Annotated in this window: 45 protein-coding genes and 2 pseudogenes (1 of these 47 running past the window's edge); 31 read left to right on the plus strand and 16 right to left on the minus strand. The window is 56.2% G+C overall.

The features are described from left to right. Positions 1-190: 190 nt before the first annotated feature. From rfbB to rfbA, 3 genes are all read left to right on the plus strand, one after another. Positions 191-1270: a dTDP-glucose 4,6-dehydratase gene (gene rfbB / locus ACZYGA_RS16225; protein WP_479399642.1), complete on the plus strand. Its 1080-nt coding sequence runs from the start codon at positions 191-193 to the stop codon at positions 1268-1270. Positions 1271-1272: 2 nt separating this feature from the next. Continuing rightward, positions 1273-2166: a dTDP-4-dehydrorhamnose reductase gene (rfbD, locus tag ACZYGA_RS16230; RefSeq protein ID WP_479399644.1), complete on the plus strand. Its 894-nt coding sequence runs from the start codon at positions 1273-1275 to the stop codon at positions 2164-2166. 109 nt (positions 2167-2275) lie between these two features. After that, a complete protein-coding gene (rfbA, locus tag ACZYGA_RS16235) occupies positions 2276-3166 on the plus strand; it encodes a glucose-1-phosphate thymidylyltransferase RfbA (protein ID WP_479399645.1) in 891 nt (296 codons plus the stop codon). A 346-nt stretch (positions 3167-3512) separates the two neighbouring features. Here the strand turns inward: rfbA and ACZYGA_RS16240 are convergent. Beyond that, a protein-coding gene (locus ACZYGA_RS16240) for an IS3 family transposase (RefSeq protein ID WP_479399647.1) occupies positions 3513-4648 on the minus strand; the annotation gives its coding sequence in 2 pieces (ribosomal slippage) (positions 3513-4390 and positions 4390-4648; 1137 coding nt in all). Between the two features lie 179 nt (positions 4649-4827). Here ACZYGA_RS16240 and rfbC point away from each other — a divergent pair. From rfbC to dctP, 13 genes are all read left to right on the plus strand, one after another. Continuing rightward, positions 4828-5376 (plus strand): dTDP-4-dehydrorhamnose 3,5-epimerase, encoded by a 549-nt coding sequence (rfbC, locus tag ACZYGA_RS16245; protein ID WP_479399649.1) that lies wholly within the window; start codon positions 4828-4830, stop codon positions 5374-5376. Between the two features lie 63 nt (positions 5377-5439). Beyond that, positions 5440-6483 carry a hypothetical protein gene (locus tag ACZYGA_RS16250; RefSeq protein WP_479399650.1) on the plus strand — a complete coding sequence of 348 codons (1044 nt, stop codon included), beginning with the start codon at positions 5440-5442 and terminating at the stop codon, positions 6481-6483. A 12-nt stretch (positions 6484-6495) separates the two neighbouring features. Next, positions 6496-8421: a rhamnan synthesis F family protein gene (locus tag ACZYGA_RS16255; RefSeq protein ID WP_479399652.1), complete on the plus strand. Its 1926-nt coding sequence runs from the start codon at positions 6496-6498 to the stop codon at positions 8419-8421. A gap of 2 nt (positions 8422-8423) precedes the next feature. Continuing rightward, positions 8424-9410: a hypothetical protein gene (locus ACZYGA_RS16260; RefSeq protein WP_479399654.1), complete on the plus strand. Its 987-nt coding sequence runs from the start codon at positions 8424-8426 to the stop codon at positions 9408-9410. Beyond that, a complete protein-coding gene (locus tag ACZYGA_RS16265) occupies positions 9407-10564 on the plus strand; it encodes a hypothetical protein (protein ID WP_479399656.1) in 1158 nt (385 codons plus the stop codon). Before ACZYGA_RS16260 ends, ACZYGA_RS16265 begins: the two co-directional genes overlap by 4 nt. Further along, positions 10561-11565: a glycosyltransferase family 2 protein gene (locus ACZYGA_RS16270; protein WP_479399658.1), complete on the plus strand. Its 1005-nt coding sequence runs from the start codon at positions 10561-10563 to the stop codon at positions 11563-11565. Before ACZYGA_RS16265 ends, ACZYGA_RS16270 begins: the two co-directional genes overlap by 4 nt. 339 nt (positions 11566-11904) lie before the next feature. Next, on the plus strand, positions 11905-13320 hold the full coding sequence (locus ACZYGA_RS16275) for a hypothetical protein (protein WP_479399660.1): 1416 nt from the start codon (positions 11905-11907) through the stop codon (positions 13318-13320). 332 nt (positions 13321-13652) lie between these two features. After that, positions 13653-15809, plus strand: a complete 2157-nt coding sequence (locus ACZYGA_RS16280; protein WP_479399661.1) for a glycosyltransferase family 2 protein — start codon at positions 13653-13655, stop codon at positions 15807-15809. Positions 15810-15870: 61 nt separating this feature from the next. After that, on the plus strand, positions 15871-16923 hold the full coding sequence (locus tag ACZYGA_RS16285) for a phytanoyl-CoA dioxygenase family protein (protein ID WP_479399663.1): 1053 nt from the start codon (positions 15871-15873) through the stop codon (positions 16921-16923). Further along, positions 16923-17957: a glycosyltransferase family protein gene (locus tag ACZYGA_RS16290; protein WP_479399665.1), complete on the plus strand. Its 1035-nt coding sequence runs from the start codon at positions 16923-16925 to the stop codon at positions 17955-17957. The genes ACZYGA_RS16285 and ACZYGA_RS16290 overlap by 1 nt, the downstream gene beginning before the upstream one ends. Before the next feature lie 293 nt (positions 17958-18250). After that, positions 18251-19297 carry a glycosyltransferase family protein gene (locus ACZYGA_RS16295; RefSeq protein WP_479399667.1) on the plus strand — a complete coding sequence of 349 codons (1047 nt, stop codon included), beginning with the start codon at positions 18251-18253 and terminating at the stop codon, positions 19295-19297. Positions 19298-19469: 172 nt separating this feature from the next. After that, positions 19470-20138 (plus strand): DUF938 domain-containing protein, encoded by a 669-nt coding sequence (locus ACZYGA_RS16300; protein ID WP_479399668.1) that lies wholly within the window; start codon positions 19470-19472, stop codon positions 20136-20138. A 587-nt stretch (positions 20139-20725) separates the two neighbouring features. After that, on the plus strand, positions 20726-21493 hold the full coding sequence (gene dctP / locus ACZYGA_RS16305) for a TRAP transporter substrate-binding protein DctP (protein ID WP_404626723.1): 768 nt from the start codon (positions 20726-20728) through the stop codon (positions 21491-21493). A 146-nt stretch (positions 21494-21639) separates the two neighbouring features. Here the strand turns inward: dctP and ACZYGA_RS16310 are convergent, their stop codons facing one another. Then, entirely contained in the window at positions 21640-21996 is a 357-nt protein-coding gene (locus tag ACZYGA_RS16310; protein ID WP_136939195.1) for a hypothetical protein, read from the minus strand. Positions 21997-23545: 1549 nt separating this feature from the next. On the opposite strand from ACZYGA_RS16310, the gene ACZYGA_RS16315 reads away from it, so the two are divergent. Both ACZYGA_RS16315 and ACZYGA_RS16320 read left to right on the plus strand, forming a co-directional pair. Further along, complete coding sequence (locus ACZYGA_RS16315) at positions 23546-24004, plus strand: hypothetical protein (protein WP_479399670.1); 459 nt, start codon at positions 23546-23548, stop codon at positions 24002-24004. Positions 24005-24024: 20 nt separating this feature from the next. Continuing rightward, positions 24025-25503, plus strand: coding sequence for a GGDEF domain-containing protein (locus ACZYGA_RS16320; RefSeq protein WP_404626726.1), 1479 nt, complete (start codon positions 24025-24027; stop codon positions 25501-25503). 421 nt (positions 25504-25924) lie between these two features. Here the strand turns inward: ACZYGA_RS16320 and ACZYGA_RS16325 are convergent. Next, positions 25925-27098, minus strand: a pseudogene (locus ACZYGA_RS16325) (IS3 family transposase). Between ACZYGA_RS16325 and ACZYGA_RS16330 the strand changes: the two are divergent. After that, positions 27033-28043, plus strand: a complete 1011-nt coding sequence (locus ACZYGA_RS16330) for a GMC oxidoreductase (protein WP_479399672.1) — start codon at positions 27033-27035, stop codon at positions 28041-28043. The pseudogene ACZYGA_RS16325 and the gene ACZYGA_RS16330 overlap by 66 nt on opposite strands. A gap of 2 nt (positions 28044-28045) precedes the next feature. Further along, positions 28046-29455 carry a c-type cytochrome gene (locus tag ACZYGA_RS16335; RefSeq protein ID WP_479399674.1) on the plus strand — a complete coding sequence of 470 codons (1410 nt, stop codon included), beginning with the start codon at positions 28046-28048 and terminating at the stop codon, positions 29453-29455. Positions 29456-29608: 153 nt separating this feature from the next. On the opposite strand, the gene ACZYGA_RS16340 is transcribed toward ACZYGA_RS16335, so the two are convergent. The 3 genes from ACZYGA_RS16340 to ACZYGA_RS16350 all read right to left on the minus strand — a co-directional run bounded on the left by ACZYGA_RS16340 (position 29609) and on the right by ACZYGA_RS16350 (position 32959). After that, the gene (locus tag ACZYGA_RS16340; protein WP_479399676.1) at positions 29609-30871 is read right to left on the minus strand and encodes a D-mannose isomerase; all 1263 of its coding nucleotides are present in this window, start codon (positions 30869-30871) and stop codon (positions 29609-29611) included. Positions 30872-30918: 47 nt separating this feature from the next. Beyond that, complete coding sequence (locus tag ACZYGA_RS16345; protein WP_404626731.1) at positions 30919-31782, minus strand: SDR family oxidoreductase; 864 nt, start codon at positions 31780-31782, stop codon at positions 30919-30921. Between the two features lie 280 nt (positions 31783-32062). After that, a complete protein-coding gene (locus ACZYGA_RS16350) occupies positions 32063-32959 on the minus strand; it encodes a LysR family transcriptional regulator (RefSeq protein ID WP_404626733.1) in 897 nt (298 codons plus the stop codon). Positions 32960-33427: 468 nt separating this feature from the next. On the opposite strand from ACZYGA_RS16350, the gene ACZYGA_RS16355 reads away from it, so the two are divergent. The 6 genes from ACZYGA_RS16355 (at position 33428) to ACZYGA_RS16380 (ending at position 42335) form a co-directional block, all read left to right on the plus strand. After that, complete coding sequence (locus ACZYGA_RS16355) at positions 33428-34945, plus strand: CoA-acylating methylmalonate-semialdehyde dehydrogenase (protein WP_404626735.1); 1518 nt, start codon at positions 33428-33430, stop codon at positions 34943-34945. 233 nt (positions 34946-35178) lie between these two features. Beyond that, positions 35179-36825, plus strand: a complete 1647-nt coding sequence (locus ACZYGA_RS16360; RefSeq protein WP_404626910.1) for a GMC family oxidoreductase — start codon at positions 35179-35181, stop codon at positions 36823-36825. Between the two features lie 598 nt (positions 36826-37423). Continuing rightward, positions 37424-39031, plus strand: a complete 1608-nt coding sequence (locus tag ACZYGA_RS16365) for a BCCT family transporter (protein WP_289863850.1) — start codon at positions 37424-37426, stop codon at positions 39029-39031. 628 nt (positions 39032-39659) lie between these two features. Further along, positions 39660-41207 carry a catalase gene (locus tag ACZYGA_RS16370; RefSeq protein ID WP_404626739.1) on the plus strand — a complete coding sequence of 516 codons (1548 nt, stop codon included), beginning with the start codon at positions 39660-39662 and terminating at the stop codon, positions 41205-41207. Between the two features lie 145 nt (positions 41208-41352). Further along, the gene (locus ACZYGA_RS16375; protein WP_404626911.1) at positions 41353-41883 is read left to right on the plus strand and encodes an ankyrin repeat domain-containing protein; all 531 of its coding nucleotides are present in this window, start codon (positions 41353-41355) and stop codon (positions 41881-41883) included. A gap of 116 nt (positions 41884-41999) precedes the next feature. Further along, positions 42000-42335: a hypothetical protein gene (locus ACZYGA_RS16380; RefSeq protein WP_141391705.1), complete on the plus strand. Its 336-nt coding sequence runs from the start codon at positions 42000-42002 to the stop codon at positions 42333-42335. A 426-nt stretch (positions 42336-42761) separates the two neighbouring features. Here the strand turns inward: ACZYGA_RS16380 and ACZYGA_RS16385 are convergent, their stop codons facing one another. Next, positions 42762-43439 carry an HAD family hydrolase gene (locus ACZYGA_RS16385; RefSeq protein WP_404626741.1) on the minus strand — a complete coding sequence of 226 codons (678 nt, stop codon included), beginning with the start codon at positions 43437-43439 and terminating at the stop codon, positions 42762-42764. Positions 43440-43695: 256 nt separating this feature from the next. Here ACZYGA_RS16385 and ACZYGA_RS16390 point away from each other — a divergent pair, with 256 nt between their 5' ends. Both ACZYGA_RS16390 and ACZYGA_RS16395 read left to right on the plus strand, forming a co-directional pair. Next, positions 43696-44172 carry a MarR family winged helix-turn-helix transcriptional regulator gene (locus ACZYGA_RS16390; protein ID WP_404626743.1) on the plus strand — a complete coding sequence of 159 codons (477 nt, stop codon included), beginning with the start codon at positions 43696-43698 and terminating at the stop codon, positions 44170-44172. 1 nt (position 44173) lies between these two features. Then, positions 44174-44923, plus strand: coding sequence for a siderophore-interacting protein (locus ACZYGA_RS16395; RefSeq protein ID WP_404626744.1), 750 nt, complete (start codon positions 44174-44176; stop codon positions 44921-44923). A 110-nt stretch (positions 44924-45033) separates the two neighbouring features. On the opposite strand, the gene ACZYGA_RS16400 is transcribed toward ACZYGA_RS16395, so the two are convergent. Then, the gene (locus ACZYGA_RS16400) at positions 45034-47004 is read right to left on the minus strand and encodes a TonB-dependent receptor domain-containing protein (protein ID WP_404626746.1); all 1971 of its coding nucleotides are present in this window, start codon (positions 47002-47004) and stop codon (positions 45034-45036) included. A gap of 308 nt (positions 47005-47312) precedes the next feature. Here ACZYGA_RS16400 and ACZYGA_RS16405 point away from each other — a divergent pair, with 308 nt between their 5' ends. The 3 genes and pseudogenes from ACZYGA_RS16405 to ACZYGA_RS16415 all read left to right on the plus strand — a co-directional run bounded on the left by ACZYGA_RS16405 (position 47313) and on the right by ACZYGA_RS16415 (position 49685). Next, positions 47313-47747: a MarR family winged helix-turn-helix transcriptional regulator gene (locus ACZYGA_RS16405; protein WP_404626747.1), complete on the plus strand. Its 435-nt coding sequence runs from the start codon at positions 47313-47315 to the stop codon at positions 47745-47747. 130 nt (positions 47748-47877) lie between these two features. Continuing rightward, positions 47878-49246, plus strand: a pseudogene (locus tag ACZYGA_RS16410) (IS1380 family transposase). Between the two features lie 280 nt (positions 49247-49526). Further along, on the plus strand, positions 49527-49685 hold the full coding sequence (locus ACZYGA_RS16415; RefSeq protein WP_479399678.1) for a hypothetical protein: 159 nt from the start codon (positions 49527-49529) through the stop codon (positions 49683-49685). A gap of 177 nt (positions 49686-49862) precedes the next feature. On the opposite strand, the gene ACZYGA_RS16420 is transcribed toward ACZYGA_RS16415, so the two are convergent. From ACZYGA_RS16420 to ACZYGA_RS16455, 8 genes are all read right to left on the minus strand, one after another. Next, positions 49863-51170 (minus strand): TRAP transporter large permease, encoded by a 1308-nt coding sequence (locus ACZYGA_RS16420; RefSeq protein WP_404626751.1) that lies wholly within the window; start codon positions 51168-51170, stop codon positions 49863-49865. Further along, positions 51170-51787: a TRAP transporter small permease gene (locus tag ACZYGA_RS16425; protein WP_404626752.1), complete on the minus strand. Its 618-nt coding sequence runs from the start codon at positions 51785-51787 to the stop codon at positions 51170-51172. Before ACZYGA_RS16425 ends, ACZYGA_RS16420 begins: the two co-directional genes overlap by 1 nt. Positions 51788-51861: 74 nt before the next feature. Beyond that, a complete protein-coding gene (locus ACZYGA_RS16430) occupies positions 51862-52872 on the minus strand; it encodes a TRAP transporter substrate-binding protein (protein ID WP_404626753.1) in 1011 nt (336 codons plus the stop codon). Between the two features lie 142 nt (positions 52873-53014). Continuing rightward, a complete protein-coding gene (locus tag ACZYGA_RS16435) occupies positions 53015-54088 on the minus strand; it encodes a LacI family DNA-binding transcriptional regulator (protein ID WP_404626754.1) in 1074 nt (357 codons plus the stop codon). A gap of 173 nt (positions 54089-54261) precedes the next feature. Next, positions 54262-55251, minus strand: a complete 990-nt coding sequence (locus ACZYGA_RS16440) for a 2-hydroxyacid dehydrogenase (protein ID WP_404626756.1) — start codon at positions 55249-55251, stop codon at positions 54262-54264. Between the two features lie 67 nt (positions 55252-55318). Further along, positions 55319-56293 carry a sugar kinase gene (locus ACZYGA_RS16445; protein WP_404626758.1) on the minus strand — a complete coding sequence of 325 codons (975 nt, stop codon included), beginning with the start codon at positions 56291-56293 and terminating at the stop codon, positions 55319-55321. A 90-nt stretch (positions 56294-56383) separates the two neighbouring features. After that, positions 56384-57259 carry a sugar phosphate isomerase/epimerase family protein gene (locus tag ACZYGA_RS16450; protein WP_404626760.1) on the minus strand — a complete coding sequence of 292 codons (876 nt, stop codon included), beginning with the start codon at positions 57257-57259 and terminating at the stop codon, positions 56384-56386. 55 nt (positions 57260-57314) lie between these two features. Then, positions 57315-57671: the 3' end of a LacI family DNA-binding transcriptional regulator gene (locus ACZYGA_RS16455; RefSeq protein ID WP_404626762.1), read on the minus strand. The gene runs 702 nt beyond the window's last position; only the last 357 of its 1059 coding nucleotides appear in the window; the start codon falls outside the window, past its right edge — the gene reads right to left on this strand; it ends in the stop codon at positions 57315-57317.

Raw genomic sequence — 57671 nt, forward strand, 5'->3', positions numbered from 1 at the left:
AATTTTTTATTGTGTTGTGGCAGAATAATTAATGATTTAAGTAGGTAGCGCTCACTAGGCAAGCTCGTTACCGGTGTGGTGGCCCGTAAATTGCTAGGGAAGAGAGAAGTCATACTTCGCTCATCTACCTGACCTTGATGGGGCTCGGGGCGGCGGTAGCGTGCTCATTCATAATTTATAGGCAAAATTCATGTGTAAAACATTCCTTGTGACCGGCGGTGCCGGCTTCATCGGCTCCGCGGTTGTCCGTGAACTGATTCGCTCCACACAACATACTGTCATCAACCTCGATGCGCTGACCTACGCCGGTAACCTCGAATCTTTGGAGGAGATTGCGGATTCTGAGCGCTATCACTTCGTACAGGCCGATATCTGCGATGGCGAAAAGATGAAGGCTGTCTTCGCAGAATTCCAGCCGGATATCGTGATGCACCTGGCGGCCGAGAGCCACGTGGATCGCTCCATTGATGGCCCGGCGGATTTCATCGAGACCAATATCGTTGGCACCTATCAGCTGTTGGAAGCGGCGCGTCAATATTGGAAGAGCTTGAAGGAGTCTGATGCCGAGAAGGCCGCTGGCTTCCGTTTCCACCACATCTCCACCGATGAGGTGTATGGCGATCTGGAAGGGCCAGAAGATCTCTTCACCGAGATGACCCCGTATGCGCCGAGTTCACCGTACTCTGCGAGCAAGGCAAGTTCGGATCATCTTGTGCGTGCCTGGCAGCGTACCTATGGCTTGCCGACGTTGGTGACCAACTGCTCCAACAATTATGGGCCGTACCACTTCCCCGAGAAACTCATCCCGCTGATGATCCTGAATGCTCTGGCGGGCAAGGCGCTGCCGGTGTATGGCGATGGCAAGCAGGTACGTGACTGGCTGTACGTGGAAGATCATGCCCGTGCGCTGATCAAGGTCGCTACCGAAGGGGAAATCGCCGAGACGTATAACATCGGCGGCCATAACGAGAAGCAGAACATCGAAGTCGTCAAGACACTGTGTGCACTGCTGGAAGAGCTGGTACCCGAGAAGCCCGCTGGCATTGCCAAGTACGAGGACCTCATCAGCTACGTGACGGATCGCCCCGGTCACGATGTGCGCTATGCCATCGATGCCGCCAAGATCGAACGCGAGCTGGGCTGGGTGCCACAGGAAACCTTCGAGACAGGCCTGCGCAAGACGGTCGAGTGGTATCTGGCCAATGAGAGTTGGTGGCAGCGCGTGCAGGATGGCAGCTACCGTGGTGAACGTCTGGGTACCGGGAGCTGATGATGACGACTTCCGATCGCTTTGGTCGCATTCTGATTCTGGGTGGCAATGGCCAGGTCGGCTTTGAATTACAACGCAGCTTCGCTCCCTTCGGTGAGGTGCATGCACCGCGCCGCAGCGACGTCGATGCCAGTGATCTTGACGCTGTCGCCGCACTGATTGACACCTGGCAGCCCCAGTTGATCCTCAATGCGGCGGCCTGGACGGCTGTCGACAAGGCAGAAGAGGAGCGCGAGGGCGCCATGCGTCTCAATGCCGAGCTGCCGGCGTTGCTGGCAGAAAAGGCCAGCGCGCTGGGCGCGACACTGGTGCATTACTCCTCGGACTATGTCTATCCCGGTGATGGTGACCAGGCCTGGCGCGAAGATAGCCCGACGGCGCCGCTGTCAGTCTATGGGGAAAGCAAGCTGGCAGGCGATGAGGCGGTACTGGCGAGTGATTGCCGTCATCTAGTATTCCGTACCAGTTGGGTCTATGCCGCACGCGGCAACAACTTCATGAAGACGATGCTCAAGCTGGGGAGCGAGCGTGGCAGCCTCAACATCGTCAATGACCAGGTCGGCGCACCGACACCGGCGCGTCTGATCGCGCAGCTCACCTGTGAGGCACTGCGTCAGCAGATAGCCAGTGGCCTGTATCACCTGGCCCCGCAGGGCACCACCAGCTGGCATGGTTTCGCCCAGTCCATCTTCCGTCAGGCCATTGAGCAGGGCGAAACCCTGGCGATCGACCCACAGACACTTGGCGGCATCCCGACGGCAGAGTACCCGACGCCTGCGACACGCCCTCTGAATTCGCGGCTTGCACTTGAAAAACTGGAGTCAGCTCTCGGCATCGTACTGCCTGACTGGCAGTCTCAACTAGCGCTGACGCTTCAGGAACATCTGGATCGCTGAGGCCGGAGTGTCTGTAACATTGCTGGATCATTCTCAGCGTGTGGCAATCCGCGGCACTTGATCTTCTCTAAATAGAACGCTACACGTCGCTACGACAAGGAATTTTGATATGGCGCGCAAGGGCATCATTCTCGCCGGCGGTTCCGGTACACGACTGCATCCGATAACTCGCGGTGTTTCCAAGCAACTATTGCCGATCTATGACAAGCCGATGATCTTTTATCCGGTCTCTGTCCTGATGCTGGCCGGTATCCGCGAGATCCTGGTCATCTCCACTCCGGAAGACCTGCCGCAATATGAAAAGCTGCTGGGCAATGGTGAGCAGTACGGCGTGCGCTTCGAATATGCTGTGCAGCCGAGCCCGGATGGCCTGGCGCAGGCCTTCATCATCGGTGAGGAATTCATCGGTGATGATTCCGTCTGCCTAGTGCTGGGTGACAACATCTTCCACGGTCAGCACTTTTCTGATCAGTTGAAGCGTGCGGCGGACCAGCCGGGCGGCGCCACGGTCTTCGGCTATCTGGTGCAGGACCCAGAGCGCTTCGGTGTCGTGGAGTTCAATGAGTCCGGCAAGGCGATGTCCATCGAGGAGAAGCCGCTGAAGCCCAAGTCACCGTATGCCGTGACTGGCCTCTACTTCTACGACAATGATGTGGTCGAGATTGCCAAGACCGTCAAGCCGTCCGAGCGTGGCGAGCTAGAAATCACCAGCATCAACAATGCTTACCTAGAACGTGGTGACCTGCGTGTCGAGCGCCTGGGCCGTGGCTTCGCCTGGCTGGATACCGGCACCCATGACAGCCTGTTGGAAGCTGGCCAGTACGTGCAGACCATCGAGCACCGCCAGGGCTTGAAGGTGGCGTGCCTGGAAGAGATTTCATGGGCCAATGGCTGGATCACCGACGAGCAGCTTGAGGAGCAGGGCACGGCACTCAAGAAGACCGGCTACGGCCAGTACCTGCTTAAGCGTCTGGATGACAAGCTCCGCGGCAATCAGTGATACGGCGATCGATGACACAGCCTCAATGACATGCCCTGCAATGACATGTCCTGCAATGAAAGTCCATGATGAGCTGTGTCATGCCTTTGGTACGAATTGGCTAAAGGCAATGCTAATGTAGCCAAGCTCCCGCAGTCGTCCCGACCATGACGACGGCTGCGGGAATTTTTATAGCAGGCGGCGATGTGTTTCTTGGAGAGCAGCGAGGTGATGGTATGGACCATTTTCTTCATCGCTGTGTTTTGCGAGGCAACCCTGACAGTGATGATGCTGCCCTACTGAAGTGGACCCCATCCTTTGGACCACCTGACGGGTCGTCTAAGCTCGGATCAGGTCATCATCGGCGTCAGGCCGCCTGGGTCAGTGGTTGAGAGAAGTACACTTCATCAGGTATAGCATCGTCCAGCCCTTGGTGGGGCCGCTCCGTGTTGTACCAAGCGAAGTAACACTTCAGATCCCTTCGCAAGTGGGCGCCACTCTCGAAAGCCTTCAGGTAAACGCACTCGTACTTCACGCTGCGCCAGAGTCGTTCCACGAAAATGTTGTCCTGATAGCATCCCTTGCCATCCATGCTTATCCGGACATCATGGGCTTCCAGCACTTCGGTGAACGCCTGGCTGGTAAACTGACAGCCTTGATCTGTATTGAATATCTCGGGCTTTCCATAGCGCGCCAAGGCTTCCTCCAAAGCATCGATACAGAAGTCCGTATCCAGGGTGTTGGAGACCCGCCAGGCCAGCACGCGACGGCTGTGCCAGTCCATGATGGCCACCAGGTACATGAACCCGCGCGCCAAGGGAATGTATGTGATATCGGTCGCCCACACTTGATTGGGGCGGTCGATGACCCGCCCCCGCAGCAAGTAAGGATAGATCCGATGCCCCACGCCCGGCCGGCTGGTGCATGGCTTTGGATAAATAGCCTGTAGGCCCATCTCGCGCATCAATCGCTGAACGCGCTTGCGGTTCACCGCGTATCCCTGGCGATTGAGATGGGCTGACATCCGTCGTGAGCCATAGACCGGTGTGCGCAGATGCTCCGCGTCGATCAGACGCATTAACTCCAGGTCATAGGCCCCTAGCGCCTTGCGCTGATAGTACATTGAGGAGCGACTGATACCGAGTAGCTGGCACTGACGCCGGAGGCTGATGTCGGGCGCCTGCGGCTCGACCAGTGCCACGCGCTGGGCCCGGCTCAACGACCGAGCCCGCGTGACAAAAAATCCCGTTCCACCGTCAGCTTGCCGATCTCGCGGTAGAGCGTATCGATCTCCTCCTGGGTCTTCTGAGCGGTTTTACCGGAACTCTTGCTCTCGAAGACGCCGGTGGCATTGTCCAGCAGTTCGCGTTTCCACTGACTCACCATGGTGGGGTGGATCTCGAAGCGGGCCGCGATCTCCGACGTGGTCTGCTCTCCCTTGAGGGCGGCGAGGGCTACCTTGGCTTTGAACTCACTGCTGTACTGTCGACGTTTCCTGCTCATGATCAAGCTCTCCTGGTCGGTCTGATCAGAGCTTAGCGCCTGGTCCGAATTCCGGGGACCACTTCACTACACAAGGCCGCTTGGCAAGATGAGGTTTGGTGAAAGATGGTTGACGAGCAAAGAGATTGAGACATCTTGCTGCCAACGTTATTTCTCCCCCGACACGGAGCAATTCTTGCATGAATTTTGAAAAACTCTCCATCCCGGATGTTGTGCTGCTGACCCCGCAAAAATTCGGTGACGAGCGCGGCTTCTTCATGGAGACCTTTCGCCAGAGCGAATTCGTCGAACACTGTGGTGATTACACCTTCGTGCAGGACAACCACAGCAAATCCCGTCAGGGTATTCTGCGTGGCCTTCACTACCAGCTGAACCAGCCCCAGGGCAAGCTGGTGCGTGTCACCCAGGGGGAAGTCTTCGATGTGGCCGTGGACATGCGCAAGAGCAGCCCGACGTTCGGTCAGTGGGTCGGCGCCCATCTGAGCGAAGACAACCAGCAGATGCTGTGGGTGCCGCCTGGATTCGCCCATGGCTTCTATGTCATCACCGAATCCGCGGAATTCCAGTACAAGTGCACGGATTATTATGCCCCGGGGGATGAGTACTCACTGAAATGGAATGACGCCAGCGTCGGGGTCGAATGGCCGTTGGTGAATGGCGAAGTGCCGCTGCTCTCTGGCAAGGATGAAGCTGGTGAATCTTTCGAGTCAGCCGCTGTTTTTGAATGACATGAACAGCATTATGCCAGTCAGAAAAATCTCCAGCTCGTAAGCTAATGGATTGGTGAAAAGATGAAGAATACGCGTCAGGCACTCAGGGAATTCGGTGCCAGTTTCATGGGGCCTGCCTTCCTGGTGTATGCAAAGGCAGTGGAAGCGCAAGGTGCGGGACGTGTACCGGTATGTCTGGCCCGTGAGGGCTGGTGCTTCGAGCGTCTTCTGACGCAGCTGCAGGCACGCAACCTGGTGACATTTGAGCACTCACCACGGTATCTCAAGGTCTCTCGTACGTTGCTGTTCCGGGCCAATCTCGGGGAAGCCTTCCTCTGGCCCCTGGCGCTTGGCAATGATTTTGAAGGCGGCATGCTGGACCTGATGCGCAAGCGTTTCGGCTTGCAGATGCATGAGTCCTTCAGCGTACTGCCAGTCGAACTGCTGCAGATGCACGTCAAGCTCCCTGAGCAGCAGGAAGATGTCGTCACATGGCTGACACCGCATCTCGAGAGATTGAAGACGTTGGTCGCACCGACACGACAGGGCGTGATGGCCTATCTGACGGCGCTGGGTCTGACTGAAGGGGCTGCGCCGGTCATGCTGGATCTGGGTTACTCCGGCACGATCCAGAAGCTACTGACCCGCATGCTCCAGCGCGAGACCTTCGGTCTCTACTATGTGGCGACCAAGCCTGGCAAGTCCTTGCAGGGCGGGACGACAGCCAATCTCGCCGGTGTCTTCCGGGAAGGCGTCAGCTGGGGCGAGGGTTATCAGATGCTGGATCGCTCGTTGCTGTTCGAATCGTTGATGACGGCGCCGCATGGACAGGTGGTGGATGTCCGTCAGGACAGCGATGGTGGCTTCGAATTCTGCTATGGCCGCCAAGCGGCGACACAGCGTCACTTCCAGGACATGCAGGAAGTCTTCGATGGCGCCATCGAGCAGGTGGCTGAGTGGTTGGCTGCGGGGGTCAGCTTCACGCCGGAGGAGGTCGAGCAGATGTATGAAAACTTCGCGACACGACAGGGCGCCATTCCGCAATGCGCGTGGCACCTGTTCTTCGTCGACGATGACTTTTCGGGCAATGGCATCTTGAACCCGTTGGTCCTTTTCAACATCTGATCGAGAGCTTTTATGAAACTCTTCAATGTCTTTTCCAAACGCAACTCCGTGTCGCTTTCAAAGGCGCAACTGAGTGAATTCGAGCAAGCCGAAGCCTTGGGCCTGTTCGATGCCAGCTGGTATCAGCAGCGTTATGGCCAAAAATTCTCCTCGCCGGCACATGCCTTCAAGGACTATCTCCACAAGTCACGCTTCGCGCCGATTCACCCTTCACCGGCATTCGATGGGGAAAGCTACCATCGGATGTACATGGATGTGTTCTATGACCAACAGAGCCCGCTGTTCCATTATCTGAAAAATGGCAAGCAGGAGGGGCGCCAGCATGTGCCCCTGACGCCGCGTTGGGTGCCTCAGACGCGCATGCCTCTGGATACCACGCTCACCGAGACGGCCAGCCAGTTGAAGATGGCGGTGTGTCTGCACGTCTTCTATGAGGATTTCATCGAGCGTTTCGCCCAGGCACTGGATGATATGCCCATCCAGGTGGATGTGTTGCTGACTCTTGCCAAGGGCGTGAACGAAGCACATGCACGCAAGATGTTCGAGAAGCATGCGTGCGTCAAGCGGGTAGAAATTCGGCATGTGCCCAATCGTGGGCGCAACTTCGGCCCCTTGCTGGTCGAGTTTGGCGATGTATTGCAGCAGTACGACCTGTTCTGCCACCTGCATTCCAAGAAGTCTCTGTATTCCGGTCGTGAGCAGACTCAGTGGGCCGATTACCTCACTGAATTCCTGCTGAGTGACAAATCCGTCGTCAAGCGTGCCCTCAATGCCTTCGCTCAGGACGAGACACTCGGTGTCTATTACCCGACGACATTCTGGATGATGCCTAGCTGGGTGAATCACCAGACCATGAACAAGGCTTTCATGCGGGAATGGCAGCAGGCGCTGGATATCGAGCACGTCAGCGACTTCCTGAGCTATCCCGCGGGTGGCATGTTCTGGGCCCGCCCGCAGGCGCTTGAGGGCATCATCGGCAAGGGCTGGAAGTATGAAGATTTCCCCGAGGAACCCCTGCCCAACGATGGCTCCAAGCTGCATGCGCTGGAACGTATTCTCGGCGCTCAGGCCGAGAGTCTCGGGTATCGGCAGTTCTTCTATTACCCGTCCGGTGGGGAGTTCACGGTAGACCAGAGTTACATAACCGCGAGTTATCACGGCTCCATCGAGCAGCACATGCCGGCCATCCAGGCGCATCAGATCATCAGCTTCGATGTCTTTGATACGCTGGTGCGTCGCGAGTTCACCGTGCCGGACTATGCCAAGCTCAAGCTGGGCAAGTGGCTGGTGGGTCAGGGGATCGCCACCTCTGCCCATGATTTCGTGAAGACGCGCAATGAGGCTGAATTCACGCTTCGCAAGCGTGCCAGCTTCCAGGGCGATATTAGCATCGACGCCATTTATGACGAACTGGCAGATGTGTACAAGGTCACCAAGGGTGTCGCGCAGGGATGGATGAAGCGTGAATTCGAGCTGGATCTCGCGATGATCCAGCCCAAGGACGAGATGGTGGAACTATTCAATCATCTCGGGTCTACAGGTTATGTACTGTGGGTCATCTCTGATACCTACTATACGCGTGACCAGGTGGGCCTGATGCTGCGCAAGGCCGGTATCTCGGCGGCATATCGTCTGATGGTGTCCAGCGAGGAAGGCAAGCGCAAGGACAGTGGCACCATGTGGGCGATGGTCAAGGAGGACCTGGCTCGTGAGGAGGGACGGCGCCATCTGCATATCGGTGACAATGTCGTGGCCGATGCACAGCGCCCAGGCGACATGGGCTTGGCGACCTTCCATATTCTTCATCCGATGGACAAGTGGCGCGCCCTCGGAATGCCGGACGTCCTGAGGGGCGATGAGGCACTTGATGAAGCCCAGATTCTGAAATGGGGCACTCTGGTAAGCCAGATCGGCCGTAACCCGTTTATTGGTGAATGAAAATGCAAAATTTGATCCTACACATGGGCCCTCATAAAACAGGGTCGACTTATTTACAGAAATGTTTTCATGAGAAATCTCAGGTATTAAGTCAGTCAAATATCATTTATCCTAAAAATTACTATCTCTTTTATGGGCATCATTATTTGTTGAACGCATTAAATGGCCAAGATGATGTTGAGGACGTAAAAAGCACGCTTTTAAAAAATGCTGTTGAATATAAAAATGTGTTACTTTCAAGCGAAAACTTTATATCTTTAAGCAAGTATGGCCTTGAAAAGCTGCTTAAAATATCCGAAGGAATGAAGGTGACGCTTATATATTATATTAGGCGTCCTTCCCTAAGGCTATTATCGCGCTGGCAAGAAGAAATAAAACACGGAGGCTTGGATTCAGTAGATAGCTATTTTACAGCACACCTATTCAAGCCAATGCAAAGCCCAGAAGTCAATAACTTTAAACATATAAATTTAGCTTTGAGTATATTTGGTAGGGAAGCTGTAAAAATTATTGACTATGATACTGCTAATGATTCAAATGAAATGCTTAGGACTTTTTTTAAAGCACTTGATCTTGAGCCTGTAATTAAAGACGAAGTGCAAGTTATAAATAAAATGGTTGACCTCTCTGAAATTGAAGTCATCAGATACCTTAATCATCGTGCGAAGAGTGAGAACATTCTCTTTGGTAGTAATGTTAGAGAAATTTATTTTCGTAACAGGGATGAGAATATTCGACTAATTGAAAATATTGTCTCGAAAGTTAAAGAGTACAATAGGAGTATTGAGCTTGGGGATACAGGATTCGACAAGAACGTATATAATATTATGACTGGGCAGCATGCTGACTTGTTGGTTAATGAACCAAGCAATCCTAAACGAGTATCCAAAGAGGTACCATCTACCAATTGGCTACTGAACCCTCAGATAGTAAACGATGTAGAAAAATTGTCTAATATTATACTGTCACCATTAAGGGGGAAGAAGTGAGTTCACTCTATTTGCATGTTGGTCATGGCAAAACAGGCTCTAGTTATCTGCAGTCTATATTAGCTGGATCTCAGGAGAATTTTAAGCGATTAGATATAGTGTATCCATTAAATAATGGTGCTTCTAGAGCAATGCAGGGCAAAGTAACATCGGGTAATGGAAATCTGTTGTCGCATTATGATTTCTCTAACAATCACAATAAAAATTCTAGGTTTTTGTTTAGTAGTGAGGTTCTTTTTCATGATTTCATCTCAAGTAAAGGCAACGATCTTGTTAAGAAAATTAATAATCTGAAGTTCTCTGAGGTTGAAATATTATTATTCATTAGAGATCCGTTTGACCATGCTTCTTCTAGCTATCAACAAAGCATCAAAAGGGGGGGGAGTACTAAGACTATCAATGAGTTTTTGGAAAGCTATTCTCACCCAGCTTTAGTTAAACAGTTTATAAAACAGTCGCGAAATATAAATAATTGCAAACTTACTATAAAAAATTATAGTAGATGCAAAGACGATATAGACCATGTTTTGTGCGATTGGATGGAAGTTAGTACTAAGAGCTTAGTTTATCCTGAGAATAAAAAAGTCAATCGTTCACTGACAAAATCTGAATTATACCTTCAGAGAGAATTCAATAAATATTTAGGTGCGTCAGGTGATCTGATCTCTGATCCATTGTGCGATGAATTACCTAATATTGAGTCAGATAAGTTCTTTGGGACTCAAGCCATGCAAGCTAGAGTTATCGATAGGTTGTCTGAGGATATAATATTTGTCAACGATTCAGTTCATAGCCACAAAGATAAATATTCAGTTTATGTTGACGAAGACTCATTAGACTTTTCTGAATACAGTCATTTCAATAATGCACAACTTTCGGTTGTCAGCAAAGCATTATCTCATAAAATCATCAGGTTTGATCCTCGACCATTGACAGATATGGAGCATAAAAAATTTGCTAAATCTATCAAAAATAAACTTTCTGTTGACCCAGCTAATGTTTTGCGTGATATTGCATTATCTTTAGAAAGCATTAATAAATTAGAAATGGCTAATTTTTTTATGGCGGAAGCGAGTCGTATAAGACCTACTGGCAAGTTAATAAAGCAAAAGCTAACTGATTATCGTAATAAAATTGATGAAGGTGTTAAATGAAAACAAGAATCTGTGCAATAGCTAAAGATGAAGGGGCTTATATAGCTGACTGGATATTTCATCATATTTATTTTGGTTTTGATGAGCTGCATATTTACTTAAATAGGACAACAGATTTATCTGAAAAAATCTTACGTTCTATAATGTGCTCTTATCCTAAAGTAACTTATGAGAAACTGGATTGGATCGATAACTGTCCTCCTGAAATGAGAAAACGTTTACAAGTCTTGGCATATGGAAAAGATTTGGAAGCAGCAAAATCTAATGATATTGATTGGTGGATGTGTTTAGACATCGATGAATTTTGGGTCCCGAGGGATTTCAAAACAACAATTAAAAACTATGTGCGATTGCTTCCTTTAGATCGGCCAATATGTTTTTTATGGCATAATGTACTTGGTGAGCCTGTGTCTTTTAAGCCGCTATCGCCTGATTCAAGCTATATTATTACGCCACAAATTAAAACAATAACCCCAATAAAATCCGTTGATATAGAGTTTGTGCGTATTCATAAACCTAAATACTCAAAAAACGTTTCGCCCATAAATGCTGATGGTCATACTATGAAGTTTAGTGAAGCTGTAGACCAGAGAGCAGATCCTTCAATGAGATCAGTTTGTGGCGCATATATAGCTCACCAAATGTACCGATCTGAAGCAGAATATTTAGCTACTACGATTCGTGGTAGGCCTAGTGAAAAAAAGACCTTAAAGACAAATCGCCCGGGGTACAAGGCTAAAGATTACGATTCGAATCATGATTCATTTGCATGGCCAAAGTTATCATATGATTCTTACGTGAACGCAAAGAATGATTTTTATCGGAATATTGGTATTGATGAGATTGTTTCGATTGAGAAGAACAATGTGCAATTAAATAGTAGGAGAGTTATAGATGTCGTTAAGAGAGTTTTAGATGACGAGAATAAAGATAATATATTGAAAGCGTTGTCGGGTACACAGCTTTACACTAAAGTAGAGAAGCTGATTGAGAGACTATGATAGCTAATTCCAGTATAAGCTCTTAGTATAGTAATCTGGTTCATCATCCCCCCCCGCTGGATACTATGGGTTTTGAGATGAATATACGGCCTCGGTAATGCTTTAACTTAAATGGCCTATCGAGTGATAAATAAGCTATTTTAAAGCACAATGAAGTCCTCTTTTTACTCAATAGAGCGGGGGGCATAGAGCCTGAATTAACCTTTTTGAGATAGTATTGAGATTCAATGGTTTTAAATAATATTAGTTTTGGTGTGATGATGGTAATATTACTAAATATTTATTTGGGCGTTTAGTTTATAACCCCTGTAGCGTGTTATATTTATTTTGAGCCTAATGATGCATATTATCAAAAATTTAATGGTAAAAAATCGTGTATACTTTAGCCGTAATGCTGGGGATATGAGAATTTTCCTGCATATTGGTTCACCGAAGGCTGGGTCATCCGCCTTGCAGAGCTTCATGTTGAGTTCGCGCAAGGTACTCGAGAAACATGGCTTCTATTACCCGGAACACGGCATCGACAAGAATGGGGTATCCGGGGGGCATGGGCAATTGGGCGGCGCCCTGCGCGAGGGAGATCTCGAGGGCGCTAAGGCGTTGCTGGACAAGTGGCTGGCTCACGCACACAAGAAGGGCTTGAAGCTAGTGCTTTCCTCGGAGTCTTTCTTCAACCAGGCCCAGGCGCTTCATACCTTGTTGCATAAGCATGCCCAGCTGACCCCGGATGACATTCGTGTCGTTGCTTTCGTGCGTGCGCCGATCGATTACCTGATGGGCAATCACAATCAGGGCATCAAGCGTCATGGTGAAACGTGGCGTCTGTCCAATCATCTGGCACCCGTGATGCGCAACGGTAAACCCAGACTTGTGGGGATGCCATTGCTCCAGTGGGCAGATGCTTTCGGTGATGATAACTGCCGCTTCTTGACTTACCAGAAGCCGGGCGCAGATCAGCCTCAGATTGAGGCAGTATTTCTTGAAGAACTTGGTATGCCAGCTTCTGAGTTTGCGCCATTGCTTCCAGAGCGCAAGATTACCAACCGCAGTTATGTACGTTCTGCGCTTGAGCTCAAGCGCATCCTGAATACGGTACTGGGCAAGTTGCCGCCCGAGATTGGGCATGAAATCGACTGGGCCTTGCAGGGTTACTCTGACCTACATCCTGAGGAAGGTTCGCTGGGAAGTCAGGACATCCCCGAACCGTTGTATAAAGAGATCAATGATATGTTCCTAGCTGCAATGGAACCTGTCATGCAGCGCTTCCCATCATTGGACCGAGATATACTTTTTCCTCCTCGGGGAAAGAAAAGAGCGCGTACGTCTGAATTATGCAGCCCTTATCGTCCCTTGGTATACCTTGAGGCGCAATGTCCCAAGGAGTTGGACGCTATCAAGAAGGAAGCTTATTCACAATATGAGAGTGGCCGTCAAGGCTATGCCTTCCTGAAACTTCTGGACCTCTTGGGCCTTGATTTTGAGGAACCAACTGCCCCGATAAGTTTGAATGCGCGCGCGCGTGGCATTATCGCCAGTAGCAAAATGAAAGAAGCCGACCGCCTTCGAGAACTGGGCGCTTATTTTGAACAACAGGGCTTGCTGGATGATGCATTGCTGCTGCTTCAAAAGGCACTGGAGATCCGACCCGGGGGAGAAGGCATCAAGAGGATGCAACGACGTATCACAGATAAGAAATCGGTCTTGAGGCAGGTAAATTTTTACAATACTTCCTGTGATGATATCACTGCACACTGAAGTCCCCTCATCAGATGATGATGCAGTCTTTGACTTTGCCCAATGTAGAGGGGAGAGTTATGCTGTATGGTCGCCCGACTTCAATTGCCTCTGTCATCTTTTACCTTTAATGGAAGAAAGTTTTGCTGACACCACCGTTTCTTGAGGGATCACAGCTCCAGTCCTCCGCTGCTAGAGCCCCTACCTTTCTTTCACTATCTCTGCATATTCGCGTACCGCGTTATCTGCGAATAGTCAGTGATCTAGTACCTCTTGATAATGGAGAGTGGCGTACACTTTCCAACACATCCGCTTTTCTCTGGGAAGGGCCTCAGCCGTTGCCTGGCTGGAACATGGTCGAGATAGATATGGAGCGCTCCGTTACAGGGGCTGCGGCGATCATCACTTTCGAAACGGACAATCGAATTCATACGGTGGAGCTGCCGTTGAGAGCGGGCAAGATTACGCGTCGCATGCTGCGTGTCCCTCGTGGTGTGCATCGTATTACGTTATGTCCCATCAATAGTCATGGCACGTTCCGTCTCAAACATTTCAGACTGGTATGGCTGACACCACGCTTTGCCAAAGACCGATTAATACAGCGATTATCCGCTAATCATCGTGTCTGTAGAGGATTGGGGAAGAAAGAAATATTAATGTTACTCGATCATGAAGCTCACATACAGCGACTAACATGGAAAGAAATAGCGCTAGATTATTATGATTCGACATTTTTGCATTTCAATCCCTGCAATATAACTGATTACGCTAAGTGGATTGGTATGGTCGAATCACTGGGCCAAGGCCTCGTGAATGCGAAGGTGGCCGATCGTATCGCGCCGGAGATCACCTCCGACATGGTGTTCAGCCTTGGAATGATCGTCGAGGAAGATACCGGCCGGGATGCCTTTGGCGATAGCCTGACAAGCCTGATCGCGCAGACTCATCCACGTTGGCAGTTGGTGGTGTCTGCCTCGGACAGGGCTCTGAAGAAGCACGATTGGTTGGCTGCCAGGTGCGCGAGTGATGAGCGAATCACGTTGTTGGCAGAGCCCGAGCGAGCCACTGGACGCTTCACGGATCCGCTTGCGGCTATCAGCAGTACAGCAGTAGGTGATTGGGTCGGGGTGATGACGACGGGGGCCACCCTGTCTGCTGATGCGCTGACGTGCTTTGCGCGGCTGATGAAGGAAAAACCGCAGGCCGGTTTCTTGTATTGCGATGAAGACCGCATCGATGACGACGGACATCGTCACTCACCGAACTTCAAGCCTGGCTGGAACCCGGATCTGCTGCTTTCCACACCGTATCTCGGGCATCTGGGGCTGTGGTCTCGTGAGCAGTGGCAAGCCTGTCGGGACTCTCTCGAGGTAGAGGATAACCTGATGGCCACGGCTACTGATCTCATCCATCAGTTGGCGCTGGAGATGATCGAGTCGACCCGTAAGAGCCACCAGTCCCTGATATGGCGCGTACCTCAGGTACTGGTGCATGTTCCCGACGATCATCTTTCTTTTACAGTGACCGACAAAGGAAGCTGGGGGGCACGGCATCTGGCGCGTGTGAGCGACTACCTTGCACGCCATGATGTCGCGGCTGCCGCTGAACCTGGCAAGGTGCTGGTAGAGGCCAATGACGGGACCGGAGAGAACGTCCGCGTGAGATGGCAATTGCCGGAATCACAACCCTTGGTATCGTTGCTGGTCCCCACCCGGGACGGGGTAGAGATTCTCAAGCCGTGTGTCGATGCCATCCTTGCGCATACCGAGTATCAGCATTTCGAGTTGTTGATTCTCGACAATCAAAGCACTTGTCCGCAGACACTTGACTATATGCGCGAAGTTGCCGCACGTGACGAGCGCGTACGAGTACTGCACTGGGACGAGCCTTTCAATTATTCAGCGATCAACAATTTCGGTGCCCGCGAGGCACGTGGCGATATCATCGGGTTGGTCAACAATGATATCGAGCCGATGAACGGTGAATGGCTGACGGAAATGGTGTCGCAGGTCTGTCGTCCTGACATCGGATGTGTCGGCGCCAAGCTTTATTATCCCAATGGCACGATTCAGCATGCTGGCGTGATCCTGGGTCTTGGAAGCATTGCCGGACATGCCCACCGCTTCTTCAACCGTGATGAAGATGGTTTTCAGGGACGACTGAAATCTACCCAGAATCTGTCCGCAGTTACCGCAGCCTGTCTGCTGTTGAGACGTTCGGTCTTTGATGAGGTCAACGGCCTCAATGAAGAAAAGCTCGCCGTGGCGTACAACGATGTAGACCTATGTCTCAAGGTGCGAGAAGCGGGATACCGAAATCTGTGGACGCCCTATGCAGAGCTGTATCATCACGAATCCATCTCGAGGGGGGCTGATGATACGCCGAAGAAGCGAGCACGCTGGCTCTCTGAATGTGAGTACATGCGCACTACCTGGGCAGAGCAGCTGGATAATGATCCGGCCTACAACCCCAACCTGACTCTCGTCCACGAAGACTTTTCGTTACGCTGAGCAGGATGCCGTCCCGTCATGCCTGTAGCTGCCTATTGAAGATCGACTCGCAAGGAACGCCATGTCCCGTTCACGATTTCTGCTCAAGGCTCCCATGTGGGGTCTTGCGCTATTCACCGGTGCCAAGTCCTTCATCGCCAATCCGCTGATCGGGAGTGAGCGTCTGAATCGCCGCGGGTTGCACGTCTGGCGGGTGAAGGCGGCGTCTCGGATCATGCGCTGGCGCATGGCCATGTTGAGTCGAGGCGTACCGACAGCGGAGCGTGAGGCCTATCTGCGTGATGGCTACCTGCTCAAGCAGAACTTCCTGTCGCCAGAGCTGTTCGCGCGGCTCAAGGCAGAGCTTGAAACCGTGCATGATCACGGTCCCGGTGAGGTACGTGAGTGTTGTCAGGGTGATACCCGCACGCATCGTGTATTGCTGGACCCGGAGACCCTGAGCGAGCTGCCGGTGGCTAAGCAAGTGCTGGCTGACCCACAGCTCAAGCGTCTGCTGCGTTTCTGCGCCGGCCATCGCCGCCTGCCCATCGTGCATCTCGAGAAGGTGTTCAATGGCGCACGCGAGAGTGTTGAGGCCGACCCGCAGAAGTCCCTGCATGTGGATACCTTCCAGCCGACCATGAAGTTCTGGCTTTACCTGGAGGAGGTGAGCGAGCGCAACGGACCTATCATGTTCGTGCCCCAGTCCACGCAGTTGAACAAGGGCCGACTGGATTGGGAATATCACATGAGCCTGACGGCGCGTGAGCATGCCAATCGCTATACCCAGCGAGGGTCCTTCCGGGTCGAGGAAGGCGCACTGGCTCGCTTCGGTCTCAATGCGCCCACGCTGTTCAAGGTGCCTGCCAACACGCTGTTGATCGCGGATACCTTCGGCATGCATGGCCGTGGCCCTGCCGAGGCGGGCAGTTCGCGTCTGGCGCTGTGGGGAATGAGTCGCACGACACCCTTCCTGCCGTTGCCGGGGCTGGGCGGCGAATGGCTCAATCGCCTGCAGTATCGTGTGCTCAAGGCGGAGCGGGCGCGTGATGACAAGCGTGCCGCAGCGCGTGGTGTCGAGTCTTCCTGGCATGTCGTGACACGTGACTCTTTGCGTGCGCAGGACCCGTCCTGATGTCGGCTGAAGCTTCACCCTTGGCAAGTGTGCGGTGGGTCGTTCTCAGCGATGGTGCTCGACCCACCGAAGATATCTACTTTCTTGAGTCGGCCGCACCTGCTCTTCGCCAGCAGGGGGCCATCGTCGAGCGTTTCGATACACGCCGCTACCACCTGCCGACGCGATGGGCATTGCGGCGCCTGGCGGGCGCCAATCTGCTGATCGTGCGCTCTCTGGGCGAGCGCTGGGTGCGTCTGCTCGAACGTCATCATGAGCGCATCGGGCGTATCGTCTATCTGATCGACGATGATCTTGGCGCCGTGACCCGTACCGATGGATTGCCCACCGCCTATGTCGCGCGTCTGAGCGGTCTGGCGATGCGTCAGCCCGCACTGCTTGCGCTCGCGGATGAGGTAGTGGCCTGTTGTGAGGCGCTGGTGGCCCAGCTTGGGCGAGAGCATGCCAATGTCTCGCTGCTGACACCGCCAATGCTGACGCCAGAAACTGAGCTGGCCGATTTCACTCAGTCTGACTGGACCATCGGCTACCACGGTACCCGTGCGCATCGTGATGACATCGCGCATCTGGCGCCAGCACTCACGCCAGTGATGGCCTCACATTCCCAGGCACGCCTCGAGATCATGATGGGGCGGCACGTGCCTGAATCATTTTGCGGTATCGCGCGGCTGGAGACCCCGGAGGCGCTGCCCTGGAAGGCTTTTCAACAGTATCAGGCGACACGCCGCATCCAGATCGGGCTCGCACCGCTTCTGGAGACGCCGTTCAATCAAGGCAAGTCGTGGATCAAGTTTCTCGATATCACCGCGATGGGCGGTGTCGGTATCTATAGTCGTCGGGCGCCGTATGACCGGATCGTCGAGCATGGCGTCGATGGGCTTTTGGTGGGGGACGACCCCAGCGAGTGGCGGGCAGCGCTGGAGCAATTGCTGGCTGACCCAGCCGCCACGCAGGTCATGGCAGAGCGGGCATTGCAGAAAGCCCGAGATATTGGCGCTGTAGAGGCGTGTACGAACTTCTGGCGTTCACGCTGACTTCAGCGAGATGATCCCAACCTACAAGGCCCGCAGCTAACCCTGCGGGCCTTGTCGTTTCTGGACTTGGACCGTCCAAACGGGGCGCTGCCAGCGGCGATTTGGCGTCCAACGCAGGTAACACGTTGATTACATCCGCTACACACACCAGCAAAATTTGAGTGGTGTGATGCCCAGAAATCATTAAGCTCAAAGTAAGCGTCCCAGAGTCAGTGTGTGCTCTCGCTCGCGCTTGTTTGGCGGTCACGCCGAACGTGCCGGGACCATGAATGCCTCGAGTAAAGGAGACTGACATGACCGCCTTCCCGACCACTCCCCGTTGGATCGTACTCAGTGATGAAGCCCAGGCGCTGGAAGATATCTACTTCTTCCTGCCTGCCATGGCCGCGTTGCGCAAGGAAGGCACACGTGTCGAGCGTTTTGAAACCCGTCGTTGGAAGTTCTCCCCCAAGCTTGCCCTGGCGCGCCTTACCGGTGCTTGCCTACTGATCGCGCGTAGCCTGGGGCGGGAATGGATCGAGATGCTGGAAGCACACCGTGAGCAGCTCGGTCGTATCTGTTACCTCGTCGATCATCTGTATTCGCCTGAGTCGTTGGCAGCGGAGGAGAGCCACTCTACCCCTGAAGCAGGCTCTGAGGCTGCTCAATTGCAGCAGCGACTGTTCACGCTGGCGGATGAAATCGTCGTGGTCAGCGAGCAGCTGGAGGCCGCTCTGGCGAGCCTGCACCCCAAAGTCAGCCTGCTGACGCCGCCACTGACTGGCAAGCTGCCGGACCTTCACCATCTCGAGCAGAGCGATTGGTGCATCGGCTTTCACGGCACTCTGTCACATCGTGACGATATCGTGGCGCTGGCCCCCGTGTTGCGCGATATCCAGACGCGGCATTCCGACAGTGAGGTGGAGCTGATGATGGGGCGCCATCTACCGCTGGCACTCAGCGACATTCCCCGCCTCAAGACGATGGAGGCGTTGGGCTGGGAGGGCTTTCAGGATTATTGCTCGCGGCGTCGGATCGCCATCGGCCTGGCACCCTTGATAGGAACCTCCGACAACCGTGCCGCTTCCTGGCTGCGATTTCTTGATATCACCCGCATGGGCGGGGTGGGCATCTACAGTCGCCGGGCGCCCTATGCCGATCTGATCGAGGATGGCGTCGATGGCCTGTTGGTCGGGGATGATCTGGCAGAATGGATAGCCGCCCTCGAGCGCCTGCTGGGCGATCGTGATGCGACGCGTGCCATGGCGCACAATGCGCAACACAAGGCCCATGAAGTGGGTGACCCGCTGCGGGTGCTGGATTTCTGGCGCGCACGTTCCACTGTGGCGCGTGTCAGCTAGCAGGAGCGGTCATGTGGCCTGCTTCAGATAGCCTGAACGAGATAGCCCGACCGAAGTCGACCGATCCAATCACGGTTTACTCAAGCGCCGCGCCCCTCAGGGGTGCGGCGCTTTGTTATGATCTCGCCATCTATTCGTTCTGAGTCATTTGCCCTGTTGAAAGGAGTGCTGCATGGCCACCCCCGAGTTACCCGATGACTTGCCCAGCGCAGCGTCGCAATCATCGCAGAAGGACGCAGAGGTGGCGCACAGTCAGCGTCTCGCGAGCCCAGCAGTCGCCCGCAATCGTGACGTGATTCTCGATGTCCTGCGGGATGTGCTGGCACAGCGGCGTCAGGTGCTGGAGCTGGCCAGTGGCAGCGGCGAGCATGCGGTGCATTTCGCCCACGGGCTCCCCCATCTGGAATGGCAACCCAGCGATGCCAGCCCGCGTGCGCTGGAATCCATCGCGGACTGGCGGGCCGAGGCCGCACTGCCCAACCTCAAGGCGCCGATCACGCTGGATGTGCAGGCCGAGTGGCCTGAGGTGGCATGCGATGCGCTGGTGGCGATCAATCTGATCCATATCTCGCCGTGGCGGGTCACATCCGAGCTGATGTTGCAGGCAGGTCGCCGCCTTCCGAAGGACGGCGTGCTGTATCTCTACGGCCCCTACAAGCGGGGAGGGCAGCATACGGCGCCGAGCAACGAAGGCTTTGATGTGCAGCTCAAGAGCCGCAACCCGCTATGGGGTGTGCGTGACCTGGAAGCGGTCATCGAGGAAGCAGAGCGCAATGGTCTGACGCTCGACAAGGTCGTCGAGATGCCGGCGAACAACTTGAGTGTGGTCTTTCGGCGTTAGCGCTGGCGGTCAGTAGCCCGTTAGAGAGGGTGAGGTCACCTGATGTGACCCCTTCACTACGACAATGCCCCGTCCTGTCGCCAGGCCGGGGCATTGTCGTGTCTTGGCGAAGGAAATGCGGCTCCACGACAGTGCGCAAGCGCTTGATTTGCCGACCCACCTTCAATAATGGCCGTTATCATGGCCGTTGACAGGTATCGGCGACTGCTCATGTTAGCTGACGTATAGTGGCCTCCTGGGTGGAGTGTGGTGTGTCATGACCAGGAAGGGATGGTGATCAGCGGAGGCTGGGTTCATGGAAAAATTGTCAGTGTTGCGCGACTGCGTCGCATCCTGCCGGCGGTGGCTGGTACGGGGGCTTCTGGCGGGGGGGGGAGTGTGATCGTGTTCACCCTTTCGCTTGAGGTAACTGCCGAGGCTCAGGCCTCCGAGACCAGGGCAGCGATCAGGATTGCCAATGATTATAGTCCGACCACCTTGATGGGGGGCTGATCGAGGAATATAGGCAGCGTGTCACGATCCTTTCCAATGACACCTTGTCATTCTCGACACGGTCAGATATCCCGCCGCAGTCGCATCTCCCGGCCATGCGGGCCAAGGTCATCGAGATGGCCTCGACGCTTGCCAGTGCATTGTCGCGGGACGATCCGATGTTTGCCTTATCGACCTTGCCGGGCATCACTCGGACCCTGGAGGAGGCCCAGCGCCTGTACCGTCTATCACGCCCCGTCTATGGAGAGTTGCTTGCTGCTCGTAATCAGCGCTTGCTCTTTGCCGTGCCGTGGCCGCCCAGTGGCATCTGGTCCCGAAAGCCGATTGATAGCCTTGAAGCGCTGAAGGGCCTGAATATTCGGACCTTTGATACCAATGCCTCACGCTATTTTCTGGATCTTGGGGCCGAGCCACATTTGCTGAGCTGGGAAGTATTGCAGGCCAGGCTCGGAGATGATGATCTTGATGCGGTTCTCACCTCAGCCTCTGGAGGCATCGTGCTGGGGCTGGAGGAGGCGTTTGCACATTACACGCCAATCAATTACGCCTATCCATTGAATATTGTCAGCATCAATCAGGAAGCGCTGGATTCATTGAGTGCTAAGCAGCAGAAAGCGCTACTCAATGTGGTGGATGAGATGGAGCGCCTTGGCTGGCAGAAAAGCCGCGCCAGCGAGATATCGGCCTATGAAGAGCTCATGGCGATAGGGGTGACGGTTCAGGTCAGGCATGCCAAGGCTCTCAATAGTGCGATGGCAGCCTCCAATCAACGAGTGTTACAACAATGGCTGCAGAAGGTTGGCTGGGAGTACCGTGATCTCGTGAACTATTACCTGGCATCCCGTGACGAGAGTGATGGATAAACGCCATGCTCTTGGGAGGGCCGCCATTCTTGTCGGTGCGTCAGCGCGATTCTCTTTTGCCATCATGGAGACACCACCAAGAGGTGTTCTCAAAAAGCTAGTGATATGCCCGCGAATCCTAGAATGCCAGGTTGGGAGTCGAAGCGTCAGTGTCGTGCGTCGGGGTCACGCTCAGTGTCATTCCAGTCAATGACATGGCTGATAATCTTCCAGCCTGCCTTACGGGCAGCTTTCTCGGCCTGTATACGAGCTTCGACCTTGGAAATGCTATCAGTTTGCACCGTAAAAGGCTCCTCGAGTGCCAGTCGACGTTGCTTCACGCCAAGCGTAACTCTGAGTCCCTTGAGGGGGGTGGTTGTCTTGCGAGCACGAGGGGCTGGGCTGCGCTTCGATGTAGTGGGGTAGGGGGAATTGCTGTCGGAAGTAGGCCGGGAGCTTTTGACAAAGCGATCAAGCTCTTTTTTGATGGTTTCTTCAAAATCTTCTATGGAGAAATCACTCATCTCTGCTGTTCCCATGATATGTGATGGGGATGCTCAACACTCTTATTTCACATCAGCCCAAAGGATAAGCCTAGGCTGTGAAATAGTCGTGGCCTGGGTCGTGCCAATGTACGCCAATCTGACGGCGTCCATGGGCGAGAACGGTCTTGCATCACCTCGCCTCGAAACCGAGACTCTCTGTCAGGCCAAGAGTAGCCCCTGTTAGCATCTTTTGTAAGTACAGGTTACCGCTTTCTGATGACAGATAATGCGGGAGGGTTGATGGTATTCCGGCATGCCCTGCATTGCTCCGTCAATATCGGTAATTGACTTTTGCTCGCCTACCTTAATCGGTGAATTGGGCATGAAAGACGCTCGTCGTTGATGTCGCCTACGAAGAGTGACGAGGATTGTGATGTCAGGCAGCATGCCAAGGGGATGCCACGGCAAGACCTGGGCACGATACCTCATATCATCCACCTTGAAGGATAAAAGATTCCCACTGTGGAGGGTAGCCCTCATGGGGCAATGGAGAACGGTGGTCGTCACGTGCCCTCTCGCCCGATACTCTCGTCAGTTACCTGCAGGGGCGGTCGCTACCAATGACAGATATCAGGTGGTGGCGCTGCTTGGGTGAGACAAAGCATCACTGCGGGGTCTTCTCACCGCTTGTGTTCGAGCGCTGCGGCATGTTTCGGGTTGGTACCCAAGCCCCTACGTAATGTGTGTCTCCATATCGGCTGATATCGCTCTATTCAGCGTGGCGTCGCTCGTAAATCTTTTGGTGTCCTGATATCCCCCAACATTATGGCTGGAATGCGTAGGAATCGTCTGCGACATGATGAGGACTGCCCCCTCTCGATGTAGTGTGACGTTTCTCCGGACTGAGTGTCTCTCACTGTCACGATAGGGTGAGTCACTGTGACTAGCGTCCACGCGAGCTGTTTGTATAATGCCCTCTCTCTAGGCGAGTAGCATTCAACGCACACGGAACCCTCTCTGCTGTTACCAATAGCGTATCGTCTACTAAGGGGATGTACGTAATACTCCGGGTGTTGTGTAGGGAATAATGTCTTGCGGAGCGGAACTGTAAAATTGCTTCATGAATGTGGAGATAATCCTCATGCAGCTTAGTAAAGGAGCTGAAAATAGCATAAGTACCTGTGGGACACGGCGTTATGTGCAGAGGGGGCTCTCGGAGGCCATCCTGACCCTCGAGGATTCCCAGGATGTTTCTCTCCTTTTGCGTGTAGAAGCTGCGTGACTGGGCAGGCATTGGCGCCAACGCTCACACATAAAATTACACGTATAATGTCGATGTGCTGAGTATTATCATCCAGGCGGTGCGTAGAACCAACGCGCGCCACGGCGACAGTGTATGACCGAAGGGCGCGGCAGGCTGTTATCTATAGGACAAGACTCATGGTATCGAGAGCTTGACGAGACGTCATCGGGGGGGATCGTGTCAGGTGATATGGGATAAGCCGGCAGGCTTGCGTTCGCGTAAGGTTCGTCGTCGACAGTGAAGAGCAGGGCAGGCATCTAGGTTAACAGCTCTCAAGGATAGGGAATGACACAGAGACTTTTCTTGGTATCGCTTGGTCTGGTTGCTTTCGCTATTGCCTTGCTGGGGCTTTGGCCTCGTGCCGGTCATGAGGCCAATACGATACTTCTGATCATGCTGACTCTACTGGCAGCCGGCCAGACAGCCTGGCATTGGCGTAGTGCGCTTCTCAGTCGATTGTTTCTTGGAGCGGCATTGACGATCAATACGGTGCTGATCGGTACTTTTCTTTTCCCGGAAAGCTGGGTCAGTGCCGATCACTGGAGGGCGTTACTGACTGGGCTACCCGGTGACTGGTACGTCGCCAATATACGGCCTCCGATGTTAATTCTCCTGTCCTGCCTGGGGCTTAGCTGCTGCGCTTTGTTACGCATGCGTCTGGGGTATGGCGCCGCCACCCTGCTGGCGCAAACCACTCTCGTACTGGCATTCACCATCGTCACCCCCCCCCTGAGCAGTCTTTAGCCAGTATGCCCCTAATTGGAATGGATCGCCTAACACTGCTGATCTACCTGGCAATTCTGTTATTAGCGCAATGGCTGGAACTGCTTCCAGTGTTGACACGTAACTGGCGAGACAATCTGGTACCCCTGATGATTGCAGCGGGTATTACCTTCATCTGTCTGTTGGCATGGCAGCATCAAAGCAGGAACGAGAACGAGCGTATTGCCCAGGAGACCTACATCCTGGGCGACAGGATCGCGATACAGCTATCTTCTGAGGTTGAGGGGCAGCTCGCTGCCATGCGACGGTTCGCCAAGCTCTGGAGCTTGATGGGTCAGACCTCGGCGCGTGAGGAGTGGGAGCGATTGGCACGGAACTACTACAACGATTTTAGCCACTTTATGAACATCGCGTTCATCGATCGTGACAGCGTGATCAAGCTGGTATTTCCCGATGAAGGAAAAAATCATGAATTACTAGGCGTGAGGCTCTTTGATGCTCAACCTGACAGCCCCTTGCGTAACCCGCTTGAACTGGGCATTGAAGGTCATACTGGCATCATTGATCTTCTGCAAGGCAGCAAGGGTATGGTGACCTACTTGCCAGTACGCGCCCCCCGTGATGATGACATTTTCGGGGCTATTGCCATGGTGGTCGATCTCGATTCCTTGCTGGATCATGCTCTCAGGGCCGCTCATAGTGACATTTTCGCTATTACCTTGTCAGAGCGTGGCCAAGTCTTCGTCCATGTCGGGCCGGAAAGCCGTCTCGCTCCCTGGGGGCATCAAATTCCTATCGAACTCCCCGCCTCGAACCTGATGCTGAGCCTTCAGCCGACGCAGCATTTCCTCACGGTAGCTCGTGGGCGCTTACCCGAAGCCACTCTCCTGACGGGCATCATGCTCGCGTATCTCGTCTTTATGGTGCTCTACATGTATCGACACGTTTTTCAGGAACATCGTGTCTTTGAGCAAGCCAATAATGGCTTGAAGGAAGAGATGGCGCGTCGTGAGAAATTACAAAACGAGATTCAGTGGCTGGCACGCCATGATGAGTTGACTCGACTGCCCAATCGTCATTTTTTTCTCGAGCAGGTACATCTTTTCAAAGAGCAGATGCCGCTGACGATAATGATACTGGATATCGATTTCTTCAAATCGATCAACGATAAGTTGGGGCATCTTGAAGGTGATCGCTATCTTCAGACGGTAGCCTCGGTATTGAAGGTGCCTGTTGAGTCGGCTGGTGGGATATTGGCAAGATTTGGTGGAGAAGAATTTGTCGTTTTTCTACCCGATTGCCCCCGGGCCGTTGGTCGTATGCTCGCAGAGGAGTTGCGTCGTAATGTACAAGCAGCAGGGCTACCCCAGCCGGCTACGGACAGCGTCGTGACCGTCTCGATTGGGATGGCGTGTCTGGCCAAAGAGCCCTTTGCATTGGAATCACTGCTTCAAGCGGCTGACGATGCGCTTTATCGGGCCAAGTCCAGTGGACGCAACCAGGTTCAAGTTGCTGATTGACATCTCATAAGGTCATGCCTTTCCCGTGATGCCTTTGGGCAGGCTGGGGTCTGCTCCATGGACGCAACTCCTAGTGCCAACCCTATCTGCGTGATATCCAACCTCCAACCTGACTTGCAGTTCTTGGGAGGGAAGAGTGTTTTGCTTCGTGCGAAGCATCTCCCATGAAGAGTCATGGGAGCGGTTTTCAGTGGCTTCCTTGAGCCCTGGGTTAGGCGGTAAATCGTTATTGCTTCGGCTTCAGGATATTTTCCATATAGATAGTTTGCTTAGTATCTAGGTTCACGTATCATTCATGTTCTCGGTCCGTCAACGCCACACGAGCGTAAGCCATTCGTTTGGTGCTACTACCCAGTGAGAACTCACACCATGTCATTTTCGATCAACCGACGTCAGTTACTGGCTGGGGCGGCTGTAGTGGTCAAGTGTTTTTGGCCATCGAGCTTTGAGCATTCCAGTAGTTCTTTTCTGCCAAATTCGGCGGTAACCCATCGTTATGCTTGTGCGGCCTGAGCCTGCTGTAGTAACCGATCATATAATCAGTGACAGATCGCTTCGCCGCAGCAACATCGGGATAGCCGATCTCTGGCACCCATTCCGTTTTCAGGCTTCTGAAGAAGCGCTCTGTTGGGGCATTGTCCCAGCAATTGCCACGGCGACTGAGACTCAGGGTCATTCGGTAGCGCCAGAGCATCTGCCGGAATGCCCGGCTGGTGTACTGGCACCCCTGATCCGAATGAAACAGGATATTCCGTGGCTCTCCACGCGATTCGTAGGCCATGGTCAGCGCCTTTTTACCAACGCCGTGTTCGGCGATAGGGACAATGCCCACCCCACGGGTTTACGAGCATACAAGTCGATGACGACTGCCAGATAAGCCCAGCGTGCCCCTGTCCAAATATAGGTAATGTCGCCGGTCCATACCTGATTGGGCTCCTTTACATCGAACTCCCGATCAAGGGCATTCGGTATATCCAGGTGTGGTTGATCAGCCTTCTTGTAGGCGTGCCTCGGCGGCTGCGAACTCATCAGCCCTAACTGCTTCATCCGTCTGCCGGCCCGATAGCGACTCAACTGTATTCCTGCCTGCGTGACCATTTTTGCGATGCTGCGAGCGCCAGCAGAGCCGTTACTGACGGCATGCGCCTCGACAACCCGGTCCAGCAGCTTCTGCTCTGTCTCACAAGGTCTTCTATCCCGACCACGCCAAGCCCGGTAGCTACTGCGATGCACCCCAAACACCTGACACAAGTGCTGCACCGCATAGCTCTCTTCAAGTCGCTCGATTATCGAGAATTGCTCAGGGAGTCCGACATCAAGAGAGCGGTAGCCTTTTTTAAGATTGCCTTCTCTTCTTCCACTCGCCGCAGCTTGCGCTTCAGTTCCTGGATCTCACGCTGTTCCGGTGTCAGAGCTTCACCTTTCAGCGGTGCCTTGCCTGCCCGCTCAGCACGAAGCCTGCGAACCCAATACTCCATGGTGGATTTGCCAACCCCCATGGCCTCACACGCCGCTTTCAGCGTGTAGCCTTGGTCGACCACGAGCTGGGCCGCTTCCAAGCGAAATTCCGGGCTAAACGTTCTCTTCTTCGTCATCATCTGCACCTGACTGTCTTTGTAAGCCATCATACACTCAAAGTCAGGTGGCCAGATTCACTGTGCCACTACAGTGCCAAGCTGCTCACAGACGCCACCGCCTACCACCTCGAGAAGGGAGATGGTGGCAAGATCGCTGCCGTCCATTACCGTAGCTCTAATGGAGACGACACCCGCCTTACCGCCAAGGCCTTCATCGTGGCGGCCCATGGTCTGGAAACTCCCAAGCTGTTATTGATGTCCGATGTGGCCAACTCATCCGACCAAGTGGGACGTAACCTGATGGATCACACCGGTATGGGCCTGCAGTTCCTGGCCGATGAACCGTTGTGGCCGGGGCGTGGTCAGGTGCAGCAGGGAGGCATCTTCAACTGGCGTGATGGTGAGTTCCGCCGTGAGCACTCTGCTATCAAGCATGCCTTGACCAATATGGTGCCAAATTCAAAGGTGACCCAGCGTCTGCTCGACAATCTGATTGTGGGGCCTGAGCTGGATGCGCGTATTCGTCATGATTCGGCACGCTTTGTGGATGTTTCTACCGTGTTCGAGATGCTGCCCCATGCGCACAATACGGTACGTCCCAGCCGAAAGCACAAGGACGCACTGGGCATTCCGACCTTAACGGTTGACTATACCGTGGATGATTACGTCAAGGCGGCCGGTCACGTGGCCAAACAGGACTTTGCCAACTTCGTACGCATCATGAATGGTACCGTCATCGAAGATGATACTGGCTGGCAGAACCGCGATCACCTGATGGGCACTGTTATCATGGGGGATGCGGCCGAGAACTCAGTAGTCAATGGAGAATGTCGTACTTGGGATCATGACAATCTCTTTCTGGCCACAACCGGTGTCATTCCCGCTTCCGGTGTCATCAATCCGACGCTGACAGGGGTAGCCCTGAGCATTCGCATCGCCGACATTCTGGCCAAGGAGATTTGAGGATGACACGTCATTTCGTCAAGTCTCTGGGGCTGGCTGTGCTATTGCTGACGCCCTCGCATGCTGCCCTTGCCGCTGACGACACCACATCGTTGGTCGAGCGGGGGGAATACCTTGCCAAGGCCGGGGACTGTGCTGCCTGTCATCGTACTCCTCAGGATGCGGGCCAGCCGTATGCTGGGGGGTACGTGATTCATTCGCCGATGGGCGAGATCGTAGCCAGTAACATCACGCCCTCAATCAGTGAGGGTATCGGCGCGTACAGTGAACAGGACTTCGCGCAAGTTCTGACACAAGGGGTGCGCCCTGATGGTTCTCACCTCTACCCGGCGATGCCCTACACGGCCTATCGTGGCATGAAGGAAGAGGACATCCATGCGCTTTATACCTACTTCATGCAAGGTGTGGAGCCGGTCGATGCAGCGGTACCGGAAACCAATCTGTCCTTCCCGTTCAATCTTCGCTTTAGCATGGCCGGCTGGAACCTCCTGTTCCTAAAGGATCCATACACGCCGGACCCCTCACATGATGCCGAGGTGGATCGTGGGCATTATCTTGTGGATACCCTTGGACACTGCAGTTCCTGCCATACGCCGCGCAATGTACTGATGGGTGAGCAGCAGGACCGATACCTGGCCGGGGCGAGCATCGAAGGGTGGCATGCCCCCAATATCACGTCTGACGCCAGTGGTATCGGTAGCTGGAGTGAAGAGGAGTTGGTGACGTATCTGCAGAGCGGCCATGTTGCAGGGCGAGCTCAGGCGGGGGGTGGCATGGCCGAAGCCATCGAGCATAGTCTGCGCCATCTGAGCGAAGAGGATCTGCGCAGCATGGCCGCATATCTCAAGCAAGTGCCGCCGATTGAGACGGGAAAGCCGGTAGATGTGGGGCAGCGTATCGTACAGAGTGAGACACTCGACCTTGCAACACTGGAGCCGCCACTGAATGTGGACCCTGATGTCATGAGTCAGGGCGGGAGTCTCAACGGCCAGCTGATCTACCAGGGGGCCTGCGCCAGTTGTCACCAGATTGATGGCCAAGGGACCGATGATAACTTCTATCCTTCTCTGGTCCATAACACGGCTACCCAAGGGGAGAACCCCGACAACCTGGTCATGGCGATTCTGGAAGGGGTACACCGCAAGACCAACGAGTACACAGTCTCAATGCCGGCTTTCCATCATGAGCTGAATGATGAGCAGGTGGCAGCGGTAAGCAACTATGTACTCTCGCAGTTTGGGAATCCTGAGCTGTCGGTCGACGCGGCGCGCGTCGGCGAATTGCGGCGTGGTGGCGAAACGCCATGGCTAGTCAAGGCCATGCCTTGGTTACTGACAGCTGGCGGAGTCATGGCCCTGGTGGTCGTGGTGGCGATCGTCGTCATGTGGCGTCGTCGCAAGGCGCGCCGCTGAGGCGCTTTTCTTCCAGTAAGGGTAATCGCTGAGCGCCTCCATCGCATGTCGGCTCATGGTTTGCCGCGCTGAACCTCAAAGCCCTCGTGTCGCCGGTTTTCGGTAACACGGGGGCTTTGTTTTAGGAGGCTCTCCGTTGGGACGGAGACTGGATTACGGTGCTTCTTCAGCGATAGCGCGGGCCATGGTCGGGGCCAATGGGAGGCGGGGGAGTAAAGTGGCCTGATAGGCGTGATAGAGGTCCGGCTTACCCGACCATAGTTCATCTGATGGACGGTTTTGGCGATCCAGCTCCTGCCACCAGCTGCCATGTTCACGATCGATCATGAATTGATCGATCGTGTCCCAACACTTGCGGTACCAACGCTCATACTCGGCATCCCCGGTTCGCCGCCAGAGCGCAGCGGCAGCTGCACTGGCCTCTGCGACTGGCCAGTGCAGACGTTCGTGCACCACGGGCTGGTCATCCCAATCGTGGGTATAGATCAGTCCTGGTTCACCATCGACATCCCAGCCCAATTCGCAGGCTTTCTGAAAGAGTGCTCGTGCGTCGCCCAGTAACCAGTCTGGAGGTGTCTCGCCCTCACGTTTAAGGCCGGCTTCCAGATGCAGGAGAAGGCGAGCCCATTCGAATGCATGGCCCGGTGTGGCACCGTAAGGACGGAATTGATCCTTGGGGGTGTCACGATGATACTCTCGCCATGGTTGCCACTTACGATCAAAATGCTCAATGATGCGATACCGATTCGCTCTGGCATGTTGATGAATAATCTTGTTGGCCACCGCGAGCGCTCGATGCCTCCACAGCGGGGATTCCAATACATCGGCCAGTTGAAGGAAGGCTTCCGTGCCGTGCATATTGCTGTTGGCCCCACGATACGCTTCTTCCTGCTGCCAATCGCGGGAGAAGCTTTCGCGTAGGCTGCCTTCTTCCTCCGACCAGAAATGGTCCTCGATCGTAGCGATCACCTTCTCCAGCAATGGTCTGGCCGATGAATGCCCCGCCTGCCATGCGCTGGACGCTGCGAGTGCGACGAAGACCTGGATATAGGCCTGCTTTCCGTCATCTGCCTCGCCTTTGGGAAGACCGCCGTACCAACCGCCATATTCGCTATCATGAAGTGGACCGGCTAGTGCTGTCAGTCCATGTTCCACCAAGACAGCAGCCCCCGGTTCGCCACGCATTTCGGCCAACGAATAGCAATGGACCATACGCGCCGTGATCATGGTATCGGGCTGCGCATCATGGGGCAGTTCACCCCGCTCATCCAGCGCGGCGAAGCCGCCTGCAGGGTGCCGAGAGGCCCGGTAGAAGTACAGCAGCCGCTGTCCTTCCTTTTCCAGCCAGAGATGATGGGACGGGCGTGCCAGCCAACCTCCACGGCCCTGTGTTGTACTACTGATAGATGTGCTCATCTCAGGGTACCTTCAGTAAAAAGGGGATCCTTAGTGCCGGTATGTCATCAACCATTGACGATGGTGCCGCCATTGGGATGCAGGGTCTGGCCACTGATGAAGGAAGCGTCCAGCGAGGCCAGGAACACATAGCAGGGCCCTAATTCACAGGGTTGAGCGGCCCGTCCCATGGGGGTGTCGGCACCGAAGTTCTCCAGCATCTGCGGGTCATGGGCGCCGAGCGTTGCAGGCTGCAGGGGGGTCCAGACCGGGCCAGGGGCAATGGCATTGACGCGAATGCCACGACCGACTACCTGATTGGAGAGCGAGCGGGTAAAACTCACGATGGCCCCCTTGGTCGCAGTGTAATCGACCAGAAAGTCCGGCCCGATATAGGCATTGACCGAGGTGGTATTGATGATGGCGTCATCCTCCCCCAAATGGGGCAGTGCGGCCTTGGTGAGATAGAACATGCTGTGCATGTTGGTGGCGAAGGTCTGCTCCCACTGGGCGTCTTCCAGGGTGGTCAGGTCTTCACTGACCCACTGTGTACCGGCATTGTTGACCAGCACGTTTAGGCCACCAAAGGTCTCAACCACCTTCGCCACGGCATTTCGGCAGAACTCGGCGTCTCGCAGATCGCCCGCAATCAATAGGCACCGGCGCCCCTCTGCCTCTACGAGCCGCTGAGTTTCTTTAGCATCATCTTCTTCGCTTAAATACATCACGGCCACATCGGCGCCTTCACGTGCAAAGTGGATGGCGGCAGAGCGCCCGATACCACTGTCTGCACCGGTGATCAGTGCCACCTTGTGCTCAAGTTTGCCACTGCCACGATAGTCGTCGCGAATGAAGATCGCCTTCGGCTCCATCAGGCTTTCCTTGCCTGGCAGTGTCTGTTGCTGCGCATGAATCTCGGTCTTGGCTACCATGCCACCCATCCCTGATGACGCGATGCGTCGAATGTGTGAGCTCTCTTCCCCATCGCTATGGACTCGACAACACCAGCGATGGGACTACGAACGTTTAGGTGTTGAATAGCTTTGCAATTACGACTTTGTGCTATTCCCGAGAGAATAAAAGATGCGTTTCACGCAACGATGGGAATCGTTTCCAGTAATTCGATGGCGTGAGCGAGAAAGGACAAAAGAGCAATAAAGGGGGGCAGTGACATGCGGGGTAGTGACAAAATTGAGCGATCGATCGTTGTGTCTACTCCATAGGCCACACCTGCTCGAGGCTTTGCAGTGCCGCCTGAACGCTGGGATCAGCGGCCTTGTCACGCCGCCATACCACGCTGAGTGCGCAGGGCAGACGGGTGTCCGGCACGATATTGAGCCCCCGCTCCTGCCGCTCGGCCAGCGCCAGCACATCACGCGCCAGTGACAGCCCGACCCCCGCGCGTACCAGGTCCAGCATGCAGACTTCCTGATCCACCTGGGCGACGCGATGCAGCGTAGCCTCCACGCCGCGCATGGCATGTGCCAGCAGGCGGGAATGTACCGAGTTGGGGGGCGTGACGATCCACGGCAGGGCCGCCAACGAGGCCCAGTCGGTCGCTGCCAGCCGCGATGACCAGCCCGCCGGTGCCAGCAGGTAGTACTCGAACAGCGCCAATTCCCGGTAGTCGAGGGTGCTGTCGCCCGGCCCTTCTCCCGGTGGGGCGAGATAGAAGCCTATCTCCAGCTCATCCTGCTTGAGTGCCTTGAGCACACACCCGCTCATGCCATGTTGCAGAGACGTCTCTACCCCGGGTGCCTGTGCCAGGAAATGGCGCAGGAAACTGCCGAGACGAATGAATTCCGGGTCGATGATGGTGCCGATGCGCAGGGTGCCACGCAGGGTACTGTGCAGGGCAGAGGCAGCCTGCTCGAACTGGCGGGCACTGGCCAGCGTGCTTTCGGCACTGGAGAGCAGGGCCTGACCATCGGCGGTCAGCTGCAATCCGTGGGGGTGACGATCAAACAGAGAGAGGCCCAGGCTTTCCTGAAGCTGTTTGAGCTTGAGGCTGACGGCAGGCTGGGTGAGGTGCAAGGCCTCGGCGGCTCGTGACACGCTACCGGTGCGCGCCACGGTGACGAAGGCGTGAAGACGGGACAGATCCTGCATCAAAGGCTCTCTGGGCAAGGGGGCGAAGGATCAACAGCGACATGGTTCATGTACCAGGCCGCCTGCATTCTTGTCTCAGCATCCCGCCGATGACCTATTCCCCTTTGGTCTAGCGATGCCACCGAAAGCGCTGCCATGACGCTCGAACATTCCCTCCGCCGTACTCCATTCCACGCTCGTATACGCCCGCCCCCCCCGCCATGACTGGGCTGGTGAGCGATGGCGGCTGTCTGCGTTCGGGGGCGTTCGTGATATCAGCAATCGTTATATCGCACACAAGAATAACTCAATTGTACGTTCCGGCCGGCGGGGTAGATTCAAGGTACAGCCTTCATGCATTCAGCTCTCATAACCAGCCCTCATGTCCAGCCCTCATGTCCAGCCCTTATGACCAGCCCCTATGGCTGAGCCGCCGGGATGCTCCCCGCGCACGCTTCAGTCACAACGCCAGCGGAGACGATTCACGCCATGACCACGCCCCAGCAGAGCATCGCCCACTTCATCAACGGCCAGGTGACCCGCGGTGGCTCCAGTGCCACACAGGATGTCTTCAATCCCGCCACCGGCCAGGTGACCGGCCAGGTCGTACTGGCACGCGACAGCGATATCGATGCTGCCGTGGCGGCCGCCGACGCCGCCTTCCCGGCCTGGGCCGACACGCCGCCGATTCGACGTGCCCGGGTGATGTTCAAGTTCCTCGCGCTGCTCAACGAGCACAAGGACGCGTTGGCGGAGGTGATCACCCGCGAGCACGGCAAGGTGTTCACCGATGCCCAGGGCGAGGTGGCACGAGGCATCGATATCGTCGAGTTCGCCTGCGGTATCCCGCAGTTGCTCAAGGGTGACTTCACCGACCAGGTCAGCACCGGCATCGACAACTGGACGATGCGCCAGCCGCTGGGCGTCGTCGCCGGTATCACGCCGTTCAACTTCCCGGTGATGGTGCCGATGTGGATGTTCCCGGTGGCCATCGCGGCAGGCAACTGCTTCGTGCTCAAGCCGAGCCCGCTGGACCCCAGCGCCTCGCTGATGATGGCGGACCTGCTCAAGCAGGCGGGCCTGCCGGATGGGGTCTTCAACGTGGTGCAGGGCAACAAGGATGCCGTCGAGGTGCTGATTGATCATCCCAAGGTGCGCGCACTGTCCTTCGTGGGCTCGACCCCGATCGCCAATCTCATCTACGAGCGTGGCGCACGTCACGGCAAGCGCATTCAGGCACTGGGCGGCGCCAAGAACCATATGGTGGTGATGCCGGATGCCAACCTCGACAAGGCGGTGGATGCCCTGATCGGCGCGGCCTACGGCTCCGCCGGTGAGCGCTGTATGGCGATCAGTGTGGCGGTGCTGGTGGGCGATGTGGCGGACACCCTGGTGCCGCGTCTGGCCGAGCGTGTCCGCGAGCTCAAGATCAATGACGGCATGAATCTGGACGCCGAGATGGGGCCGATCGTCACCCGCCAAGCGCATGAGCGTATCTGCGGGTATATCGAGAAAAGCGTCGCGGAAGGCGCCGAGATGATCGTCGACGGGCGTGAGTTCACCGGCAACGACATCGGCGGCGACAGCATTGGAGGCTTCTGGATGGGCGGCACGTTGTTCGATCACGTCACCCCGGATATGACGATCTACAAGGAAGAGATCTTCGGCCCGGTACTGGCCTGTGTCCGCGTGCCGGACGTCGCGACCGCCATCCAGCTGATCAATGACCATGAATTCGGCAACGGCGTGAGTTGCTTCACCGAGAGCGGCAGTGTCGCGCGTGAATTCGGGCGTCGCATCCAGGTGGGCATGGTCGGCATCAACGTGCCGATTCCGGTCCCGATGGCCTGGCACGGCTTCGGTGGCTGGAAGAGCTCCCTGTTCGGGGATACCCACGCCTACGGTGAAGAGGGGGTGCGCTTCTATACCAAGCAGAAGTCCATCATGCAGCGCTGGTCGGATTCCATCGATGCCGGTGCCGAATTCGCCATGCCGACGGCCAAGTAAGTCGCTCACGCTTTCGGTCATCTGCACCGGCGTCATCAGCATCGTCGCCGTCTGTATTCCTGCCATTGGAAAGTACACGCCAGCTGTCTGGAGAGGGACGCGCCATGTCAGACAACAAGAACAACCCGCATCGATCCCCAGGGGGCGAGCGGGACGCTCGCCCCGTCAAACCGGGAGACGATCTGCCGGAATTCGATTTCATCATCGTGGGGGCCGGTTCCGCCGGCTGCCTGATGGCCAATCGCCTCAGCGCCAACCCTGACCACCGCGTGCTGCTGGTCGAGGCGGGTGGGCGCGACAACTATCACTGGATCCACATTCCGGTGGGCTACCTGTACTGCATCAACAATCCGCGCACCGACTGGCTGTACCGCACCGAGCCGGACAAGGGGCTCAACGGACGTTCGCTGATCTATCCGCGCGGCAAGACGCTGGGGGGATGTTCCAGCATCAACGGCATGATCTACATGCGCGGTCAGGCGCGGGACTATGACCACTGGGCCGAGGTGACCGGCGACAGCGAGTGGCGCTGGAAGCAATGTCTGCCGGCCTTCATGCGCCATGAGGATCACGCGCGCCTCGACGAGGGCGGGGATGCCGGCCCCGAGCATCGCCAGTTCCATGGTCACGGTGGCGAATGGCGAGTCGAGCGGCAGCGCCTCAACTGGGAGGTGCTGGACGATTTCGCCATTGCCGCCGAGCAGGCCGGCATCCCGCGCACCGAGGACTTCAATCGTGGCAGCAACGAGGGGGTGGCCTATTTCGAGGTCAATCAGCGTTCCGGCTGGCGCTGGAATACGGCCAAGGCCTTTCTGCGTACGGCACTCAAGCGCGGCAACCTGACGCTGTGGCATTCCACCCAGGTCAATCGTCTGCTGTTCGCGGGCGGCGAGCAGGGCGCAGGGGATGGCACAGGGGCGGACGCAGTGAAGGACGCCTCCAGTCTGCGCTGCACAGGGCTGCAGGTCGTGCGTGATGGCAAGCTCATCAACCTCTCGGCGAAGCGTGAGGTCGTGCTGTGTGCCGGCGCCATCGGCTCGCCGCATCTGCTGCAGGTCTCGGGCGTCGGGCCCAAGGTATTGCTGGAGCAACATGGCGTCGAGGTGGTGAAGGACCTGCCCGGCGTTGGCGAGAATCTGCAGGACCACCTGCAGATCCGCTCGGTCTACAAGGTCACCAATGCCAAGACCCTGAACGCCATGGCCAGCACGCTGCTGGGCAAGATGGGCATCGGCATGCATTACCTGTTCAAGCGTTCCGGGCCGATGAGCATGGCGCCGTCGCAGCTGGGAGCCTTCACGCGCAGCAGCGATGACTACGTCCATCCCAATATCCAGTATCACGTCCAGCCGCTGAGTCTCGAGGCCTTCGGGCAGCCTTTGCATCCCTTCCCGGCGATCACCGCGAGTGTCTGCAATCTCAACCCCACCAGCCGTGGCTCGGTGCGTCTGCAGAGTGCCGACCCGCGTCAGGCCCCGGCGATCGCGCCTAACTACCTGAGCACGGAGGAAGACCGCAAGGTCGCGGCTGACTCGCTGCGGGTCACGCGGCGTATCGCCTCCCAACCGGCTTTCGCGCGCTACCAGCCTGAAGAGATCAAGCCGGGGGTCGAGTACCAGACTGATGACGAGCTCGCCAGGCTCGCCGGCGATATCGGCACCACCATCTTCCATCCGGTGGGCACCACGCGCATGGGGCGCGCGGATGACCCGATGGCCGTGGTCGATAGCCGTCTACGTGTGCGCGGCATCCAGGGATTGCGGGTGACGGATGCCGGCATCATGCCGACCATCGTCAGCGGCAATACCAACTCGCCGACCTTGATGATCGCGGAGAAGGCCGCTGGCTGGATTCTGGAATCAGCTGTCGGAGGAGACTGATACGAGACCCTGCATGCCCCCAATGCGTCAGCCATTGCTGATCGCTCAAGGCCGACTCGTCTGACTCTGAGCTTGCATGGGTCAGCTCGAGCCAGGCGCATGAGAAGTGATCAAGCGCTGAGCGTCTTGTGACACGAGGTCAACGTCGAGGCTTCTGCGTGTGACGTTGGCGCATCGGCTGGCGTGATCCTCGCGATGCAAGGGACGGAAAGACTGCCGCGTCAGGTATTGGCTTCTGCGGGACAGTCGCCGCCCATGAGCGTTTGAGACCCACAGGCCGCCGACATTGACGTGTCGGCGGCCTGTTCGCATCTGGCGGAAACATTGTCGAAGAGGGCACAAGGAAGGCGTGAGAAGAGTGCAGGAGGGGGGAGTGTGCAGCGCAAGCTTTATGAATGAAATTCATGTATGCATAAGAAAATACTGTGTCGCGATTAGTGCTCCCCGCGGTTGCCGGGAAAGTATAATGCGCGTGGAATAAAAAAATGTATAATGCTGCGCTCTTTTCATTACTAAAAATTATTGAACACAGCGAACTGCCCGAGCAAGAGCGACGTCTCGCCCCTCTTGCTCGGGCTTTCTCACTAAGGTGGTAGCCGTGCAAGAAGCCGTTCCCCCCGCCAGTGATGGCGATCATCTGGACCCCCGTGTCTTCATTCCCGCCGTATTGGTCATCCTGGCCTTCATCGGCCCCGTCATCCTGTTCCCGGATGCCAGCACCGCGCTGATCAATGCCGCCTTCGCCTTCGCGACCGGCAAGTTCGGCTGGCTGTATCTGGTGGCCGGTCTGAGTGTCGTCGGATTCCTCATCTGGCTGGCATTCAGCCGCTACGGCAACGTCCGCCTAGGCGGGGCAGAGGATACGCCCGATTTCTCCTACTTCAGCTGGGTGGCGATGATCTTCACCTGCGGGATGGGCATCGCGATCGTCAACTGGGCGTGGGTCGAGCCGATCTACTATTACACCTCGCCGGCCTATCATGTGGCGGCCAAGAGTCGTGAGGCCGCGGAGTGGGCGCTGGCCTTCGGTCAGTTCCACTGGGGGCTGACGCCGTGGGCCTTCTATTGCTTGCCGGGCCTGCCGATCGCCTACTCCATGTACGTCAAGAAGCGTGATGGCGTACGTCTGTCCGTCGCCTCGCGCGGCGTGCTGGGCCGCCATGCGGATGGCGCCTGGGGCGTGCTGCTGGATTCCATCGTCGTGTTCGGGATCGTCGGCGGCGTCGGCACCTCGCTGGGGCTGGCGGTCCCGCTGGTGTCACAGCTGGTCAGCGGCATCCTGGGCGTTGAGGCCAACTTCGGACTGGAAGTCGCGGTACTGTGCATCTGGACGGCGATGTTCTCGGCCAGTGTCTGGTTCGGCCTGGCCAAGGGCATCAAGATTCTGTCGGACATCAACGTGATTCTGGCGATCTTCCTGCTGGCCTTCACCTTCATCGTCGGTGACTCGCAGTTCATGGTCGAAGGCTTCGTCAACAGCCTCGGCAAGACCCTGGGCAACTTCATCCCGATGAGTCTGTGGACCGACCCGGCGGGGGATTCCACCTTCTGGAAGGACTGGACCGTCTTCTATTGGGCCTGGTGGATCGCCTACGCGCCGATGGTGGGGCTGTTCGTGGCGCGTATCTCGCGCGGCCGTACCATCCGTGAACTGATCATCGCCGAGTTGGTATTCGGCTCGCTGGGCACCTGGGTGTTCTTCGCGGTGTGGGGCGGTTACGCGCTGGACCTGCAGATCAGTGGTGCGCTGGACATCAAGGCGCTCTTGGACAGTGGCGGTATCCCGCTGGCGGTGGAAGGCATCCTGCAGACCCTGCCGTATGCCAAGCTGGTCACGGTGGCCTTCATCCTGCTGTGCTTCATCTTCCTGGCGACCACGCTGGACAGCTCGGCCTACGTGCTGGCCTCGGTGACCTCACGCAAGCTGTCCGGGTATCAGGAGCCCAAGCGCTCGTTCCGCTTGATCTGGGCCTTCCTGATCGCGGCCGTCGGCGTTGCGCTGATCCAGTTGGGTGGCCTGCAGACCGTGCAGACCTCGACCATCGTGGTGGCGCTGCCGATGATTCCGGTGATGCTGATTCTGGCGCTCTCCATGCTGCGCTGGCTCAAGAATGACTTCCCCAAGGAAGAGCTGAATCCGGTGCTGGTCATCGATGACATGCCGGCGTTCCAGCGCAAGTCGAAGAAGGCGAAGCGCCAGGCGTAGTGGCTGGATGCGCTGAAAGATCTGTCGCAAGACTTGATGACAACGGCTCCTCACTTACGGCTCCTCAACATGAGGGGCCGTTGTCGTTTCTGGCAGTGGAGCGAATCAGGGTGCCTCCGGGGTGTCGATGGGCCATGACCTGAGACTTCGCGATGCTTGGATTGCATGCCTGGATTGCATGACGGGTTTGTATGACAGGAATGTATGCCTGGATTGTATGCCTGGATTGTATGCCTGGATTGTATGCCTGGATTGTATGCCTGGATTGTATGCCTGGATTGTATGACTGGATTGTATGACTGGATTGTATGACTGGGTGCAACAATCTTGGCCTGCTCTGCTGGCGTTCAGGCCATGGGAAAGCTCTCGCTCAAGGCAGGCGATTCTCACCTCTGGCGTGAAAGCCTCGTCATCGGGATATCTGGCTCAAGGCACACGCGGCAAGCTTGGCCCGCGAACAGGAAACCACGCCGCAGTTCTTGCTTGAGAGTGGCAGCGATTGATGCTTATTCTGCATCGTGTTAGTTTTTCGCTATTTCAGGGTTAGGTATTATTTATTTTTGCTATGGGAGCTTCTCGCTAATACTCCTCGCCTCGTTACTCCCTGATTTTACGAGGAATTTCCGAGATGCTGAGCGTACGTTTTCCCATGAAGACTCTGACAGCCGTGGTGGCGCTGGGGCTTTCTGCAAGCAGTCTGGCGCAGCAGGAAGTGATGACACGTTCCAATGGAGCGCCGATCGGCAACAACCAGGACTCCCTGACCGCAGGTCCGAATGGCCCGACATTGCTGCAGGATCACCACCTGCTGGAAAAGCTGGGGCACTTCGAGCGTGAGCGCATTCCGGAGCGCGTGGTTCACGCGCGCGGTATCGGGGCCTACGGTGAGTTCCGTGCCACCGCGGATCTGACCGACCTGACCGTCGCGGCACCTTTCCAGGACAAGGGCCAGGTGACGCCGGTCTTCGTGCGTTTCTCCAGCGTGATCAACAGCAAGGGCTCGCCCGAGACTCTACGCGACCCGCGTGGCTTCGCCGTCAAGTTCTATACCGACCAGGGCAACTGGGACATGGTCGGCATCAACTTCCCGGTGTTCTTCATCCGCGATGCGATGAAGTTCCCGGACATGATCCATGCCCTGAAACCGGACCCGCGCACCAACCTGCAGGACCCGAATCGCTACTTCGATTTCTTCAGCCATATCCCGGAAAGCACCAACATGCTGACCTATCTGTACTCACCGCTGGGCGTACCTGCCAGCCTGCGTGAGATGGATGGCTCCGGGGTCCACGCCTTTAAGTTCGTCAATGGCGAAGGTGACTGGAAATACGTGAAGTTCACCTGGAAGTCGCGTGAGGGCAACCACGGCATGTCGCCGGAAGAGATCGCCAAGGTGCAGTCCACCGACTTCAATCACCTGACGGATGATCTCTACACCCATCTGGACGAAGGCGATGACCCGGTCTGGGATCTCTATATCCAGACGCTGGACCCCAGCCAGCTGAACAGCTTCGACTTCAACCCGCTGGATACTACCAAGCTGTGGCCGCAAGACCTGATCCCGGCACGCAAGGTCGGTGAGCTGACGCTGAATCGCGTCCCGGACAACTTCTTCCAGGAAACCGAGCAGGCGGCCATGTCGCCGGCCAACCTGGTGCCGGGCATCGAGCCGTCGGAAGACCGCATGCTGCAGGGGCGTCTGTTCGCCTACGCCGATGCCCAGCGTTATCGCCTGGGGGCCAACTACTCTCAGCTGCCGGTCAACGCCCCCAAGGTGACGGTCCACAACAACCATCAGGATGGCGCGGGCTACTCCGCTCCGCGTTCCGGCTCCATCAACTACCAGCCGAGCCGCAACGCCGACTCGCTGGTGGACGACAGCCAGTACGAATACAAGCGTTACACCCTCAATGGCACTACCCAGCAGCAGCCCATCGGCAAGGAGCAGAATTTCGCTCAGGCCGGGGAGCTGTACCGCTCCTTCTCCGAGGAAGATCAGGATGACCTGATCGAGGTGCTGGGTGGGGATCTGGGCAAGGTCAAGAACGACGAGATCCGCAACATCATGGTCAGCTACTTCTATCAGGCCGACCACGAATACGGCGAGCGTCTGGCCAAGATCGCCCACGTGGACATGGACGATGTCGAGGAACTGATCGACGCGCAGCAGAAGTGATCTGACGCCTCGCGTGACAGGGCAGGGGGGCAATGCCTCCCTGCCATCTTCCCGACCGATTTCTGGACCAACCTCGAGGAGAGAGTCCCATGACCTTGACCGTGAATGCCCCATCAGGCAATCCATCACGAACCTTGTCACCTTGATGCTCGCGCTCAGCGTCGCCGTCATGAGTCTGCTCGCCCTCCCGGCGCAGGCGGACGAGGGCATGGACATCATGGATGCCGCGCGTGAGGGCGACAACGCCGCCATCGAACGCTACCACGACCAGGGCGGAGACCTGTCGATCACGGAATCCCACGGCTATACGCCGTTCATCATGGCTGCCTACTACGGGCATACCAGCACTCTGGCCCTGCTCAAGGGGTATGGGGTGGACGCCTGTGCCGTGGATGAAAGAGGCAGCAATGCCTTCATGGGCGTGGCCTTTCGTGGGCATGTCGAGACGGCAGACTGGCTGTTGGCCAATACCGACTGTGATGTGAATCATCGCAATGCCAGTGGCCAGACGGCGCTGATGATGGCCTCGCTGTTCGGGCGGGAAACCATCATCAGGCATCTGCTCGATGCCGGGGCCGACCCCGGAATTGCGGATCAGCAAGGCAATACCGCCGAGTCTCTGGCCGCCGCTCAGGGCCTGTCACGCATCGTCACCCTGGTGAAGTTCAACCTGTAAGGCGTGCAGAGGTTGCCTCTGCCATGCCCGAAGCACCATTGGACGGCTCGGCCGTCCTCTACCCGAGTGCCGCTCCCGTTGGGGCGCTCACTCGACACCACCTGGAGTCTCTCTGAATGAAACGTCTGGTTCCCCTTGTCTGCCTGTCCATGCTCACTGCTGTCAGCACTCTCAGCCACGCAGAAGATAGCGTCTCCGATGCCCGGGTACGTGCTGCCTTGAGCGAGCCTCTGATCGCGGGTCACGCCCACGCGGCGTCCACGCGGCAGGCCGTCTTTGCCGCTACCGGCATGAGCACCTCGGCAGGGCGTGTGCAGCAGGCGCTGGAGCAGCCGCTGCAAGGCGTGCGCGGTGCCGCCGGTGGGATGATGAAAGCCCGCTATCAGGCCAATGATGCTGGCAAGAGTGTTTCTGCAACTCGAGTGGAGCACGCGCTCAACGACAGCGTGTAAGGCTTCGCCTTTCGAGTGATTGAGTGTCTGGCGACCAGCAACAACACCATCAATGGCTGACTCATGACGAAGCCCGTCCTTGCCTTGCGCTCGATGACTCGAAAGATCTCTGGAAAGCCCTGAAGAGAGACTCGCAGCAAGTCTCAGGAAAGCCCCCAGGACCACACGCGGAACTCTGCCTCCGCGCTCAGCGCCGGCCGAAAGGCCGCGATGGCATCCTTGCGCAAATGCATGTGACTGACTCGGGCCATCGCCCCTGATGCAGCAGCATGCAGGACGTGTCTTTGCCCAAAGATGACCTTGTCTGAAGCTGACCCTGCCCTGAATGTCCTGTCCCGACATTCCTTGCCCGCCTCCGTGCGGGCTTTCTTGTCTTGCGCGCCGGTTCGCGGTGCATCAGCTCTCCAGGAATCCGGCCCTGGCCGATCAGGGGTCGAGGCGTGCCACGCGCTGCGAGATCTCTCTGATCAGCGCTGGAAGCTCGCGTGCACTGCGCATTTTCAGTGCCCCGGAGGACGTGCCGAGGCCGTCCTCATGGTGGGCGAAGTGGATGACATGCATCCCGGCATCCAGCCCGGCTTTCACGCCGACGGCGGCATCATCGATCACCACGCAGCGCTGCGGCGCGAACCCCATCTGCTCGGCGGCGAGGCGATAGAGGCGTGGGTCCGGTTTCCAGACGCCCAGGGTGTAGGCACTGAAGATATGACCGTCAAAGAATCGCGCCAGCCCGGTGGTATCTAGCGCCAGGCGTACCTTGCGTTCAGGTCCGTTGGTGACCACGCCGCATGGGTAGCCGGAGAGCTCCGCCAGTGACTGCGGCATGCCGGGCATGGCCGTGAGGCGAGCCGTCATCAGGTCCTCGAGGGTGGCACGCATGCGGGCCTCCATCTCATCCAGCCGCTCGGGGACCAGCGCGCCATGATGTGCCTCGAGTTCCGCGACGATGCTGCGAAAACGTACGCCCCGGAAATGATCCAGATACCGGGCGGCCGTGAAGGGCAGGCCGTAGCCGGGTAACGTGCTGGCAAGCGCTTCTGCCAGCAGGACTTCGCTGTCTACCAGAGTCCCGTCGGAGTCAAACAGCAGGCAGAGTTCGGCCATTGATGCCTCGTGGAGTGTCGGAAGTGATAGTTACGACATTAGCAGTTTCCTGAGGGTGGCGGCCATGGAACAAGTCGTTGAATTCACGCCTCTCATGGCGCGCGAAATGCGTCCGGATGGCGGAGTTGCCAGGCGGGACTGATATGGGCGACTGAGTTGGGCGAGCCAATGAGAATACGTCTTCTTTGGATACTTGTTGATAGTGTCAACCAACTACCCATATAGTTGCCCTTTAGCAACCAACTGATGGAAGACCATGGCAACGACCGCTTTGCATGAAGTGCTGCATCGTCTGATGCACGTCTATCGCAAGCAGCTGCGCGATGGCATCCAGCAGCACGGAATCGACTTGCCTGTCCTGCACATCCGGATGTTGAAGAGCATTGTCCGGGTTTCCGAATGCACCGCCCACAAGGTCGGGCAGCTGCTCGGGCAGGACAAGGGGCGTGTCACTCGCGTTCTGAACGAGCTGGAGGCCCGCGGGCTGGTGTCACGACACCAGAACCCGCAGGACCGGCGTAGTCAGCTGCTGCAGGTATCCGCAGCGGGGAGTGACATGCTGGAGCGAGTCAAGGTGCTGGAACAGGAGACGGCCCAGCGCATGGCCGGTGATCTCGGTGATGAGGAGATCGCGGCCTTTCTGAACACGGCGACTCGCATGATGGACAACGTCTCCGCATGCGGGGATTTCAGTGCTGATGTGCCCAATGGCAATGACGACAGGAGTGCGTGAGATGGCCAAGCCCGCGATGCGAGACCTCGAGGTGATTCGTACCCAGCGTGTCACCGAACACATGTTGCGCGTGACGCTGGGGGGCGAGAATATCGGCTCCCTTCCCGAAGACCAGGAGAGTGCCTACATCAAGCTGGTCTTCGCGCGTGGGGAAGGTGAGCGACCAATGATGCGCACCTACACCATTCGTCATCAGCGCGCGACCGAGATCGATGTCGATTTCGTGCTGCATGAAGAGGCAGGCCCGGCGTCTGTCTGGGCGGCCAGTGCCAAGCCGGGTGACAGCATCACCATCGGCGGCCCGGGGCCCAGGAAGTTGATCAACATGGCGGCCGACAGCTTCTTGCTGGCGGGTGACATGACGGCCTTGCCGGCGATCAGCGTCAATCTGGCCGAGCTACCGCTCCAGGCGCGCGGTCACGCCGTCATCGAGGTGACCAGTGACGCTGATATCCAGACACTGGAGCATCCGCCGGGGATCGAGTTGCATTGGCTGGTCAATCCACAGCCCGACCCGGAAGGGCGGCCGCTGCTGGAGAAAGTTGCCGCACTGCCTCGACAGGAAGGCCAGATCTCTGTCTGGGCGGCCTGTGAATTCGGCAGCATGCGGGCGCTGCGTGCTCACCTCAAGCAGGCCTACGAGATTCCCAAGTCCCACTTCTATGTCTCCAGCTACTGGAAGATCGGGCAGTCAGAAGACGGCCACAAGCTGGCCAAGCAGCAGGATGCCGAGGCGGAAGAGGCCAATTGATCCTTGCATCAATCGTGATCAGCGACTTGTCTCGCCATGAAAAATGCCCCACAGGCCAAGCCTGTGGGGCAATCTGACAGTCAACATGTTGCGAGCATTAGAGGACTGGGTCAGAAGCTGTAGCTGGCACCCAGGCGGATGTCGCGGCCCGGCTCCAGCATGCTGTCACCGCTGCTGAGCAGGAAGCTGCTGTGGTCGCTGTAACGCTTGTCGAACACGTTGTTGACCGCCAATGTCAGCGTCAGGTCCTGATATGAGGCGGGTGTCCACTGGGCGCGGATGTCGTGCGTCACGTAGCCCGGCTTCTCCTCGTCGCCTTCTGCCACGCGTTCCAGGCGTTCCACCGCATTGAGGGTATAGCCCAGGGTGACGTTGTGGTTCGGCAAGCGATACTGGTGATCCCAGGTCCACTTGTCGCCGGTGGAGGCGCCGATGTTCATCTCGTCGCCCAGCGGGTCGCCATCGTTGTTCTTCATCACCACCTTGGCATAGCCCAGACGCGTGTCGTAGCCGCCGACTCCCCAGTTCAGGCTGGCTTCATAGCCACGGCTCTCGACTTCGCCATCCTGGTTGTAGAGCACTGCCGGGTCACTGCCGCGATCATAGGCCTGATAGTTCTCGATATCGGTATGGAAGCCGGTCAGCGCGAAGCCGAGACGATCTCCTTCCATCAGGGCATCTCGCTGATGCCAATCCAGACCGATTTCACGTTGACGCGCCTTCTCCGGCTCAAGTCCCTGCGCGATGGAGACTTCATCGCCGATCAGAATCACTTCTCGCGCCTTGGCGCCACGAATGGCCTCGCCATATCCTGCATGCAGGGTGAGGTTGTCAGTCGCATCGACACTCAGAATCGCGTTCGGGGAGACCTCGCTGCCACTGACGCTGCCGGCCTCGCCGTAATCACTGTCGTAATCATCCAGGCGTGCACCGACGGACAAGGCCCACGGGCCCAGTGTCATGCGGTTCTGGGCGTAGACTCCCAGGTTGCGTGAAGTGTCTTCGTTGTTGGGGCCGGAGCTGCCGGCATCATCGGAACGACGGGTGTCCTGATCGTAGAAGTCCACACCAGTGGTCAGAGCATGTGCCACATCACCCGTCTTGAGACGGAAGGTGTTGCGAACATCCGCGCCGAATTCGCTGGAGCGGCTGGTGCTGCCCGCCTCGACACGGTCCAGTTCCTGAGTGGTGTGGTAGAGGGTGGTCTTGGTGTCGATCAGATCATTGCCCGGATGCCAGGCATGATTGATGGTGAAGGTCTCACGCTCCATTTCCTGATAGGTCGGCTGCTGCCTGCTGAAGCTTGGCATGTGCGGACGCGTGAAATAGGTGCCGTGATCGGTAGTGCGTTCGGCACTGATGCGCAGGTCCTGATCATTGACGTCTAGCAGTGATATCTTGAGCAGGTAGCCACGTTGCTGGCCTGCGGTCTGCTCCTGCTCACCGCCACCGCCACCGCCACCGCCAACTTCATAGTCATCGCTGTTGCGGCCGCTGATATACCCCATCAGGCCGAGATTTTCCCCCAGACGACCATAGAACGCCGTGGTGCCGGAAGTGGCGTCCGCCGCACTTTCGGTGCCGACGGATACGCGTGCGCCCAGGTCTTGGCCGGGCTGGAGCAGGTCCTGCGCATCCTTGGTCTCGAAGCGAAGGCTGCCGCCAAGCGCACCCGGGCCATCATCGGCGGTCGCCGGGCCTTTATCGACTTCCGCCTGCTTGAGCAGTGCCGGATCAATGGTCAATCGGCCGGTATGGTGGAAAAGGTAGCCGCCCTGACGCGCGCCATCGATGGTGACGTTCAGGTTGGTGTCTTCCAGACCGCGTACATAGACCTTCTGGCCGATGGCGATGCCGCCGCCGCCGACACTGACGCCCGGTTCGGAGCGGAACAGGTCTTCCAGATCGCGTGCCTGACGCTGATCAATCTCTTCAGCGCTGATCACGACATTCCGTTCGAGGCGGTCTTCGCTGATGACGAGGGTGGATATGTCGTCGGCCGAGGCGTGGCCCGAGAGGCTCAGGGTCAACGCACTGGCGGAGAGGACGGCTGCGGTAAGCGGATGGAGACGGAGATGCACGTTGATTCCCTTACTTGAATAGTTATATCTTGCGGCTGGAAATGCTAATAGTTCTCAGCAATGAATTGCAAGATTCTTGCACAGTTTTTGCCTGAAAGGTTTGTTGGCGTCGTATCGGGGAGAAAGGTCGCGATTGAGTTGCTCGCGCAAGGCTATGCCACGTGCAAGCCGATAGGGTGGTGGGTCAAGGGGAGCTGGATAAGGGTGGCTGGACAAGGGGGCCGGGTATCGGTGCACTCTTGGTCGTGCTCGGTTATCGTGGACAGCATCTCCCTCCCTTGTGGACCACCGTTACGTGAGGCACCAGAGTGGATCAAGCAGAAGCCCTGTACGAGGCCGTCAATCAGCTTATCCGTGTCTATCAGTTTCGCGACAGGGAAAGCATCTGCCATCACAACGTCTCCGTCGCTCAATGCTATGCGCTGGAGACGTTGGTCAAGCGCGGGCCGCTGAGACTGCAGGCGCTAGCAGACGAGATGTACCTCGACAAGAGCACGACTAGCCGGGTCGCCGACCCGCTGATCCGCAAGCATTACGTGCGCAAGATCGAAGACCCCAACGACCGGCGTGCCGTTGAGCTCTCGCTGCCCCCGGAGGGCAGAGCGCTGTACCAGCAGATTCACGCCGAGCTGGTCGCGGAAGAGGCCTCCATGATCGAGGGTCTGTCGCCGGAGGTCGTCGAGGGCGCAGTGACGCTGCTCAACAAGCTGACCCTTGCCGCGCGCCAGCGCCTGCGTGACTGATTGAGCGCCTGGGAGTAGACATTAGCCCCGCTTATTCATGAGGCCGGCCTGAAAACGAAGATAGCAGATGGTATTCTCTTGAAAATTCAGTGTGTTCCGCCAAGAACCTGAACCAAGAGAGCCATCCGCTATGGGTGAAAGCCTATCTACCTGGACGCCCTCGTGCAACGGCGCTGTGCGTGTCGAGCTGAGCGGCCAGCGAACCACCAGCGACAGCGGCGCGCTATTGCTGCGTGAAGCCCTCGACAACAGCGGCGTGATCGAGGCGCTGGAAGACAATCTGGTCGACCTCCGTAACCCGCTACGCGTCCGCTACTCCAGTTGCGGACCTTGGTGCTGCAACGGGGGATGGGCTGGATCGATCTTAGCGATACCGACGCGCTGCGCCACGACCCGCTCTGGCAGTTGGCCTGCAGTGATGCGCGTGGGATGACGCCCCTGGCCAGGACCGACCGTCTCAAGCCACGCTGTCGCGGCTGCTGACCTGCCTCGGGCGCAACGACAATATCGATGCCGTACACGAAGGCCTGCTGCGGCTGGTGGTCTGGCGGCTGACGCCGTTGAAGAACGGGGAGCGACCCAAGCAGCTGACGCTGGACATCGACGGCCTGCCGATCGAGGTCCACGGCCACCAGGGCGGTTCGGCGTTTCATGGCCTGTACGGGGCACGCATTGACTCGCCGCTGGTTGCCTCACTGGCCGAAACCGGTGACATGGTGGTTGGGCTGCTGCGCGAGGGCAACGCTGGTCCGGCCGAGAACGCTGATACCTGGATCCCGCATCTGGTGCGGCGACTTAATGAGAGCACCGGCGCCCAGGTTCGCGTGCGCATCGACGCCGGTTTCACCGACAACGCGACGCTGGAGGCCCTGGAGGATCGGGAGATCGAATACCTGGGCCGGTTGCGCAGTCACACCGGTCTATAGAAGCTGGCAGCACCGCTCCTGAAGCGGCCACCCGGCCGGCCACCCGAGCAGCCTCGGGAGTGGTGCCACGATCTGGAGTACCAAGCCGGCTCCTGGCCGGCACCGCGTCGCGTAGTGCTGGTGGTGCAGGAACGCCCCGATGACCTGCTGCTGCATGCCTTCTTCCTGGTCACCAACCTCGGCAAGTTCGACTGGCCGCCGGAGAAGATCCTGGCGCTCTATCGCAAGCGGGGCAGCGCCGAAGCCCATATGGGCGAGGTGAAGTCGGCGCTCGACGTGCACCTCTCGTCGACCAATCGTGGCGCCTCCACCGTTCAGGACGTGATGGCCCGCAACGAGGTGAGCCTGCTGCTGAGCCTCTACGCCTACCAGGTCCTGCATGGCCTGCGCTGCCTCCTGGAGCGGCAAACCCGACAAGGCTGGAGTCTGAGTCGGATGCGCGAGCAGGTGCTCAAGGTCGCCGCCACGCTGAGGCCGCACGCTCGGCGAATCACCGTTCATCTGGGTGCCGCCGCCGACAAGTGGTGGCCGACGCTACTGAAGGGGCTGCCGAAGCTGACCGCACTGAGCTGACGCTCCTGCGAGACCACCACAGCACCAGAAGTCGAGCGGCCGCAGCGGTCGGCGATCACGGCTGCTTGGACGGCCGCAATCGATTCCAAAGAGTTATAAAAAAGCGAAAAAAGGACCGCGCTCCGGCATTACTTAATAGCCACTCGTGCTGAAGAGTCCGGTCCTGGTAAGCGATGTCAACAGCCACCACCTTCAAACCGTGCAATCAGCCCCCTCGTGAATGAGGCGGGATGACAGCTTCGAGGCGCATCCCGAGCGGTTCACGCGCGGGCGCCCCAAAGTGGCGATGCCGCCGGCCAGTGTCTCGATCAATCCGGTACAGCCCGATGACGACGACCCGGCACCCTACAGCGTGGTGAGCTTCCCGACCCTGCCGGTGGCAAGCGACACCGCGACGAAATCGACATTAATTTTTAACAAGCTGTCCGAATCAGGTTGACAGGTTCCGAGTGCGTCCCGGCACGTTGGAGTGAGGTGGGCATGAATATGCCGCCAAGGGAAGGCTGGGGAGTGTTCAAGGGCGAAAGATTGGTAGTTCCGGACATTCCTCAAACAGTTTTTGGAATGTCCGGATAATGGCAGTTTCTAAGTCAATGGGGGCTTGGTAAGTGTGCCTTCAGACAAAATCCGGTGCTATCAGTCGGGGCATAGCAAGTATGAGGTCCGGGAAGAAGATTAGTAGCACTATGACAGCTAGCATCATAGCAAGGTAAATCATGGTCATCCCCAGCGCCTTCAATAATGGAATACCACCTATTTTGGCTGAAATCATAAGACACAAGCCATAGGGGGGAGTCACCAGGCCCATACCAAGTGCCATCACTCCAATTACACCGAATTGTATTGGATTAACTCCAGCCGCCATCGCTAATGGATAGAAGATGGGCGCCATAATAGCCATGGCGGGTAGCGAGTCCATAAAGGTACCGATTAGCAGCATTACGGCTGTCATCACTAGTAGTAGCACGATGGGATCGCTGATGCTGACGCCTTCCATCAATTTTGGTGGGATCTGATAGAAACTGATCAAGTAGCCGAAGATGGAGGCTCCAACCAAGCTGAACAACGAAAGAGAACATAGCTTGACGGTATCGGTCGAGGCAGCGAACACTTGCCGAACACTGAGTTCACGGTAGACCACAAACCCGAGTGCCAGTGCATAGAGTACTGCAATTACTGCAGCTTCTGTCGGTGTAACGATACCACTGATGATGCCACCGATGATGACAATGGGGATCCCCGCGGCCAGTAAGCCATCCTTACCTGAGCTCATCAGTTCGGCCATTGAGGCGCGCTTGCGCACGGGCACATCGTACTTGCGCACGAATACCATATTCAGGCCGAGTTGAGCCATTCCGATCATCAATCCTGGGATGATACCGCCCAGGAATAGTCCAGCAATCGAGGTGTTGGTCAATGCACCCCAGATAATCATGTTGATCGAGGGCGGAATGATGATACCCATGACGGAAGATGCTGCCGTGACAGCAACCGAGAAGTTTACTGGGTAACCTTCACGTTTCATGGCAGGGATAAGTACGGTGCCGATACCTGCACTGTCAGCAGTTGAGGAGCCGGATACGCCGGCGAAAAGCATACTGACCAGTACGTTGACGTGTGCCAATGCTCCTCTGACGTGTCCTACCAAACGCATGCACAGAGTGATTAGGCGGTCCGTTATTTGAGCGGCATTCATCAAGTTTCCTGCTAGAAGAAATAGCGGGACTGCCAACAGCACGAAGGAGTCCATTCCGTTGTACATGCGCTGGAACATGATCCAAAAGGTGAGTCGTGGATCCAGAAAGATAATGCTGGTCGCGGTTAGAACCAAGGCCATGGCAATAGGTACACCAAGGACAATAAGAATGCCTAGTAGCGCAAACAAAGCCCAAGGCAAGATGGAAATTATATCCATAGGCAGCATCAGGTATTACCCCCCTGTTTTAGTGCGCTATTAGTAGGAGATAAAGAGGTTATAGTGCCTTCATGTGCGGACATGTAATTGGGCGCCATGTCATCCACGGCGTTTGGAGTGTTAAGAAAATTCTCCATGGCTGGCATGCCGTGCAGTGCAGCGTATAGCAGGCGTTCAAGACTGAATAGAATGATGAAGACGCCAGAGGCAGTGAAAACACTGTAGACATATACCATCGAGATACCAGAAGCAGTTGCACTGCGTCGCAGGCCGGAAATACCGAAGTCCTTTCCAAACCAGACGAAGATAATACCGGTGGCCAGGCAGGCCAGGTCACGTATCCAGCGTGTTACTTGATCAGCGCGAGTACCGCTCGGGAAAGCCTCCAACACAAAATGATCTGCATGCAGCACACCTACCGCCGTCCCCAACATGATCATCCACTGGAATGCAAAACGACTGAACTCCTCTGTCCAGAATAAGCGGGGGAGTAGTGGCAGGTTACGACTAATAATCTGATAGATGATGAGTGCGATGAAGCCGAACAGCAATGCGAGAAGCAAAGCATACAAGACTCTTTCAAGCACACGGTTCAAGCGTGTCAGTGCGGAGAGAATAAGCGACATAAGCGCTGTCCTCGTCTATTGGGTTAGAGGCCGGCACCCCGTATGACGAGATGCCGGTTCATCGTCAGTTCCGCTTAGTTGACACTCTTTATCATCTGGTAAAGGTCAGTCAGATCCATATCGGCGACTACTTTCAGAAGAGGTTCTTTGACCATCTCCTGCATTTTATTGCGATCAACTCTGTGTAGGGTCATTCCTTGTTTAACAAGTGTGTCGAGGGCTTCGGCATCTTGTTCGAGCTGCGCCTTGCGGGCATAGGCGGCTGACTCACGGGCTGCCATCGTGACTGCTTGCTGTTCGCTTTCGTTAAGGCGCTCCCATGTCTGTTCTGACATGGTCAGAAGGCGAACGGTAATGTCGTGATCTGTCATGACAAGGTGCGGGGCTACTTCGTTGAATCGCATCCGTAAGACCCATTCCGGTTCGTTAAGTAGACCGTCGATGGCACCCAGTTGCAGACCGGTATAAATCTCTTTCCAGGCCATGACCGATGGCTTGACTCCAATAGCCTGCCAAGCAGCGATCAAAGGTTTGGTTGGGTTGGTACGTATCTTCAACCCTTCTAGGTCTGCAAGGCTATTCACTGGTTTGGTGCTGACAACTTCGCGTTTACCACCGCCAAAGTAAGCCAATACCTTGACTCCAGTTTCCTGTGAGATGCGGTCGGCGATCTGTTGGCCCACTTGACCATCCAAAACCTTCTGCCAGTGATCGACATCTCGATAGAGAAAAGGTACCGAGAAGATGTTGGCAGAATGAGAGAAGTCCGTAATTAGTCCCGGGCTGACGATGGCCATGTCGAGCGCACCAGCCATTTCTTGCTCAAACATTTCCGTCTCATGCCCCATGACCGAGTTCCCGAGGATGGTGACGCTAATTTCACCGTCGGTTTTCTCAGACAGCAGCTCACTGAATCGCTCTGCGCCAAGCTGATAAGCTGTTTCAGCCGTGCCCCCGTGGCCAAACCGCAGGTCCATGGCATGTGTCGTAGTTGAAGCTCCAAGGACTACTGTCAATAGTGAGCCCTTGAGAAGAGTGCGAGGTAGGCGACGAATTTTTTTTGGATCGATCCATTTAATGTTCATGATTAACTCCTGGCGTGGCATTGTTGTTGTCAGTGGGTGGCGCAGTGTAAGGGGCGAAGCGATTAGTGTCTGGCGCAATTGGATGCGATATTCAATATCTGATTCTCATGCACCTAAACTAGGTTGGTTATGTAAGTAATTCTTAATTGAGGCATGCAGGAATATTTCCTTGGATGTCGATCTCGCGGAGTGGTTTACCACACGAGTCCCGAATCACCAGGCTTGGTGATAGCACAACTTGCTCACGTGGGGCCGTGGGAGCAGCTATTCGGCGCAATGCCAATCGAGCCGCCTGTTCACCAATCGCATAAGGATGCGTTGCCACACTTGTCAGAGGCGGATCGCCCAAAGCTGCCTCTTCGACATCATCAGTGCCGATGACTGCGCAGTCTTTACCCGGTGTTAGACCTATGCGCTTGAGCCCCAGCATGACACCGAAGGCCACCATGTCGTTGTGACACATGACTGCCGTGGGCCGAGGGGTTTCCTGCATTAACTCTTGAATAAGCAGGAATCCATCCTTGCGAGTGACACCTTCGCCACGAATCAGGCGGCGATAAACAAGCCCATGGCGTAGGAGGCACTCATCATAGGCCTTGAGGCGATCCTGACTGACGGCGTGCTCGGCGCCCCCGACGAAGGCGATGCGCTGATGACCAAGTGATACCAAGTGATCCATCCCCAGTCTTACGACATGACGGAAGTCAGTGCCTGCGTAATCGAACGGTGGGGTGCCGATATAACGCAGAATTTGGACGCAAGGCATACCCCAGCCTTCGAGCGTTTCGATTAAGTCAGGTGAGCTGCCGGCGGCAGGACACAGAAGGAGCCCATCGACACGGTGTTCGCGCATGCGTTCAAGGAAACGTTGTTGGCGAGGCACTGAGTCTTCGCTGTTGGCTAGGAATGACACATAGTCCTGCTGGGTTAGTTCCGCATTGATACCTGCCACCATGGCACCGAAGAATGGATTGGCAATATCATAGACCACGACGCCCAGCGTTTGCGTGCGTCCTCCACGCATGGCAGCGGCACCGCGATTGTAGACATAGCCTAATGTCTTGATCGATTGCTGGACCTTGCGACGTGTTCGCTCCGCCACCAGTGGGCTTTCGCGCAGTACCAGCGATACCGTGCTGCGCGAGACACCAGCATGGGCGGCAATGTCTTGCAGAGTAACGCTACTGTTGTCGCGTGGGAGTCGAGTATCGGTCATGAGAAGGGCGATTCCTGTAGCAATTTGCGCTGGTCAGGCGATGGAAGTCACTGGATGTTCTGCATCTTTTAGATTGATCCAAATCATACCGTCAAATTAGCGCCTATTTCGTAATTCATCGACTCTTCTTTGGTCTAGAGTCTTACGCGGTCGCCTAGTGGCAAGGCAATAAATTAAATAGAGGATCTTCTAGTCAGTACTTCTGAGTTTACCGGGCTTATCGGGTGATTACCCGCTAGCGCCAGAAGCATGTTATCCACTGCGCGTTGGGCCATTGATGCACGCGTCTCATGGGTGGCCGACCCGATGTGAGGTAAGGCAACCACGTTGGGCATATGCGGGAGGGGAGATTCAACTGGCAGTGGTTCCTGCTCGAACACGTCCAGCCCTGCCGCGCCAATTTGCCCCGTGTTTAGCGCTTCAATCAGCGCCTTCTCGTCGATGACCTTGCCGCGCGAGATATTGATAAGAATGCCGTTGGGCTTCATGCGCTTCAAGGCAGCTGAATCGATTAGCTTTTCGGTATCTGCATTCAGTGGCACGCTCACGCAGACGAAGTCGGAAGTTGCCAGCAGTTCTTGCAAGTTTAAGCGCAGTGCCCCCAGTTCCTTCTCCAGCTCGGGTTTTGGCGATGCCATGGTATAGCGTATTTGCATGCCAAATCCTAACGCTCCTCTGCGTGCGATGGCGGCACCAATACGTCCGAACCCTACCATCCCCAGTGTCTTTCCATGAACATCGCTCCCGAAGAGATCAGGTCCAATGCTAGATTTCCAGTGACCGTCTTTTACCCAGTTGGCCAGTTCAACTGCTCGACGTGCAGTCGCCATGATCAGAAGAAATCCAGTATCTGCTGTGGTTTCGGTCAATACATCCGGTGTGTTGCACAGCAGAATGTTTCGCTCGGTCAATGTGGCTAGCGGATAATTGTCGTAGCCCACCGAGATGCTTGCGATGGTTTCCAGATGCGGCGCGCTATCGATAAGCTTTGGTGTGACCTTGAGCCCAGCAGTGATGAGACCATGTGCCCTGGAGAGCGCCGCATGAAAGGCTGGGCTATCCGCGTCTTCATGATGCTCGAAGTAATCGACATCGTGATGCTGTCGGAGCTGTGCAAGCTGTTCCTCGTTGAGTCGGCGAAAGGCAACGATACGTTTTCTCATGAGGTGTCATTCCTGTGTCGATAAAAACAAAATTTTTGTGCTGCTTGGCGTCTGCTTGTCAACCGGGCTATTGGGTGAGATCTTTCAGTTGATCACGGTTTGGTAAACCCTCCATGTCACCTATAACCTGGACGGCACGAGCTCCTATTAAATTGGCACGATGCAATGCTTCAGATGGAGTGAAGCCTTCTAATAAGGCGCTGATAAGACCTACGGCAAAGCCATCACCAGCTCCAACGGTATCTAGGACGCGTGTTACCGGAATACCTTCGACTGTGTAGGACTCAAGCTGGCCATTGAGGAGGCCTCGATAGTAGCTACCTTGTGGGCCGAGTTTGATAATGACAGCTCGCGCACCGCGTTCGAGATAGAAGTCAGCGATGGCTTCTGGTCTCTCATGGCCACTTAGAAGCCGCCCTTCAGATAGTCCAGGTAATACCCAATCAGCTCTTGCTGCCAGAGCATTGAGAGTCTCACGCATCACGTTTTCGTTTTTCCACAAGGAGGGGCGCAGATTGGGGTCGAACGAGATACTGGCTCCAGCATCGCGAGCCTTAACCATCATGTATTCGGAAAGCTCGCAAGTGACTGAAGATAGCGCGGGGGGAATCCCTGTGGCATGTAAATGACGCAATTGTGAGAAGTCGATATCTTTCGCATCTTCAATGCATAGCTGGCTTGCAGCACTGTTACGGCGGTAGTACTCCACTGCAGGATCCTCGCTATCATTGGCGCGTGCCTTGAATACCAGTCCGGTGGAGTGTAGGGGGTCGGTATGCAGGAACTGGCAGTCCAACCCCTCACTAACGAGTGTCTTGCGTAGATAGCGTCCAAAGCTGTCGTCACCTACGCGACTCAACCAACCGACATGAAAACCCAGCCGTGCCAGCCCGATAGCGACATTAGTATCTGCGCCTGCGACTCGGCGATGAAAGTGATCTACGCATTCTAGAGCACCGGTTTCATCGGCTACCAGCATGGCCATCGCTTCGCCAAAAGCGATTATCTCTGGAGAATTTGTTTGAGGGTGTGATTTGTTCACGAATACTCCTGGAATGAGTGAGTGAGTGAGAAAAGAAAGATCCAGCCTTTGGTAAAGCGGTTACAAAAAGCGCGACTAGAGACGAGGTAGCTATTGAGTAGTAGTTATCGCTCTCAGTCGCTCGACTTCGCGACGGGTAATGCTTGTCAGGGCGGCTGACAGATAGCGGAAATCGATATTTCCCATTTCGTCCTTCGCAAGAGATGATGTAGGTTGCAGGGGATATTCAATTGCACGCATGACATCTTTAGGGAAATGGCGGAACATTGAAGACCACTCGATAAGATCTCTATCACTTGGTACGCACGCGTGGCGTTTACCTGCGGTGTCAGAGCTCACGCCTTTGCAGTGTACATAGCGTACATGCCGGCCAAGGCGCTCCGCGGCATGCTGTGCGCTGGCCCCACACCATTGCCAGTTACCGATATCGAACGTCATGCCTAATGAACATCCAGCATGTTCGGCATCTTTCAAACAGGCAATCATCGCGGAGAGAGAGCCACCTCGTGAGGTCTGATCATTCTCGATCAGTATTTGAGGGACTCCGCTATCGGCAAGCAAGGACGACAGCGCTTCCCAAGTATCTCGACCGGCACCACGATAGTCACCCAGTGCGAACTTGATGCTTTCCGCACCCAGTGCATTTGCTTCGCGTAGTCGTCTAGATACGCTTTCGGCAGGACGCGTTGCATTCCAGAGTCCATCTGCGGTGGAATAAATGACGCCAAGTGCACGTTCTGCGCATTGCGCGCCTAGCATATCGAAAGCTTGGAAGTCAGTAGGTAATAATTCGCGACGAATCTCGACCTTGTCGGCCTCGGCCTCATGTATCCAGTCCAGGCTAGCGGCCTGCCCCTGTGCCAGCATTAAGGTACTACCGAAAGCAGAGGTGCAGACGGCAACCTGCGGAAGAGTTGAAGAGCGATCAAGTTTTGGTACCGATACCATTTTCAGGTGTGAGCTCATTTTTCTGGTCTCTTTATGATGGTTTAGACATGTCTGAAATGAAAACTTGATTGATTCAGATAGCGTGGAGGTCAGGGCAGGATGTTGAGCCACGCTTGATCAATGTTGGGTGATAGCGGATATGGCGTGATTGCCCGACGTAAGCCTCACGACTGCGTTCTAGAAGACAGGCAAAAGCCCGTCGTCCGATTTCTTCCGTGGGCTGCGCCAATGTCGTGATACCAGGCGTCAATAAGCTGCACCATTCCAATTCATCAATGCCTAGGAGGCCAATAGAGCCGGTATTTAGCTTGAGTTGTTTGAGGCAACGTGCCGCCATCAACGTCATGTTGCCATTACCACAAAGGATGGCAGGTTGACTTGCCGTGGATATGAATTGCTCTACCACGGGCACCAATGACGTCAAACCATC

Source organism: Cobetia sp. BL01 (assembly GCF_056493605.1).

Coding starts and splice junctions, on each gene's coding strand:
- rfbB (WP_479399642.1), top strand. CDS start 191: ATGTGTAAAACATTCCTTGTGACCGGCGGTGCCGGCTTCATCGGCTCC.
- rfbD (WP_479399644.1), top strand. CDS start 1,273: ATGACGACTTCCGATCGCTTTGGTCGCATTCTGATTCTGGGTGGCAAT.
- rfbA (WP_479399645.1), top strand. CDS start 2,276: ATGGCGCGCAAGGGCATCATTCTCGCCGGCGGTTCCGGTACACGACTG.
- rfbC (WP_479399649.1), top strand. CDS start 4,828: ATGAATTTTGAAAAACTCTCCATCCCGGATGTTGTGCTGCTGACCCCG.
- ACZYGA_RS16250 (WP_479399650.1), top strand. CDS start 5,440: ATGAAGAATACGCGTCAGGCACTCAGGGAATTCGGTGCCAGTTTCATG.
- ACZYGA_RS16255 (WP_479399652.1), top strand. CDS start 6,496: ATGAAACTCTTCAATGTCTTTTCCAAACGCAACTCCGTGTCGCTTTCA.
- ACZYGA_RS16260 (WP_479399654.1), top strand. CDS start 8,424: ATGCAAAATTTGATCCTACACATGGGCCCTCATAAAACAGGGTCGACT.
- ACZYGA_RS16270 (WP_479399658.1), top strand. CDS start 10,561: ATGAAAACAAGAATCTGTGCAATAGCTAAAGATGAAGGGGCTTATATA.
- ACZYGA_RS16275 (WP_479399660.1), top strand. CDS start 11,905: ATGCATATTATCAAAAATTTAATGGTAAAAAATCGTGTATACTTTAGC.
- ACZYGA_RS16280 (WP_479399661.1), top strand. CDS start 13,653: ATGGTCGAGATAGATATGGAGCGCTCCGTTACAGGGGCTGCGGCGATC.
- ACZYGA_RS16285 (WP_479399663.1), top strand. CDS start 15,871: ATGTCCCGTTCACGATTTCTGCTCAAGGCTCCCATGTGGGGTCTTGCG.
- ACZYGA_RS16290 (WP_479399665.1), top strand. CDS start 16,923: ATGTCGGCTGAAGCTTCACCCTTGGCAAGTGTGCGGTGGGTCGTTCTC.
- ACZYGA_RS16295 (WP_479399667.1), top strand. CDS start 18,251: ATGACCGCCTTCCCGACCACTCCCCGTTGGATCGTACTCAGTGATGAA.
- ACZYGA_RS16300 (WP_479399668.1), top strand. CDS start 19,470: ATGGCCACCCCCGAGTTACCCGATGACTTGCCCAGCGCAGCGTCGCAA.
- dctP (WP_404626723.1), top strand. CDS start 20,726: ATGCGGGCCAAGGTCATCGAGATGGCCTCGACGCTTGCCAGTGCATTG.
- ACZYGA_RS16310 (WP_136939195.1), bottom strand. CDS start 21,996: ATGAGTGATTTCTCCATAGAAGATTTTGAAGAAACCATCAAAAAAGAG.
- ACZYGA_RS16315 (WP_479399670.1), top strand. CDS start 23,546: ATGACACAGAGACTTTTCTTGGTATCGCTTGGTCTGGTTGCTTTCGCT.
- ACZYGA_RS16320 (WP_404626726.1), top strand. CDS start 24,025: ATGGATCGCCTAACACTGCTGATCTACCTGGCAATTCTGTTATTAGCG.
- ACZYGA_RS16335 (WP_479399674.1), top strand. CDS start 28,046: ATGACACGTCATTTCGTCAAGTCTCTGGGGCTGGCTGTGCTATTGCTG.
- ACZYGA_RS16340 (WP_479399676.1), bottom strand. CDS start 30,871: ATGAGCACATCTATCAGTAGTACAACACAGGGCCGTGGAGGTTGGCTG.
- ACZYGA_RS16345 (WP_404626731.1), bottom strand. CDS start 31,782: ATGGTAGCCAAGACCGAGATTCATGCGCAGCAACAGACACTGCCAGGC.
- ACZYGA_RS16350 (WP_404626733.1), bottom strand. CDS start 32,959: ATGCAGGATCTGTCCCGTCTTCACGCCTTCGTCACCGTGGCGCGCACC.
- ACZYGA_RS16355 (WP_404626735.1), top strand. CDS start 33,428: ATGACCACGCCCCAGCAGAGCATCGCCCACTTCATCAACGGCCAGGTG.
- ACZYGA_RS16360 (WP_404626910.1), top strand. CDS start 35,179: ATGGCCAATCGCCTCAGCGCCAACCCTGACCACCGCGTGCTGCTGGTC.
- ACZYGA_RS16370 (WP_404626739.1), top strand. CDS start 39,660: ATGCTGAGCGTACGTTTTCCCATGAAGACTCTGACAGCCGTGGTGGCG.
- ACZYGA_RS16375 (WP_404626911.1), top strand. CDS start 41,353: ATGCTCGCGCTCAGCGTCGCCGTCATGAGTCTGCTCGCCCTCCCGGCG.
- ACZYGA_RS16380 (WP_141391705.1), top strand. CDS start 42,000: ATGAAACGTCTGGTTCCCCTTGTCTGCCTGTCCATGCTCACTGCTGTC.
- ACZYGA_RS16385 (WP_404626741.1), bottom strand. CDS start 43,439: ATGGCCGAACTCTGCCTGCTGTTTGACTCCGACGGGACTCTGGTAGAC.
- ACZYGA_RS16390 (WP_404626743.1), top strand. CDS start 43,696: ATGGCAACGACCGCTTTGCATGAAGTGCTGCATCGTCTGATGCACGTC.
- ACZYGA_RS16395 (WP_404626744.1), top strand. CDS start 44,174: ATGGCCAAGCCCGCGATGCGAGACCTCGAGGTGATTCGTACCCAGCGT.
- ACZYGA_RS16420 (WP_404626751.1), bottom strand. CDS start 51,170: ATGCTGCCTATGGATATAATTTCCATCTTGCCTTGGGCTTTGTTTGCG.
- ACZYGA_RS16425 (WP_404626752.1), bottom strand. CDS start 51,787: ATGTCGCTTATTCTCTCCGCACTGACACGCTTGAACCGTGTGCTTGAA.
- ACZYGA_RS16430 (WP_404626753.1), bottom strand. CDS start 52,872: ATGAACATTAAATGGATCGATCCAAAAAAAATTCGTCGCCTACCTCGC.
- ACZYGA_RS16435 (WP_404626754.1), bottom strand. CDS start 54,088: ATGACCGATACTCGACTCCCACGCGACAACAGTAGCGTTACTCTGCAA.
- ACZYGA_RS16440 (WP_404626756.1), bottom strand. CDS start 55,251: ATGAGAAAACGTATCGTTGCCTTTCGCCGACTCAACGAGGAACAGCTT.
- ACZYGA_RS16450 (WP_404626760.1), bottom strand. CDS start 57,259: ATGAGCTCACACCTGAAAATGGTATCGGTACCAAAACTTGATCGCTCT.